Raw genomic sequence first — 57307 nt, 5'->3', positions numbered from 1 at the left:
CAAGTGGCCTTTCTCGCCCCCACCACGCTGCTGGCCGAGCAGCACTACCAAACCCTGGTGGACCGCTTTGCCAAATGGCCCGTCAAGATCGCCGAGATGAGCCGCTTTCGCACCACGCGCGAAATCAACGCCGCCGCCAAGGGGCTGGCCGATGGCTCGGTCGATATCGTCGTGGGCACGCACAAGCTGCTGTCCTCCTCCATCGACTTCAAAAACCTGGGCCTGCTCATCATCGACGAGGAGCACCGCTTCGGCGTGCGCCACAAAGAGGCCATGAAGCAACTGCGCGCCGAAGTGGACGTGCTCACGCTCACCGCCACACCCATCCCCCGCACCCTGGGCATGGCGCTGGAAGGGCTGCGCGATCTCTCCGTCATCGCCACCGCGCCGCAAAAGCGCCTGGCCATCAAAACCTTTGTGCGCAGCGAAAACCAAAGCGTGATTCGCGAAGCCGTGCTGCGCGAACTCAAGCGCGGCGGCCAGGCCTACTTCCTGCACAACGAGGTGGACACCATCGAGCTGCGCCGCGACAAGCTGCAAGAAATCCTACCCGAAGCGCGCATCGCCATCGCCCACGGCCAAATGCCCGAGCGCGAGCTCGAGCGCGTCATGCGCGACTTCGTCGCCCAGCGCTACAACCTGCTGTTGTGCTCCACCATCATCGAAACCGGCATCGACGTGCCCTCGGCCAACACCATCGTCATCAGCCGCGCCGACAAATTCGGCCTGGCGCAATTGCACCAGTTGCGCGGGCGCGTGGGCCGCAGCCACCACCAAGCCTACGCTTATCTGATGGTGCCCGATGTGCAAAGCCTCACCCGCCAGGCCGAGCAGCGCCTGCAAGCCATCCAGCAAATGGAGGAGCTGGGCAGCGGCTTTTACCTGGCCATGCACGATCTGGAAATCCGCGGCGCGGGCGAACTGCTGGGCGAAAGCCAAAGCGGCAACATGCTGGAAATTGGCTTCACCCTCTACAACGAGATGCTGGCCGACGCCGTCAAAGCCCTCAAAGCGGGCAAAGAGCCCGACCTGCTCGCGCCCATGCAAGCCGTGGCCGAAATCAACCTGCACAGCCCCGCCCTGCTGCCCGACGACTATTGCGGCGACGTGCACCTGCGCCTGTCCTTCTACAAACGCCTGGCCACCGCCCAGACCACCGACGCCGTGGACAATCTGCTGGAGGAAATCGTTGACCGCTTCGGCAAGCCCCCCGCGCCCGTGCAAGCGCTCATCGACACGCACCGCCTGCGCATCCTCACCGAGCCTTACGGCGTACAGCGCATCGACGCCACGCCCGCAGCCATCACCATCGCCTTCCGCCCCAACCCGCCCGTGCAGCCCATGCGCATCATCGAGCTGATCCAGAAAAACAAGCACATCAAACTCGCCGGCAACGACAAGCTGCGCATCGAACGCGAACTGCCCCACCTGCACGAGCGCGTGCAAACCATCCGCGATCTGCTGCGCCACCTGGGCGAGCCGCTACCGCCCGATGAGGGTGCGGCGGCAGCCGCCAAACCCTCCCAATAAGTATTAACCAATCAAAGTAAAAACGTCTTTAATACCATCATGCCGGAACAAGGCAATTTTTTATCCTTTGATTTATAAAACAAACAAGCAAAAGGCGCAAAAAACACCCCAGAAGACCCCAACCACCGCCCGCGCCTCAAGCCGCCCACCCGCCCATCACCCCGATAATCGCGCGCCATGATTGTTCTGAAAAATATCGTGCTGCGCCGTGGCGCCAAAGTCCTGCTCGACGGCGCCAGCGCCACCTTGCAACCGGGCGAAAAAGTCGCCCTGGTCGGCCGCAACGGCGCGGGCAAATCCACCCTGTTCGCCCTGTTCAACGGCAGCCTGCATGAGGAAGGCGGCAGCTTCTCCATGCCCGCAGGCTGGCGGCTGGCCCAGGTGGCGCAAAACATGCCCGAGACGGATCAAGCCGCCACCGACTTCGTGCTGCAAGGCGACGACCGCTTATTGCAAGCCCAACGCCGCCTGGCCGACGCCGAAGCCGCCGCAGACGGCATGGCCATCGCCCAGGCCCATGCCGAACTGGCCGATGCCGGCGCCTACGATGCCCGCGCCCGCGCGCAAACCCTGATCCTGGGGCTGGGCTTTCAGCCCGATGAGCTGGAGCGGCCCGTCAACAGCTTCTCCGGCGGCTGGCGCATGCGCCTGCAACTGGCCCGCGCCCTCATGTGCCCCAGCGACGTGCTGCTGCTGGACGAACCCACCAACCACCTGGACCTGGACGCGCTGATCTGGCTGGAAGGCTGGCTGGCCCGCTACAGCGGCACGCTGCTCGTCATCAGCCACGACCGCGAATTTCTCGACGCCACCACCGGCGTCACCCTGCACCTGGAGCAGCAAACCCTCACCCGCTACGGCGGCAACTACAGCTTTTTCGAACAGCAGCGTGCCCTGGCGATGCAGCAGCAGCAGGCTGCCTTTGCCCGCCAGCAGGAAAAAATCGCCCACCTGCAAAAATTCATCGACCGCTTCAAAGCCAAAGCCACCAAAGCCCGCCAGGCGCAAAGCCGCATCAAGGCGCTCGAGCGCATGGAGCGCGTCGCCCCCGTGCTGGCCGAGGCCGAATTCCAATTCACCTTCGGCCAGCCGCTGGCGCTGCCCAACCCCATGCTGACCATCCGCCGCGCCGACATGGGCTACCAGACCAAAGACGGCAGCGAGCGCAAAACCATCTTGCGGCAGGTGCAACTGTCCGTGCAGGCCGGCCAGCGCATCGGCATCCTCGGCGCCAACGGCCAGGGCAAATCCACACTCATCAAATCCATCGTCGGCGACGTGCCGCTGCTCTCGGGCGAAATCATCCAAGGCAAGGGCCTGAGCATCGGCTACTTCGCCCAGCAAGAGCTGGATGTGCTCAGCGCGGCCGACACCCCGCTGGAACACTTCACCCGCCTGGCCCGCAGCTTTGGCGCCACCCCGCCCAACCCGGCGCGCGAGCAGGATTTGCGCAACTTCCTGGGCAGCTTCAACTTCAGCGGCGACATGGTGACCCAACCCATCGGCACCATGAGCGGCGGAGAAAAGGCGCGCCTGGTGCTGGCCTCGCTGGTGTGGCAGCGCCCCGGCCTGCTGCTGCTGGACGAGCCAACCAACCACCTCGACCTGGCCACCCGAGAAGCCCTGGGCATGGCCCTCAACAGCTTTGAAGGCGCGCTGATGCTCGTCAGCCACGACCGCGCCCTGCTGCGCGCCGTCAGCGATCAGTTCTGGCTGGTCAGCAACGCACAAGTGCAAGAATTCGACGGCGATCTGGAGGACTACCAACGTCACGTGCTGGAGCAACAACGCGAAATCCGCGCCCGCTTTGAAGAACGCAAAGCCCAGGCCAGCGCCGCCGCCCCTGATGCAGCCGCCCCGCCCCCCGTCAACCAGCGCGAGCTGCGCCGCCAGCAAGCCCAGACACGGCAAAAACTGGCGGAAAAAACCCAGCCCTTGAAGAAAAAAATCCAGGCCCTGGAAAAAAACATGGCCCAGTGGCAAGGCGAAAAAGACGCCCTGGAAGCCGCACTGGGCAGCGACGCCACGCCCGCCCAATGGGCCGAAAGCGGCAAAAAAATCAAAGCCTTGCAAACCAGCATTGAAGCTGCGGAGGAAGAATGGCTGACGCTTTCGGAAGAGTTGCAAAACCTCATGCAGCAGGCAGACAGCGCCTGATGAAAGGAAAGGGCCAGCAGGCAGGCGAGGCGGCGGGAGAGCGGCGCATTTTTTTATCCCCTTCTGTCAACGCCTGCCGCCAGTGCGCGTTGAAGTGCCCATCTGTCACTTTTCAGGAGAAAAGCGTGAGCATTCAAAGCACATTCATCTGGCCCGAAGACGACCGCGATCGCAAGCGTTAAACGGCTAAAGCCTTCAAAGCCCATAAAGCCCCATAACGCCGCCAGCCCAACCAACACCATTGGCTGGCAATGCAACGGCATCACTGGATAGTTTCTCGGTGGGAAAACCTGAAGAACTCGAACAACAGACTTCCCTTTTCAAACCCCGCACCTGCGGGGTTTATTTATGGCCGCAACCTGCATAGCTTGCAGGCAAAGCCAGCACAAAAAAAGCGCTGCCCGCGTGGCCGTCAAAGGCCAACGCGGGCAGCGCTTTTTTTAGGTATTTCCAAAAGCCTTACAACACCTTGGCAATGGATTCGGCCACATGGCCAATGTTGTGCTCATTCAGCGCAGCCACGCAAATGCGGCCGCTATCGACGCCGTACACGCCGAACTCATTGCGCAAACGCACCATTTGCTCTTTCGACAGGCCCGAATAGCTGAACATGCCAATTTGCGTGGTGATATAGGACAAATCCTGCGTCACCCCCGCGGCCTTGAGGCTGTCCACCAGCTTCTGGCGCATGGCCTTGATGCGCGTGCGCATTTGGCCCAGTTCCTTTTCCCACAAAGCGCGCAGCTCGGGGTTGTTGAGCACATAAGCCACCACAGCCGCCCCGTGCGTGGGCGGGTTGGAATAGTTGGTACGCACGGCAATCTTGAGCTGGCTGAGCACACGGGCGGCTTCATCCTTGTTCGCCGCCACGATGGAAAGCGCGCCCACACGCTCGCCATACAGGCTGAAGCTCTTGGAAAACGAGGTGGAAACCAGGAAGTTCAGCCCCGCTTGCACGAATTTGTGCACAGCCGCACCGTCTTCCGCCAGGCCCTGGGAGAAACCTTGATAGGCCATGTCCAAAAAGGCCGTCAGCTTGCGGGCCTTCACCACCTCCACAACCTGATCCCACTGCTCGGGCGTCAAGTCATAGCCCGTGGGGTTGTGGCAGCAGGCGTGCAGCACCACGATGGTGCCTTCGGCCGCGGCATTCAAGTCGGCCAACATGCCCTGGAAGTTCACGCCACGCGCAGCGGCATCGTAGTAAGCGTAAGTGCCCACTTCAAAGCCTGCATTGGTGAAGATCGCGCGGTGGTTCTCCCAGCTCGGATCGGAAATCAGCACCTTGGCACCCGGCTGGAGCTTTTTCAGAAAATCGGCCCCCACCTTCAAGCCGCCCGTGCCGCCCAAGGCTTGCACGGTCGCCACGCGGCCCGATTGCACCGGCTCGCTGTCTTTGCCAAACACCAGCTCTTTCACCGCCTGGTCGTAAGCGGCCAAGCCGTCGATAGGCAAATAGCCGCGCGCCTTGGGATCGGCTTGCAGCGCCGCTTCGGCCTGGGCCACGGCTTGCAGCAGGGGCAGCTTGCCGTTTTCATCGAAATACACGCCCACGCCCAAGTTGACTTTCTTGGGGTTGGCATCGGCAGCGAATTGTTCGTTCAGGCCCAGAATGGGATCGCGCGGGGCCATTTCGACGGCGGAAAACAAAGACATGCAAGGTCCTTCAATGCAAGGTGGAAATTGGGGGGAGAAACGCCAGCTTGGCGCACCCAAGCGCCAGGCTGGCGTAAACCCGGATTGTAGAACCGGCCACTTGGTGTCCAGGCGGGTTCATCACCCCAGCCCATCACCCCAGCCCATCAGCCCACCCATCATCGGGCGCCCCCAGCCGCCCCGCGCCACGGGTGCAAGCTATGCGCGCGGCGGCAATTGCAGCCAGCAAGCGCCCGGCATCTTGTCGGCCCAGAACGGCGCCCAGCCTTCCAGCGCGGGGATCAGCCAGCGCAGCGGGCCGCGCGGAAACTCGAAGGTGACGTTGTGCACATCCACCTCCCGCCCGATCCAGCGCGAGAGGGTGGGCTTCAATGCGCTGCGATCGATGCCCCAAGGCATCGGGGGAGTGCGATAGTGCGACGTTTTCATCCAGCCATAGGCGCTGGTGCTCAGCAGCGACAGCGCATGGTTGAGGTAGTCGAACATCAGAATCGCGCCAGGAAAGCGCGTTGCCAGCGCCCCTACCAATGCGGCCAATTCGGCCTCTTTGAAGTACATGAACAGCCCTTGGGCGCTGATGAAGTAAGGGCCATGGGGCGGCACTTCATCAAACCAGGTCGTATCCAGCGCACTTTTGCCGATGTGCAGGTGCTGGTCATCTGGGGCGATAAAGCGCTCGCGGATGGCAATGGCCTCTGGCACGTCCACGCTGACCCACAGGGCCTGGGGTGCATCAATACGGTAGCGTTGTGTCTCCAGCCCCTCGCCCAGATTGATGATGGTGGCGTTGGGATATTCCGCCAAAAACGCTCGAATACGCTCGTCGAATATATGGGAGCGCACACCATGCGAGCCGTCCGGCTCCCCGAAATTGCGTTCGTAGTCGTACTCCAGCGCCTGGTAAATCTCCAGGCATTTGGGATCCTCCAGGCATCCATCGGGCCGCGCCGCTTCCGATGCGCGGTTGTGCAGTGTCCACAGCATCGTTTCGGGTATCCCTGCGAGTTCAGGCTGCATGCGTGTCTCCTCTCTTGGTTAGAGTGTGCCAAAGCATTATGGAAGGGGCCGCCGCCAGCGGTGGGCGGGCAAGTCCTCGCCATGCCTTTTATTTGCTTTATGTCAAAAACCGAAGCTAGGGAAATACCCTTACATGACGGAAAACACCTTTAAATTTCGTTAAATCCGCGCATTCACCTTCATATCGCCGGGTTTGATCCAGCCCGCACGGCGCAGCAAAGCGGCAAACAGCGCGCACAGCACGGCCGGCAAAATAAAGTGCAGCAAGGCAATGCCCAGCCAGACCTGGGCGCTGCCGCCCATCGCTGCGAGCGTGCCGACCTGCCCCACCAAGCCGCTGGTGCCCATGCCAGAGCCGCTGGGCACGTTTTGCATCTCAAACACCAAAGCCGCTACTGGCCCCAGAATGGCCGAAGTCAGAATGGGCGGAATCCAAATACGCGGGTTGCGCACGATATTGGGCAGTTGCAGCATGCTGGTGCCCAGGCCTTGGCTGAGCAGGCCGGAAACGCCGTTATCGCGCCAGCTCATCACGGCAAACCCCACCATCTGCGTGGCGCAGCCCACGGTGGCTGCGCCACCAGCCAAACCGCCCAGGTTCAGCGAAATCGCCAAAGCGGCGCTGGATGTCGGCCCGGTGAGGATCATGCCCATCACCACGGCCAGCACGATGCTCATGAGAAACGGCTGCAAAGTCATCGCCCACTGGATGCTTTGCCCCGTGATCTCCAGCACATTGCCGATGAAAGGCGAAATCCAGTGCGCCACCAAAAAGCCTGTCACCAGGGCCGTGGCGGGGGTGACGATGATGTCCAGCGGGGTCGTTTTGCTCACCAGCTTGCTGGCCTCCGTGGCGGCGGCCACTGCCACAAAACAGCCCACGGGACCGCCCATTTTGGCGCCCAGCGCGCCAATGGCAGCGCTGGCAAACACCACGATGGGCGGCCCCTGCAAGCCATAAGCCACCGCCACGCCAATGGCCGCCCCCATGCTTTGCTGCGCCATGCTCCCTGCCTCCACCAACCAGGGCTGGCCCAGCCAGCCACCCACGGTTTTGAGAATCAGGCCAATCACCAGCGAGCCAAACAGCCCCAGCGTCATGTAATTGAGGGCGTCAATACCGTAGCGCTTAAGCGAAAACTCGATATTGCGCGATCGCAGGAAAGAAGAGGCAGACATGGCTCGGACCCAAGAGTTGAAAAAGGATGGCGATTATATTGCTCAATTTGAGCATAATAACCCCGCCAAATAAAAGCTGAGTCTGGGTCTTATCCACGCCCTCGGCTCCCAGTGCTGTGCGTGCAGCGCGCGCCAGCCATCTGATCTCAAACCATCTTTACAAATCAAAATAAAATTAATTTGATTACCATCAAGCCAAAATAGCCAAATTTTTATTCCTATTGATTGCAAAAAAATCATGCATCAGCGCTACCAAGGGCAGTAAAAAACACCAAAATGTTTCCAAATTTATAATCGCTGCCTTTTTTTGTTACACACCGCTTCGCCTGCGGATAGCCGCCTTGTCCGATTCCAGCCCTCAGCCCCAAGTCCACGCAGGCGACTTTCCGCCTTCGCGCTTCTGGATTTACGCGCTGCCTATTTTTGCCCTCATGGTCAGCGCCGCCGTGCTGCTATGGCGCACCGATGCGGCCGAGCGTCAGGCTCTGGCGCGCCAGCAACTGCAAACGCATGCGCTGCAATACCTGCATGCCCTGCAAAAAAGCGCCAATGCGTATGCGCGCTTTCTGCGCGGGCTGCAAAGCAGCCTGGATAACCAGGATGCCTCCGGCGCATCACTGGGCGAGCAGTGGAGCGCGGCCATGCAAAACCAGGATTTGGCCTCCTCGCATGTCTTGCGACTGGTGCCCGCCAGCCAAGCCAGTGCGCTGGGCCTGCCCGTGCGGCGCTTGCTGGAAGATGGGCGCTCGAGCAACGTGGAAGTGCAAGCCATTGCCCAGCCCAGCAAACTCACACTTGTGGCCATTCCCGCGCACGGCACGCCTCAAGTGCTGCCCGAGAGCATGGTGATGCTGATGGACTTGCGCTTTACCGAATGGCTGCACGAAATCGAGCGCCAACTGCCCTTTCCTTTGAGCGCGCACCTGCGGCCCAGCCATGCCGCCCAATACCCTCAGCCCGTACTGGAATGGGAGCAAGACGAGCTGCACCTCTCTGCCCAAGTGGTGGGGCAGCCGCTGCACTTGGTCTTTGCGGCAAACAACCTCACCCCCCCGCCGCCGCCCCTGCTGCCCTGGAGCCTGTTTGGCGCTGGCCTGCTGGGCATGCTGCTGTGCCTGGTTCACCACCGCTGGCGCGAGCTGGAGCTGGCCTACCACCTCACCCGCTATCAGGATTACGCCTACAAAGGCTGGCAGCGTTACTTCGCCTTCATCAACCACCCGCAACTGGCAGCGGCCGAAACCGACCACAGCGGCCAGTTCTACAACCTCTCGCCACGGCTGGCGCAAATGCTCGGATATGGTCAGGATGCGATGAAGCGCCTGACGCTGCGCGCCATCGTCCACCCCGACGATCTGCCCAAGCTCGACGCCTGCCAGCCGCTGCCCTCGCCCAACGCCGAATACCTCTACGAGCAGCAACCCAACCTGCGCCTGCTGCACAGCCTGGGGCATTTCGTGTGGGTGGACCTGCTCAAAATCCGCTACACCAGCGAGCCGGAAAGCACCTCGCCCACCCCGCGCGAGTTGCTCATCCTGCGCGATCAAACCCAGGCGCGCACGCTGCAGGCCCGCCTGCAACGGCGCATCGAGAAAAGCCAAAGCATCTTCGAGCAATTGCCCGTGGGCATGTGCACTGTGGACACGCAAATGCACATCACCTTCATGAACGCCAACTTCCGCTGCTTCAGTGAAGTGCGCGAGCCTGCACCGGAAACCCTCGACCAATGGTGGCAAAGCCTGCCGCTCTCGCCCCGCCAACGCGAAGACCTGATCGAGCGCTGGCAGCAACTGCTCTCGGCGGCTATCGCCAGCGACGGCATCCTGGAGCCGCAGGAAATCCTCTTTGACATCCCCAAACCCCGGCGCAGCCAGCGGCAAAAAGTTCTGGCCCTCTCCGGCATCGTGCAAGAAGACCAGCTCGTGCTCACGCTGGTGGACTTGACGGAGCACAAAAAAGCCGAAGACGAAATCCGCCTGCACGCGTTTTACGACCCCGGCACCAACCTGCCCAACCGCCACCTGCTGCTCGACCGCCTCCAGCAAGCGCAGCAAATCAACCCCGGCCAGCCCTGCTGCAACGCGCTGATGCTCATCAGCCTGGAAAACCTCGCCGCCCTCTCCGCCACGCTGGAATCCAGCGTGGCGCAAGAGCTGGTCCGCCAGGTCGCTGCCCGGCTGACGCAAATCGTGCCCTCCGGGCAAACCATCGCCCGCACCCAGGCTGCGGAATTCACCGTCTTGCTGGCCCATTGTGGCCGCGAAGAAGAGGAATGCGTGCGCATGAGCGAGGACCTGGGCCGCCAAATCCTCGACGCGCTCAGCGCCCCCTTTGGGCAAGGCGGGCACATCAGACTCCAAACCTGCATTGGCGTGACCATATTCCGCAGCGCCCAGCACAGCAGCAGCGAACTGCTGCGCCGCGTGGACATCGCCGCCTTCCAGGCCCGCCAGGGCCAGCTCTCGCAGCCCCAGTTCTACGAGCCGCAACTGCAAGCGCGCGCGCAAGCCCGCGCCGCGCTGGAAGAAGAAATCCGCGCCGGCCTCGCGCTGGGGCAATTCATGCTGTATTTCCAGCCGCAAATGGACGGCCGCAGCGACCCCGCACGCCTGATCGGCGCCGAAGTGCTGCTGCGCTGGAACCATGCCGAGCAAGGCGTCATCGCCCCCGGCAAATTCCTCCCCATTGCCGAATGCAGCGAACTCATCATCCCGCTGGGCAACTGGGTGCTGGCGCAAGCCTGCCGCCAATTGCTCAAATGGTCCAGACGGCCCGAAACGGCCCAGCTCAGCCTCTCGGTCAACATCAGCCCGCGGCAATTCCGGCAAAAACAATTTGCCCAAACCGTATTGCAAGCACTCACCAGCAGCGGCGCGCCCGCGAGCCGGCTGATTCTGGAAATCAGCGAAAGCGTCTTGCTCACCGACATTGAGCGCAGCAGCGCCACCATCACCCAACTACATGCCTACGGCGTACGCTTTGCGCTGGACGACTTCGGCGTGGGCCACTCCTGGCTCAGCCAGCTCGAAAGCCTGCCGCTGAGCAGCATCAAATTCGATGCACGCTTTATCAACCACACTCCCCCGGCCAGCCCTGGCGACAAGCCCAGCAGCGGCCACGCCGTCACCACACCGCCGCCGCCCCCGCCCTCCTCACCACCGCCGCGGCCCAACATCCTGCGCTCCGCCGTCGCCCTGGGCTCCAGCCTGGGCCTGCAAGTCGTCGCCGAAGGCGTGGAAAACCAGGCCCAGATCGACTTCCTCAAAGCCCACGGCTGCTACATCTGGCAGGGCTACTACACTGGCGTACCCCAGCCGCTGGAGGAATTTGAGCAACTCATTCAGGCGCACCATCGCGGCCCCACCGCCAATTAGCGCAAGTTAGCGCCAGTTAACAACACTACCCCAGCGCGCCATGCCCGCCCACGACTTTGCCGCCATCGCCCCCTGGCTGCGCCTGAGCCAGTGCCCCGGCATTGGTGCAATGCGCGCGGCGCGGCTACTGCAAGCCTTTGGCAGCCCGCAAGCCATCTTCGCCCAAAGCGCCGATACCCTGCTGCCCGTGCTCGGCCAGCGCGCCTTGGTGGAAGCGGTGCTCACCCTCAGCGATACCACCCTGGCCTATCTTGAGCAAGCCCGCGCCTGGCTGGAAGGCGACCCGGCGCTGCCCGGCGTCGCGCGCGCCATCTGGACTCTGGCCGACGCACACTACCCAGCCAGCCTGCGCGAGCTGACAGACCCGCCCTTGGCGCTTTACGCCGTGGGCGCCACGCGCTGGCTGCACCCCGAAGCGGGCCAGCCGCCCTGGTGGCAGTGCAGCGCCGCCAACGTCGCCATCGTCGGCAGCCGCCAGCCCACCGCCCAGGGCGCGCAAAACGCCCACCAATTTGCCGCCTGGTTGCAAGCGGCGGGCGTGAGCATCGTCTCCGGGCTGGCCCGTGGCATCGACGCCGCCGCGCATGAAGGCGCACTGCACGCCGCCCAGGCCAACAGCGCTGCGCCAGCCACCGTCGCCGTCATGGGCACCGGCGCCGATCGCATCTACCCCGCCAGCCACAAACCGCTGGCCCAGCGCATCGCCCAAAACGGCCTGCTGCTGACCGAGCAGCCCCTGGGCGCACCACCGCTGGCAACGCATTTCCCCAAGCGCAACCGCATCATCACCGGCTTGAGCCAGGCCACGCTCGTGGTTGAAGCCACCCAACCTTCCGGCTCGCTGCTCTCGGCCCGGCTGGCGCTGGAGCAAGGGCGCGAAGTCATGGCCATCCCCGGCTCCATCCACTCGCCCCAATCCAAAGGCTGCCACTGGCTGATCAAGCAAGGCGCCAAGCTGGTGGACCATGTGGCCGATGTGCTGGAGGAGCTGTCGCTACAGCCGCCCGCGACGGCAACTGGCACGCCCGGCCCAATCGCGCCCAGCCCAACCTCCCCCACGCCAGCAGCCGACGCTGAAGCCGACACCCGCCCTGCCGAAACTGCTCCAGCCGAAGCGCACCCAGCCGCTGCACCCACCAACGCCCAGGCCCTGCTGCAAGCGCTGGGCTACGACCCTGTCAGCCTTGAGAGCCTGGCCGAGCGCACCGGCCTGCCCACTGCCCTCTTGCAAACCCAATTGCTGGAGCTGGAGCTGGCAGGCCATCTCGCGCGCCTGCCCGGCGGGCTGTTTCAGCGGTTGGCGCAGGCATAGGCAATACTTCATTCAAAGGAAAACAGGGCATCTACCCATCAAGCCGAAAAATGGCAATTTTGTTTCCTATTGATCGATAAAACCAAAGCCCTCCTTACACCTCAATAACCAATCAAAAGGAAAACACAAGCACCTTCCAGCTTGCCGAAACAGCCATATTTTTTATCCTTTTGATTGGTTATTAAGGCTTTTCATCAAGGTTGATGGGAGTCCGGCTCAGCCAGCAGCGCGTTGATACGGCGCAGGGCCTGCCAATCCAGCAAACCGCTGGCCTGGGCCAGGCGCAAATGCCCCATCAGCACCTGATAGCGGGCCTGAGCCAACTCGCGGCGGGTCTGGAACAACTGGCTTTGGGCATTGAGCACATCGATGTTGATGCGCACGCCCACTTGGTAGCCCAACTGGTTGGCCTCCAGCGCGCTCAGGCTGGAAGCCTCTGCCGCCTGCAAAGCCTGCACCTGGCTCAGCCCCGATTGCAGGCCGTAAAACGCCTCGCGCACCGCCTGCTCGCTGTGGCGACGCGCGCCGTCGAGCTGGGCGCGGGCCTGCTCTTGCAGCGCCAGGCTTTCCTGCACGCGGCTTTGCACGGCAAAGCCCGCAAACAAGGGCAGATTCAGCGCCACGCCCACTTGTGCCTGCTGCGAGCGCCGCAAATGCGGGGCGATGGCGCTGCCATCGGGGGTGTGGCTGCCCGTGACGCTGGCTTTGAGATCCACCGTGGGCTGGTGGCCTGCGCGGGCTTTTTCCGTCTCCAATTGGGCCATCTCCAGCCCCAGCCGGGCTTGCTGGATGTGGGGCTGATGCGCCAGCGCCTGCTCCACCCAGGCTTGCGCCTCGCGCGGCTCCAGCGTGGGCAATTGCACTGGCTCGCGCAGCGGCCAGGGGCGGGCCTGGTGCAGCCCGGTGGCTTGCTCGAGGGCCAGTTTTTTCACCTGCCAATCGTTGGCAGCGGCGATTTCCTGCGCGCGGATCAGGTCAAAGCGCGCCTGGGCCTCACGCGTGTCGGTGATGGTGGCGTTGCCCACCTCGAAGTTGCGCTCGGCCGCCGCCAGTTGCTCCTGCACTGCGGCTTTTTGCGCTTGCACGAAACGCAGCGCATCCTGCGCGGCCAAGGCGTTGAAATAGGCCTGGGCAATGCGCACGATCAGCTCTTGTGCAGCGGCATCGAGCTGGTGGACCGCCTGCCTGGCCGCCAACTGGCTTTGCGCGAAAGTGATTTTTTGCGCTGGGCGGTACAGCGTCTGCGAGGCTTGCAGCGCCCACTGGGCCTGAGCCCCCGCGTGGCTGACCCCCGGCGGGTGCAGGCGCGTGTAGCCGCGCGCCAGCTCCGCACCCACGCCCACTTGCGGCAGCAGCGGCGCGCGCGCCTGGGCGCTGCGGTGCTGGGACGCCTGCTGGGCGGCGCTGGCGGCGCGCCAGGCGGCGTCGTAGCCCGTGGCGCTTTCCACCATGTGCAGCAGGCTTTGCGCCTGGGCGCTGGTGGCAGCGGCCCAGGTAAACAGGGCCAGGGCAACAGGGACGACGGGGGCGATGGCGGTGAAGAAGGCTCGCATGGAAAAAAGAGAATCACACGGTGGCTCGGGCGCGGGCTGCAACAGGGCGCTCAGAGCCTGCGACAACCTGCGAACAGGCGCTCAGGCGGCAGCCAGCCAATGCTGGCGCACCAGCTCTTGCATTTGGCGCGCGGCGCGGCCACGGTGGCTGTAGTGGTTTTTGCGCTCCTCGCTCAACTGGGCAAAGGTTTGGCCCAGCTCAGGCACCAGCAGTACGGGATCGAAGCCAAATCCGCCTTGCCCTTGGCGCTGCGGGGCGATTTCCACGCCGACACGGCCGATGGCGATCAGCGGCTCCGGGTCTTGCGGGCTGCGCACGCCCACCAGCGTGCTGACCATGTGGGCGCGCCGATCGGCCACGCCTTGCATTTGCTCCAGCAAGGCGGTGACGTTGTTGGCGTCGTTTTTTTCGTAACCAAATTGCGTGCAGTAATAGGCGGTTTGCACGCCAGGCTGGCCGCCAAAGGCCGCCACGCACAGGCCCGCATCATCGGCAATGGCGGGCAGGCCCGTTTTCGCTGCGGCAAAGCGGGCTTTGGCCAAGGCGTTTTCGACGAAGGTGCAATGCGGCTCCTCGGCCTCGCCCTCAAACAGCGTGCCTTGGGCAATCAGCTCAACGCCCAGAGGAGCAAACAGGGCTTGCAGCTCCTGGAGCTTGCCGCGGTTGTTGGAGGCCAGGACGATTTGCATGGGCTGCGCTCTTTCTGTTCTGAGTAGTCGGGAGAAAAAAGCGGCCATTATCGGCGCAGCATGCCCCGCGCTTGGCAGAGCGCCGTGCAAAGATTTTGAACAGGTTCTTACATCTTTGCCATCGCCGCCAGCCGCTTACGCCCCGGCAACCAAGCGATCTGCTTGCATCATGTGCGGCATCTCACACCCCACCCATGCAAGGAGGTTTCCCCATGTCCCATCCCACCCCGTGGCCCATGTTGGTTTTGGCGGCGCACGCGCTGGCCAGCGGCTGGGCGTATGCGGCCCCTGCGGCAGCGCACGCAGCCGCGCCCCCCGAAGGTGCGCACGCAGCCGCATCGCCACCCGGCGGCGTGGCCGAAAAAATGCAGCGCTGCGAGCAGATTCGGCTGGCTCCGCGCCGTGTGCCCGAGGCCAGCCTGCCGGTACATAGGGCGCAGGCCATAACGAGCACGACGGCCCCAGCGGTTTTGGAGTTTGCGCCTGCGGTGCTCTCCCAGCCCAAACGCAACGCCGCGCTAGACGCCATCGCGCCCCTGCCGCCCGCGCAGCGCGAACGCTATGCCCATTACGCCCCCAACCCGGTGCACAGCACCGCACAGCAGCCGGTTTCCACCTTCAGCATTGATGTGGATACGGGCAGCTACGCCAACGTGCGCCGCTACCTCAACGGCGGCCATCTGCCGCCGGCCGATGCGGTGCGGCTGGAGGAGATGGTCAATTACTTCAGCTACGACTGGGCTCAGCCGCGCGACGGCCAACCCTTTGCCGTGCATAGCGCGGTGGTGGATTCGCCCTGGCAAAAGCATGCCAAGCTGCTGCGCATTGGCATCAAGGCCGCCGAGATGCAGGCGGGCGCGCTGCCGCCTGCGAATTTGGTGTTCCTCATCGACACCTCCGGCTCGATGGATCAGCCTGGCAAGCTCGATCTGGCGCAAAAAACCGTGTGCTACTTCGCCGCCCACCTGCGCGCGCAAGACACGCTGACGCTGATTACCTACGCCGGCTCCGTCGGCACGCTGCTGCCAGCCACGGCAGGCGACCGCTTCGACGCCATTTACAGCGCGCTGCAGCAGCTCAGCGCCTATGGCTCCACGGCGGGCGAATCGGCCATCCGCATGGCCTACGACAGCGCCGAAAAGCACTTCAAGCCCAAAGGCATCAACCGCATCCTGCTGGCCACGGATGGGGATTTCAACGTCGGCATCAGCGACACCCAGGCGCTGAAAAGCCTGGTCGCCGATAAGCGCAACAGCGGCATTTCGCTGTCCACCCTGGGCTTTGGCCAGGGCAATTACAACGACGAGCTGATGGAGCAAATGGCCGATGTGGGCGATGGCAATTACAGCTACATCGACCAGTCGGCCGAAGCGCGCAAGGTGCTGGTGCGCCAGCTCTCCTCCACCCTGGCCACCGTGGCGCACGATGTGAAGGTGCAGGTGGAGTTCAACCCCGCCACCGTCAAGGAATACCGCCTGGTGGGCTACGAAAACCGCACTTTGCGGCAGGAGGATTTCAACAACGACCGCGTGGATGCAGGCGATATCGGCGCAGGCCACAGCGTCACGGCGCTGTACGAATTCATCCCCCAGGGCGCGCCCGGCTGGCTGGAGCCTCGCCGCTACGCAACCCCACACAGCCCCACCGCGCCCAAAGCAGAGGCCGCGCAGCCCAATGGCGCGGGCGAGTACGCCTTTATCCAACTGCACTACAAGCCTGCCCGGGGCCAAAGCAGCGCCAGCATGAGCGCGCCCGTGGCCCAGCGGGCCGTCGCACTGGATGGGGCCGATGCGGATACGCGCTTTGCCATCGCCGCCGCCGCCTTTGGCCAGGCTTTGAAGGGCGGGCAGTACAACGGCAGCATGGATTGGGCCGCCATCGCCCGCCTGGCAGAGAGCGCCCGCGGCGCAGACCCGTATGGCGAGCGCCAAGGCATGGTGGAGCTGGTGCGCAAAGCGGCCGCGCTTTCTGCAGCGCGTTAGAGCGTGTGATGCAAGCACACAAACGCCAAGGCGCCACCGCTTGTCTAAGCGGCGGCGCCTTTTTACACATCAATAAGAAAAAATATCCGCCTATTTCGGCAATTTAGGCATCAAATCAAATTTACATTGAATTGTAAAATCAACTAAACAGCTTTAACGCCGATGGGCTACCCGCCGGAAAGCCCCTAGCCTCCAGCGCCTCGTAAAGCTGGTTCAAATCCGCTCCAATGGACTCGATCGCCATCGCTGGCAGCTTGCGCCCGTCGGGGTCGGTAATGTTGCCCTCCATGGTCTCAGCCAGCTCGCCGAGGATGTGGCGCAGGCGCTCAAACGCGTTTTCCGCCCGGTCCACATTGGGCACATCCAGGGTGAACAAGATCTCGTTGATCGGTGTGTGATCCAAATCGTCGGCCATCGCCGCCTGCGAGTCGTAGCTCAGCGCCAAAACCGGCGGCATATGCGGCTGCACTGCGGGCAGCACCAGGCGGCCTGGCGTGAGCGAGGGCTTGAAGCCGTGGCGCGCCGCGCATTGGTTGATGTAGCCGGGGCTCCACGTCGCGCGCTGGGCCACCAGCATCAGATTCAGCACAGCATCGTTGGCGGCGGCGAAACCGTCCACCTCGCGCCCCCGCGCCACTTCATGCAGCATGTCGGGAAAATCCGGCTCGGCGCCGATGGCATCGGCGAAATCCTGCGTTTTCAGCACGAACTCCGAAAACTCCAGCTCGTTGAGCGCGCCCTGCCGGTTGGCCAGTTGAATGGCCGCCTGGAACTCGCTGTAGCGCGAGCCTGCATGCGGCGCTTCCCACTGCCGCGTCTGGATGTTCAAGCCCTGCACCAAAAACTGCTTTTTGCCAATGCGGTGGGTGGGCGGCAGCGCAGCCAAAGCGGCCTCGCCCGAGACGGGCTTGTCCAACGCCAGCGGCGCCACGCTGAAGACCAGGCTGTCGAACTCTTGGCTGGGCGGCTCGGCAGGCGCTGGCGCGGCAGGCGAGGGGGAATGCGCGGCAGGCTCAAGGCCCGCCTGCGCAGCCTGCACGGCCAACGCCTGCGCCTCATCCTGCTGGGCCGCCGTTGGCATTGGCGTCAGCCCCGTTGCTCTGCTCTGCCCGGCTTGCGCGGCTTTGGATTTCACCCTGCGCCCCTGGCCAAACAGCCCTGTTGGTTTGGCTGCGTCTGGCCCCGGGCCTTGCCCATCCACCCAACCCGGCTCGCGCAGCCCTTCGGGCGCATCCAGAGCCTGGGCCGAACCATCCAGCGCTGGCTCACGCCGCACATCGCTTTGCGGCGTGGCATCGGCCACCGCCTCCCGCGCCTTGCGCGGTGCATGCCTGGCGTTGTACCAAAGGTTGTAAACAATGACGGCCAGAATAACGGCCGCGCCCAGAAGTGCGAAGGTGATGTGCAAAGTGCTCATGACCGGCTATTTTAGGGACACGCTGCGCTTTGCCCCGGCGCGCCGCGCGGCCAACCAGCCAGTCGGGCGCCATGCGCGCTCAGCGCCCGGCCCAGGCGTAGAAGGCAGTGGCGAATTTATCGAGGAAAGCCGCCGTACTTTCATTGCTGACCTGCCCATCTTCACCCAAAGCGGTGTGCGCCCGGCTCAAGAAAACTTCAGGCGCGATCAAAAGATCCGCCCCCATCGCTTGCAGGCTTTGGCGCAGGTGCAGGCCGCTGTTGATGCCACCATAGGCACCGGGCGAGGCGGTGAGGATGGCCACTTTCTTGCCTCCCCAGAGGCCTTGCCCTGCCGGACGCGAGGCGATATCGAGCAAATTCTTCAGCGCTGCCGGAATGCTGCGATTGTGCTCGGGGCTGGCAATCAACACCACGTCAGCAGCTTTGAGCTGTGTGCGCACACGCTCGTAAGCTGGCACCTCCATGCCGTCCAGGTCTTGCGTGTAAAGCGGCAAATCGCCAATTTGGACTTCCTCAATGGCGAACCCGGCAGGGGCCTGGGCGGTGATGTGGTGGGCAATGGCACGATTCAGCGATTTTTTCGCCAAGCTGCCAACGACAAGGGCCATACGGGTCATAAAAAAACTCCTCGAAGAAAAACCAAGCGCCTGTTGGTGGCGCTCTCAGAAAGATGAGCCAGGCTCTTGCAAAAAAGCGATTTCTTCAGCCGTGCTCTCGCGCCCCAGCACGGCATTGCGGTGCGGGTAACGGCCAAAGCGGTCGATGATGACCTTGTGCTTGATTTCAAAATCCAGCGCATACGGCGTGGTGTAGCGCTCGAACAGCGCTACCGCCTGTTCATGGATGCGGCGGCTCTCGCTGTGCATCAGCGGCATCAGCATGAAGTGTCGCTCAGTGGGCTGCATGTCGGCAAAGCCCGGCTGGCGCACGGCCTCCTGCGCCAGCGCCACAGCCATGTTGTCCTGGGCAAAGGCTATGGGGCTGGCGCGAAACAGGTTGCGCGAGAACTGGTCGAGCACGATGATTTCCGCCAGCCGCCCTTGCAAGGTTTCGCGCCAGCCATCGAGCTCCGAATATGCGGCCTGCTGCCACAGCACGGCAAAGCGCTCGCGGATTTTTGCGTCGAAATCCTCGCTCTTTTTGAACCAGAGTGGCTGATGGTCTTCGTTGAACCAGAAATCGAGTACGGCTTGGGGGGACATGCGGGCTTTCTTGGGGTGGCTGGTGGATGGTGGGTTCTGGTTGCGGCTCAGAGCCTGTGCAAAATCTCGGCGCGAGTGGGCAAGAAGCGGTTTGGGATGGGCTGCAAGGCGCAAAACGTAGCCATAGCTCGGGCTATGGCGAGGCTTTGCAACGCCGCAGACCGCCCAAATCCGCTCTCTTGACCGCCGTGCAAAGATTTTGAACAGGCTCTCAGGGCTTGGGCGCGCTCAACTGCCAGCGCGAGCGTGCCAGTGGTACGTCCTCACAGCGCTGCATGGACAGGGTGCGCCAGCGGTGATCCGGGTCGAAGGTGCGCGCCGACTCGGCCCCCGCCGACAGGCACAAGCCCGAGCCGGCCAGCTCCACCCGGCCATCGGGCCGGTGAATGAAGCGTTGCAGATGCTGCGCTTCCAGAAACGGGCTGCGCTCATCGCACTGGCGCGGCATGACGGCGGCACCGGGCAACACGGTTTGCTGGATGCCCGCCACGGTGGCGCAGACGTTGTAGGCAGGAAAGCGGATCTTGCCATCGGCATCCCAGACCACGGCCTCGTCGGCATACAGCCCCGGCTTGCAGTTGTGCGCGGTCATCGGCATGTCAAAGCGGATGTACGGCCCGGAGCCGAGGATATCCAGGCAATAGCCATCCTGCGGGCGGTCCAGGGCGTCCACCAGCCGCAGGTGCGCAGCCTGGGTCGGGCGCTGATCTTCGGGACTGCCTTGCGCCTTGGCCTGGGCGCAGGCAGCGATGGCTAGGCTGCTCAACAGCAGGAGCAAAACAGGGCTACGCCATGCCAGGGTGGGTGAAAGGTAGGAGGCCATGGAGCAAATCGGGCAAACGTAGAACAAACCAAAGCACGGGATCGGTCGGCATCAACGCATAGCCATCGGCCACATGCCAACGCTGCCAACGTCGTGCAAACGCTATGCAGTCGCTACGCAATGGCAAGCCACTCTGCCCGCCATTGCAAAGCAAAACGCTTATGCTTTTTGTGCTTGCAGCACTTTCTGCACAGCCGGGTCTTGCTCCATGCGCTGCATCAGGGCGGCCACATGGGGGTATTCGCGCCAGTGCTTGGGGGTGTATTCAGTCCAGCGCGCCATCACGAAGGCATAGGCATCGGCGATGCTGCGCTTGCCTTGATAAACGTGGCCATTGCCTGCGGCGATCAGCTTGTCCAAATGCTGCATGGCTCGGTCGATGCGGGCGAAGGCGGCTTGCCTGGCCTTCTCCAGCGCTGCTTCACTGGTGTCGGTGGTGTAGCGCTGCGGGAAGAACAGCGGCCAGAACGCTGGATGCAAATCGCTGGCCAGGAAGGAAAGCGTTTCATTCATCTCAAAAGCATTGACCAGCCCTTCGTTGCTGCCAATGTCCGCCTCCGGGTGCAAATCGGCGATGTACTGCAAGATGGCCGGCGCCTGGGTCACGGCACGCTTGCCGCCAATATCCAGCGCAGGCACAGCCGCCAGCGGGTTGATGCGCTTGTACTCTTCAGAAGAATAATCGGCGCGAATGGCCTCGTACTGGGCGCCAGCCCATTCCATGGCAATCCAGCAAGCCAGCGCGCAAGTGCCGGGGGCGTAATAAAGCTTCATGCTCATCGTTGTTCCTCGGGTTCAATTTCTTGGGTTATTTCTTGGGTGCAATGGCCCTTGCCAGAGAAATGGAGGCAAGGGCAAAGCATAGAGGGCCGGGCGGCCAACGCCACAGAGAGATTGGTTACAGGCTCTGACCCGGCGTCATTTTCAAGGCGCCATCGGCACGTCCATCAACAGGATTTCAGCATCGGCCAACGCCTCTACCTCAAAGGCATCGGCTTCCCACACGCCCAGGCCATCACGGCGTTGCAGGATTTGCCCAGCCACCTTGGCCTCGCCTTCAATGACGAAAACATACACGCCATTGCCCGGCTTTTTCACACTGTAGGTCTTGCGTGTGCCGCGCTCGAACTTGGCCAACGAAAACCAGGCATCCTGATGAATCCACACCCCCGCATCGTCGGCGTTGGGCGAGAGGATTTGCTGAAAGTCGTTGGGCCGGGCCTCATCGGCCAGGGTGATCTGTTGGTAACGCGGCTGCACCCCACGGTGTTTCGGGAAAACCCAAATTTGCAAAAACTTCACCGGCGCATCGGCATTGGCGTTCATTTCGCTATGCGTCACGCCAGTGCCAGCGGACATGACTTGAATATCACCATGCTTGATGATGCTGCCATTGCCCATGCTGTCGCGGTGCGCCAAGTCGCCTTGCAAGGGGATGGAGATGATCTCCATATCCTGGTGCGGGTGGGTGCCAAAGCCAGCGCCGCCGGCCACTTGATCGTCATTGATCACGCGCAACGCGCCAAAACCCATGCGATCGGGGTCGTAATAGTTGGCAAAGCTGAAAGTGTGGCGGCTATTTAACCAACCGTGGTGAGCATCGCCTCGGCTAGCGGCAGCGTGGTAGAGGGTTTTCATTCTGTACTCCTGACTATTGCAAAAGGGCGGATGCGACGGGCATCGCCCAGAACATGCTCGCATTGTGATAGAGCAAACAAATAGATTAAATAGCTCAAACACCACCACATTGTTGCAAGAATGGAATTGAAAACCCTGTTTCCATTGCCATGGTTACCGAAAATGTCGCCATGCACGCCAGCATGCGCAGTCGGGCACAGACAAACGCCGGGCGGCATCTGTCGGGGCATTGCCGCAGTCGATAGGGCTGCTATGCTCAAGGGCCGCATTTGTCCAATGCACAGCCCTATGTTCTTGCAGCCTGTACCCCTCGAAAAATCCTTTCGCCTCATCAACCACGGCCCCACTGTCATGGTGTCGGCCAAGCACGGCGGCGTTGAAAACGTCATGTCCGCCTCCTGGGCCTGCGCGCTGGATTTCTCCCCTGCGCGTGTCACCGTCGTGATCGACAAGTCCACTTTCACGCGCCCATTGATCGAAGGCAGTGGCCAATTTGCCCTGCAGGTGCCCTTTGCCAGCCAAGCCCAATTGGTGATGGCCATGGGCGAGAGCCGCAAGCACAACCAGGAAAAAATCCACCAGGCAGGGGCCAAGCTGTTTTACCAGGACGGCTTTGATGTGCCGCTGGTGCAAGGCTGTGCGGCCTATCTGGTTTGCCGCTTGCTGCCCGAGCCGCACAATCAGCAGGCTTACGATTTGTTCATTGGTGAAGTCCTCGCCGCCTGGGCTGATGAGCGCGTATTCCGCCAGGGGCATTGGCACTTCGATGATGTGGACGATTCTCTGAAAACACTGCACTACGTCGCCGGCGGGCAGTTTTACCTCACCGGCAAAAGCCGCGTTGTCGCGCCTTGAGTTGTTCGGCCCTGTCAGAGCCTGTTCAAAATCTCTGCGCGAGCGCATTTCTCTCCACTCTTTATTTCCTGTACCGCCATGCCATTGCCTCCTGCTCCCAAACGTCGTGGAACCAAGGTTCAGCCCAGCGCCAGCGCTGCTGCCGCGCGCCCCAATCGCGCCAAGCTGGTGGTTGCAGCCAACGCTGGTGCGCCTGATACGGCCGATGCGGTTGAATTGCCCCAAGCGGCAATCCCCCCAGCAACCACGGCCAAGCCTGCGGCTGCACGCAGCCGGGCCAAGACCCCCCAAGCGTCACAAGCGGTTCAGCACACAGCCGCCAGCGCGCCAGCGACCGCGCCTGCGCCCCAGGCCACGCCTGCGCCCGCACGCGCCAGCAAGGTGCGGCGCACACGCACACGCGTCAGCAGCCCCGAGCACGAGCAGGCCACGCGGCTGTTCGTGCTGGACACCAACGTTTTGCTGCACGACCCCACTTCCCTGTTCCGCTTTGAGGAGCACGATATTTATCTCTCTCTGGTGGTGCTCGAAGAGCTCGATTCGCACAAGCGCGGCGCCACCGAAGTGGCCCGCAATGGCCGCCAGGTCAGCCGCAACCTGGATGCGCTGGTATCGCTCAGCGACGGCGACCTCAGCGCTGGCCTGCCCCTCAATGCCACGGGGCAAAAACAGGCCACGGGCCGCCTGATTTTCCAGACCAGCCTGCTCGATACCGAGCTGCCCGCCAGCCTGCCCAAGAGCAAGGCCGACAACCAGATTCTGGGCGTCGTCCATGCCCTGCAAAAACAGCACCCGGGGCGCGAAGTCATCCTCGTTTCCAAAGACATCAACATGCGCGTCAAAGCCCGCGCGCTGGGCATGCTGGCCGAGGATTACCAAAACGACAAAGTTCTGGATGACGACGAGCTGCTCTACAGCGGCACCCTCGCCCTGCCCGCGGACTTCTGGACCAAGCAGGGCAAAAAGCTCGAGAGCTGGCAAGCGCAGGGCCACACCTATTACCGCATCCACGGCCCCATTGCGGCCGAGCTGCTGGTCAACCAATTCGTCTATTACGAAGCACCGGGCGAGGCGGGCATTTACACCATCGTGCAGGAGGTGCAGGGCAACAGCGCCGTGCTGCGCACCCTGCGCGACTACACCAGCGCCAAGAACAACGTCTGGGGCGTGACGGCGCGCAACCGCGAGCAAAACTTCGCCCTGAACCTGCTGATGGACCCGGAGATCGACTTCGTCACCCTCGCCGGCACCGCAGGCACGGGCAAAACCCTCATGGCCCTGGCCGCCGGTTTGCGCCAGGTGCTCGACGAGCGCCGCTACAGCGAAATCATCATGACGCGCGCCACCGTCAACGTGGGCGAGGACATCGGCTTTCTGCCCGGCACGGAAGAAGAAAAAATGGGCCCGTGGATGGGCGCGCTGGACGACAACCTGGAGTTTCTCACCAAAGGCAGCGCCAGCCCCAGCGGCCCCAACTGGACGCACAACGTGGGCAACGACCTCATCCGCAACCGCATCAAGATCAAGAGCATGAACTTCATGCGCGGGCGCACTTTTCTGAACAAATACCTCATCATCGATGAGGCGCAAAACCTCACACCCAAGCAAATCAAGACGCTGGTCACGCGCGCCGGCCCCGGCACCAAAATCGTCTGCATGGGCAACCTGGCGCAGATCGACACGCCCTACCTGACCGAAGGCTCCAGCGGCCTGACCTACGCCGTCGATCGCTTCAAAGGTTGGGCCTATTGCGGCCACGTCACCCTCGCGCGCGGCGAGCGCTCACGCCTGGCGGACTACGCCAGCGAAGTGCTGTAGGAAGGCTTGGCCCAACCCATAAATTGCAAATCAAAGTAAAAACCATTTAAAAACCACCATGCCGAAACATGGTGGTTTTATTTTTTTTGAAATGGATTTTTTTGCACCCCGAGGCATCCCGGAGCGCCCTCCCCTCACCTCTATTCAGGCAGCGGCAGACCCAGCGCCGCCAGCAACGCCTGCATATCGGCAGGCAAAGGGCTGTGCCACTGCAAGGCCTGGCCGGTGAGCGGGTGCTCCAGCCCCAGGCGCCAGGCATGCAAAGCCTGGCGGGCGATGGCCGCATGGGGCGGGCCGCCATAAGTGGCATCGCCCACCAAAGGCCAGCCCAGATGGCGGGCGTGGACGCGAATCTGGTGTGTGCGGCCCGTGTGCAAGCTGCAGTGCAGCAAGGCAAAACGGGCCTGCGCGGGTTGCACGAGCTGTGCGGGTTGTGCAGCTTGCAGCGCAGCGGCATCAACATCGTTATCGGCTGGCGCACCCGCCAGCAGGCGCATATCGGTTTGCGCGGGCTTGCCCGGCGGGCAGCTCTCCAGCACCGCCATGCGCAAGCGGTTGCGCGGATCGCGGCCAATGGGCGCATCCACCCGCACGCTCTCGCCCACCGCCTGCCAGGGGCTGCGCGCCTGCGCGCTGCGGCTGGCCACGGCCAGGTACTGCCGCGAGACTTGCCGCGCGGCAATGCGCTCGACCAGCGCGGTTTGCGCGGGCAGGGTTTTGGCCACCACCATCAGCCCGCTGGTGTCTTTGTCCAGCCGGTGCACGATGCCCGCGCGCGGCAAGCGGGCCAGGGCGCTGTCGTAGGCCAGCAAGCCGTTGAGCAAGGTGCCGCTCCAGTTGCCCGCCGCCGGGTGCACGACCAGGCCCGCGGGCTTGTCGATGACCAATATGGCCTCGTCCTCATACACGATGGGCAAAGGCATGGCCTGGGGCACAAAAGCCTGGCTTTGCGCCGTGGCCTGCAAGGTGATGGCGATGCGCTGGCCCACTTGCACCTTGTGCGCGGGCTTGGTGATGCATTGGCCATCGAGCAGCACTTGGCCGCTTTTGATGAGCTGCTGCAAGTGGCTGCGCGAGAACTCGCCCGCCAGCTCCAGCACCACCTTGTCCAGCCGCTGCCCGTGCCAGGCTGCGACGATCTGGCCGCAGCGCTGCTCGGCGGCCAGTTCCAACTCGGCAGCATCGCTGGCCTGGGCCGCCGCGTCCAGACGCGATGCAGGCCCATCCGGGCATTCGGTGCGGTGGCAGCTCATGGCAAGCAAGGAAAGGGGGATTGAAGGGGACAGCGGCCTGCAAGAAATCAAAGCCGCTCCGGCATCACGGCAATACATCCAATCAAAGTAAAATTGATTATATACCCATCATGCCAAAACAAGGCGATTTTGTTTCTTTTTGATTTGAAAAATCAGCTTGCCAAACGCCGCACAATCTGCCCGACCAAATCCGCCTGCATATCGCGAAACAGCATTTGCGCTTCTTCCTCCTTGGCCAGGGCGTAGGTTTCGTCGTAATTGAGATCGCGCGTTTGCAGCAGCTCCGTCGTCTGCGCGGCGGTCTGCCCGCTGGCCTGGCTGCTGGTTGGCGCATGGGCGGATGTGAGGCGGTAGCGCACACGCAAGCGCAATTGCAGCTCGCGCACGTTGCCAGCGGCCGATTGGCTCACCACCACCCTCTCATGCTGCTCTTGCAGCAATTCAAAGACTTTCTCGGCCATCTGCGGGCTGCTGGGGGCGCGCAGCACGGTGATGCCCGCGGCCTCCAGCGTGCGCTGCAATTGGCGCGCCAGCGGCGAGGCGTCCGCCGCCTGGATAAAGACGGATTTGAAGGGGTAATTGGCCGAGCCGCGCAGCGCAAAGCCGCAGGCGCTCAGGCTGGCGGCGGCTGTCACGGTCACAACGGCAGCGGCTGTGGCGGTTGCGCTGCGGGTCAGGAATTGGCGGCGTTGCATGGGTTTTCTCCAAGGGCTTGAGCGTGGCGGTGCGGCAAGCCTTGGCTTTGGCCTGGCGGCCAAGGCCAAGGCTTGCGGGCAACGGCATCACACCACCACGTTCACCAGCTTTTTGGGCACGACGATGATTTTCTTGGGCGCGGCGCCCGCAGCTTGTTTCTCGAACGCGGGCGAGGCCAAGGCGGCAGCTTCGATGGCGGCCTTGTCGGCGCTGGCGGGCACCGTGATGCTGCCGCGCAGCTTGCCGTTGATTTGCAGCATGTATTCGATTTCGTCCTGCTCCAGCGCGGCGGCATCGGCCTTGGGCCAGGGGGCGTCAAGCAAGTCGCCCATGACGGCGGCGTAGCCCAGCTCCTGCCAAAGCACATGGGCAATGTGCGGCGTGGCGGGGTAAAGCACGCGCAGCAGGATGCCAAAGCTCTCGGCCAGCGCAGTGGCATCACCGGCGGCATCAGCACTTGCCTCATCGGCTTTGAAGGCTTCGAGGGCGTTGAGCATCTTCATCGCGCCGGAGACGACGGTGTTGTATTGCATGCGCTGGTAGTCGAAATCGACTTGGCCCAACACGCTGTGGATGTCGTAGCGCAGGGCTTTGGCGGCCTTGCCGAAGTCGGCTTGCGGCGCGCTGTGGGCAGCGCCTTTGGCAGGCAGCGCGGCAATGGCCGCAGCCACGCCCGCCATGCCGTGCAGCTTGGCGCCGAAGTTCCACACCCGGCGCAAGAAGCGGTAGCTGCCCTCGACGGCGGAGTCGTTCCACTCCAGCGTCAGCTCGGGCGGCGCGGTGAACATGGTGTACAGGCGCGCGGTGTCGGCGCCGTATTGGGCGATCAGCTCTTGCGGATCCACGCCGTTGTTTTTGGATTTGCTCATGGTGCCCACGCCTTCGTAGTCGATGGGCGTGCCTGCGGGTAGCAGGCCATCGCTGCTTTCCGCCGCGTTTTTGAGCTTGGCGCCGATGATCTTGCCTGCATCGTCGAACACGTGCTCCACGTCCTTGGGCCAGAAGTAATCTTTGGCGCCCTTGGCGGTGCGGCGGCTGTAGATGTGGTTGAGCACCATGCCTTGCGTGAGCAGGCGGGTGAAAGGCTCGTCGATCTTCACCAGCCCCAGGTCGCGCATGACTTTGGTCCAGAAACGCGCATACAGCAGGTGCAAGATGGCGTGCTCGATGCCACCGATGTACTGGTCCATCGGCATCCAATGTTGCTGTGCGGCCTCGGCCACCATGTGCTGGTCATCGCGCGGATTGCAGTAGCGCATGAAGTACCAGGAGCTGTCCACGAAGGTGTCCATGGTGTCCGTCTCGCGCCGCGCGGGCGCGCCGCATTTCGGGCAGGTCACGCCCGCGTGGAAGGCTTCGTGCTTGGCCAACGGGCTGCCGCCGCCATCGGGCACCAGGTCTTCGGGCAGGCGCACGGGCAGGTCTTTTTCCGGCACGGGCTGCGGGCCGCAGTGCTCGCAGTGGATGATGGGGATGGGCGTGCCCCAGTAGCGCTGGCGGCTGATGCCCCAGTCGCGCAGGCGCCAGGTGGTTTTTTTCTCACCCAGGCCTTTTTCGGCCAGTTCGGCGGCCACGGTGTTCACGGCGGTGGCGTAGTTCATGCCGTCCAGATGACCGGAGTTGACGCACACGCCGCGTTCCTTGTCGCCATACCAGTCTTGCCACTGGCTGGCGTCGTAGCTTTCATCGCCTACTTGCACCACTTGCTGGATGGGCAGGCCGTATTTGTGGGCAAAGGCAAAGTCGCGCTCGTCGTGGCCGGGCACGCCCATCACGGCGCCGTCGCCATAGCTCATCAGCACGTAGTTGCCCACCCACACGGGCAGGGCTTGGCCGGTGAGCGGGTGAGTTACGGTCAGGCCCGTGTCCATGCCCTCTTTTTCCTTCAGCGCCAGCTCGGCCTCGGTCGTGCCGCCCTGTTGGCATTTTTCGATGAAGGCGGCCAGCGCCGGGTTGTTCTGCGCGGCGTGCGCGGCCAGCGGGTGCTCGGGGGCGACGGCGCAGAAGGTCACGCCCATGATGGTGTCGGCGCGGGTGGTGAAGACGTACATGCGGCCCAGCTCGAAAGCCTCCTGGGGCGACAGCCCCAGGCCGGACGCCCCCCTCTCCTGCTCGCGGGAGAGGGGTTGGGGGTGAGGGATGCCCTGCCCCGGCGTGAAGGTGAAGGCAAAGCGCACGCCCTCGCTTTTGCCAATCCAGTTCTCCTGCATCAGCCGCACCTTGTCAGGCCAGCCGGTGAGCGTGGCCTGGGGGTTGCCCACTTGCACGTGGTCGAGCAGCTCTTGCGCGTAATCGGTGATCTTGAGGTAGTAGCCGGGGATTTCGCGCTTTTCCACCAGCGCGCCGGTGCGCCAGCCGCGCCCTTCGATCACCTGCTCATTGGCCAGCACGGTTTGGTCCACCGGGTCCCAGTTCACCATCTGGGTTTTGCGGTAGGCGATGCCTTTTTCCAGCATCTTCAAAAACAGCCACTGGTTCCACTTGTAGTAGTCGGGGTCGCACGTGGCGATTTCACGGCTCCAGTCGATGGCCAGGCCCATGGCCTGCATCTGGCCCTTCATGTAGTCGATGTTCTCGTACGTCCACTTGGCCGGCGGCACACCGTTTTTGATGGCGGCGTTTTCAGCCGGCAGGCCAAACGCATCCCAGCCCATCGGCATGAGCACGTTGTAGCCCTGCATGCGCAGGGAGCGCGTGAGCATGTCGTTGATGGTGTAGTTGCGCACGTGGCCCATGTGCAGCTTGCCGCTGGGGTAAGGCAGCATGGAGCAGGCGTAGTACTTGGGGCGGCTGGCGTCTTCGGTGACGCGGTAGGCGTCTTGCGCGCGCCAGTGGGCTTGGGCGGCGGATTCAACCGCTGCGGGATCGTATTTTTCTTGCATGGCAGGGCGATACAGGATGGGAGAAGCGGGGGATGCCGATGCGGGGGCGCAACCCGCGCCGTGCGCACAACGCGCAGCCCGCAAACAACAACGGCCTGCGGGCGCAGGCCAATGCGGCATTCTAGAGCGTGTTATGAACTCTGCGCCCTCCCGCCAAGGCTGGCAGCCTGGCGTGAGGGGCGTGTCAAGCAGCCTGGGCTGCGGGCAGGGATTTTGCGCAGGCGCGCAGGCGCTCAGGCATCGGCCACGATGCGCCCGGCCTCCATGCGCACGCGCTGCTGGCAGCGCGCGGCCAGTTCCCGGTCGTGCGTGACCATGATGAGGGTGGTGCCCAGCTCCTGGTTCAGCTCCAGCATCAGCGCCATCACCGCCTGGCCGGTGGCGTAATCCAGACTGCCGGTGGGCTCGTCGGCGAACAGCACTTGCGGGCGCACGACGAAGGCGCGCGCCAGCGCCACGCGCTGCTGCTCACCGCCGGAGAGCACGCGCGGGTAGTGGCCCAGCCGCTGGCCCAGCCCCACGCGCTGGAGCATTTGCGTCGCCATCGCCCTGGCCTGGCGCTGGCCGGCCAGCTCCAGCGGCAGCATGACGTTTTCCAGCGCCGTCAGGCTGCCCAGCAGTTGGAAGTTCTGGAACACGAAGCCGGTTTTCTGCGCGCGCAGCGCGGCGCGCTGGTCTTCATCCAGGGCGAAGATGTCCTGCCCGGCCAGGCGGACGGTGCCAGCGGTGGGCGTATCCAGCCCCGCCAGCAGCGACAGCAGCGTGCTTTTGCCCGAGCCGGATGCGCCCACGATGGCAGCCGTGGTCTGCGCCGCAAAGGCCACGTTGATGTCTTGCAGGATGGGCAGGGTGCCGCTGGAGTCCTGCACCGTTTTGCTCAGGCCCTCGGCGGCGATCATGGGCGGGGCCGAAGCGGCCAATTCTGGCTGCGCTCGGCTGGGAAAAGGCAGGTCCATCGGTGCTATCCCTCTCAGGCCAACAATGAATATTTCAAATCAATAATAAAAAACACTTCAATACCATCATGCCGAAAAATGCGCATAATTTTTCTTATTGATTTGTATTTTCGGAAGAATTCGAGGACGCAGACGTTTCTGCCACGGCGGTTTCCTTGGATTGGAACCAGCGCGCCGCCCACAGCCCCACTTCGTAGAGCAAGCACATGGGAATGGCCAGCGCCAGCATGGAGATGGGGTCTGGCGGCGTGACGATGGCGCAGAACACAAAGGCCACGATGATGAAGTAAGGCCGGAAGGCGCGCAGCTTCTCCACCGGCACCAGCTTGGCCTGCACCAGCAGCATCACCACCACCGGCACCTGAAAGGCCAGCGCAAAACCGATGTAGAGCGAGAGGATCACGCTCACATACGAGGCCACGTCCGGCGTGGCCGCCACGCTTTCGGGCGAGACTTTCTGGATGAACTCGAACAGGTTATCCAGCACCACAAACTGCACAAACCCAATGCCCACATAGGCCAGCAAGCTGCCAATCAGAATCAGCGGCAGCGCAAAGCGCTTTTCGTGGCTGTAAAGCCCCGGCGCCACAAAGGCCCAGATCTGGTAGATCAACCAGGGCAGCGCCACCAGCAGCGCCGTCATCAGCACCACCTTGAGCGGCACCAGAAACGGCGAGAGCACGCCCACGGCAATCAGCTTGGCATCGGGCGGCATGTGCGCGCGGATGGGCAAGGCGATGAAGTCGATCAGCGCGGCCGGGCCGGGCCAGATCATCAGGCCGATGACCGCCGCCAAAAAACCCAAAAACGCATACAGGATGCGGTTGCGCAGCTCCACAAGGTGCTGCACAAAAGGCTGCTCGGTGCCAGCCAGTTCGTCGTGGTCGTCAGAGGTGGAGGCCATGAGGGAAAACGGGGAAACGGGAAATAGCGGCCCGCCCAAGGCAAGCGGCAGGCTGCGGATGAATCAATAGGCGGCAGCGGGGCAGGCGACAACAGGACCATCAGGGCCATCAGCAACGCCGATGCGCTTGGGCCAGGCATATTCAGGCCATTGGCCCTGACTTTGAACGCGCCGCCCGCGCCGTGCCCGAGCGCAAACGCGTGCGCACCTGCTGGCGCGCCTTGTACCAGGCGGGCACGGCCTGGCGGCGGCTGCGCCAGTTCTTGCGCGGCGGCACATAGGCCACCGGCGCCACGCTGGATGCGCCTGCGGCGATGAATTCGCGCCGGGAGGCGTCCTCGGGGGTGTCGCTCTCCAGCGTCTCCCACGCCCCCTCCCACTGGGCCTTATCGTCCTGCGGCTGGGCAGCGCCTGCGCTGGCCGGGGCCACCTCTTTGCTCACGTCTTGCGAGAGGGTCTGCACACCTTGCTGAAAATCGCTGGCATGCGTGCGCACGCTGTGCTCCAGATCACGCGCGGCGCTTTCGATGGAGGCTTTGGCCTTGTTCAGCTCATCGATTTCGATGGCCTGGTTCACCTCCCGCTTGACTTCGTTGACGTAGCGCTGGGCCTTGCCCATCAAGGCGCCCACCGTCCGGGCCACCCGTGGCAGGCGCTCAGGGCCGATGACCACCAGCGCGACCACGCCAATGAGCATGATTTTGGAAATACCGAGATCAAACATGTCAAAAGCCGGACGGGCCGGCTACGAAAGGAGATCCAAAAAAACAGCGGCGCCCGCGCGGGGCGCCAAGACGATGCGGCCAAAGCATGGCCATTTCTCAGCTCTTTTCCTTGGCCTGCACATCGATTGCGGGAGCGGGCGCGTTGGCCGCAGCGCTTTGGTCTTGCACCTTGGCGGCATCGGCGGTTTTTTCTTCCTCACGCATGCCTTCCTTGAAGCCCTTGACCGCACCGCCCAGATCGCTGCCGATATTGCGCAGCTTCTTCGTGCCAAAAATCATTACCACCACCAGCAAGACGATCAGCCAGTGCCAAATCGATAAACTGCCCATGCATTCACTCCAAACTCGTTTCAAGGGCCGGGCGCGCGGCGCACCGTCACACGGCGCAAACCCACCCGGGGCGCTTTTCATTGTATGCGAGGGCGCAAGCCCCGCACGGCGCCACGGCTGCGAGCGCCCCCCTCCCCCCTTCTCTGCCCATGCCTGCCTCACACCTGCAATGGCGCGCCATGACGCCAGACGATCTGGACCAAGTCATGGCCCTGGAACAAGCCAGCCACAGCCACCCCTGGAGCCGCGGCAACTTCGCCGACTCATTGGCCACAGGCTGCTACATGCCCGCCCTATGGCATCAAGGCCCACATCAAAACCCGCCCCAAAACCCACAACAAGGCCCGCAATGCCGCCTGCTGGGCTACCTTGTCGCCATGCCCGGGGTGGAGGAGGCCCACTTGCTCACCCTCACCGTCGCAGCCGCTTGCCGCGGCCGGGGCTTGGGGCAGCTTTTGATGCAGGCCATGCACACCTGGGCTTGGCAGCAAGGCGCCGCGCAAGTGTGGCTGGAAGTGCGCGAGAGCAACCTCGCCGCCCAGGCGCTGTACGCCCGCCTGGGCTACGAGCCAATTGCCGTGCGCAAAAACTATTACCCATTGGAAGGCAAAGCGCGCGAGCACGCCCTCATCATGCGCAAGCGGCTATAAGCGCCTGTTCACGATCTCTGCACGAGTGGGCTAGAAGCGGATTTGCCAAGCCCCCCGCTGGCCAACAGGCTGCGCCGCTTTTCAGTTAGGATGCCGCGCGCCGCTGCGCCCTGCGGGGCGCGTTTTTCGCCCAGGCGAAACCTCTCCGACGACTTCGCGCCCTTTCATGCCCTACCCCAAGCCCCACACGGGCCAGGCGCCCGATACGCCCTCTCCCACATCTTCCACCCCCCCCGCGCAATTCGCCGCCCAACCGCTGGAGTTGGCTGGCAAGCATATCGTGCTGGGTCTGACTGGCGGCATCGCCTGCTACAAATCGGCCGAGCTGTGCCGCCTGCTCACCAAGGCGGGCGCGCGCGTGCAGGTGGTGATGACCGAAGCCGCCTGCCAATTCATCACCCCGGTGACCATGCAAGCCCTCTCGGGGCGGCCGGTGTTCCTCTCGCAATGGGACAGCCGCGCCAGCGACAACATGGCCCACATCCAGCTCAGCCGCGAGGCCGATGCCATCGTGCTGGCCCCATGCAGCGCCGATTTCATCGCCCGCCTGGCGCAAGGGCGCGCCGATGAGTTGCTCAGCCTGCTGTGCCTGGCGCGCCCGCTGGAGCGCGTGCCGCTGCTCATCGCCCCCGCCATGAACCGCGAGATGTGGCAGCACCCCAGCACTGTGCGCAACCTGCGCCAGGTGGTGCAAGACGGCGCTTTTTCCCTGGGCGTCGGCTGCGGCGAGCAAGCTTGCGGCGAAACCGGCGATGGTCGCATGCTGGAGCCGCCCGAAATCCTGCACGAGCTCATCGCCCACTTCACCCCCAAAACTCTGGCGGGCAAACGCCTGCTCATCACCGCAGGCCCCACCTTCGAAGCCATCGACCCCGTACGTGGCATCACCAACCGCTCCAGCGGCAAGATGGGCTTTGCCATCGCCCAGGCCGCGCAAGCGGCGGGCGCAGCCGTCACCCTCATCAGCGGCCCTGTCGCCCTGCCCACGCCACGCGGCGTGGCACGCATCGACGTGCAATCGGCCCGGCAAATGCTGCAAGCGACCCTGACCGAGGCTGAGCGCAGCGACATCTTCATCGCCACCGCCGCCGTCGCCGATTGGCGCCCCGCCGAAGTGGCGCACAGCAAAATCAAGAAAACCGCAGGCCAGGCCACGCCCATGCTGGAGTTTGTGGAAAACCCCGACATCCTCGCCACCATCGCCGCCAGCGAGCGCGCCCGCAGCGGCCTGCTGTACTGCGTCGGCTTTGCCGCCGAGAGCGACAACCTCATCGAACACGCCAGCGCCAAACGCCTGCGCAAAGGCATTCCGCTGCTGGTGGGCAACATCGGCCCCGCCACCTTCGGGCAGGACGACAACCAGCTCACCCTCTTTGACGCGCACGGCCACACCGAACTGCCCCGCGCCAGCAAAACAACGCTGGCGCGCCATCTGGTAGCGGAAATTGCCGCACGCCTGTCCAAAGACTGAACAAACCCTCCCCCTACCTCGCCAAACACCATGCTTCGCACCGCCACCGCCGCCCTCGCCAGCTTGATGCTGAGCGCCACCGCCCTCGCCCAAACGCCACAAACGCCGCCGGCACAAAGCGCGCCTGCTGCGCCCGCCCCTGCGTCCAATACAGCCCAAAGCGCAGCCCCCAACACGGCGCCCAATAGCAACCTGGCGCAATTGGATTTGCCACGCGCCACCCTCTCCATCCTCATGCACCGCATTGATGCGCAAATTGCCAGCACCCCCACGCAGCGCCAAGTGGGCCTGATGTTCCGCGCCAGCATGCCCGCGCAGGAAGGCATGCTGTTCGTCTTCGAGCGCCCCGCCGTGCAGTGCTTCTGGATGAAAAACACCTGGCTGCCACTGACCGCCGCCTTCATCGACGAGCAAGGCGTCATCGTCAACCTGGCCGACATGCAGCCCATGACGACCGACTCGCACTGCTCCGAAAAACCCGTGCGCTACGTGCTGGAGATGAACCAAGGCTGGTTCGCCCAGCGCAACCTGGGGCCTGGCAGCAAGCTCAAAGGCGGGCCGTTCAAGCGCTAACCATCAAGCGTTAGCGTTCAAGCCTTGGCGCATGCTGAAAATACCTGAAAATTCTAAATCAAAGGAAATAAAATCACCCTATTTCGGCATGATATGCGTTGATCGAAATTTCCTTTGATCGAAAAACCATCAGCACAACGGATCGTAGCCGAACAGCCGCTCAGCCTCGATGCGGCGCTGGGCCATTTCCATGTTTCGGGAGACGAGGAAGTTCATCATCATGCCGCCGTCCTCGTGCTCCAGGTTGTGGCAGTGCAAGAGGTAATTGCCTTCGTAGGCGTCAAAACGCACCAGCACATCCACCGCTTCACCGGGGCGGGCCAGCACGGTGTCTTTCCAGCCTTTTTCCCAAGCTTCGATGCGGCGCGGCTGGCCGTCGGCGGCGGCGCCGCCCACAACTTGGAAGTGCGCGCCGTGCATGTGCACCGGGTGCGGCGTTTCGCCAATGGCTACAAAGCGCCAGCGCTCGACCTTGCCAAAGGGCACGGCGAAGTCGGTGCGGTAAATATCGTGCGTCAGGCCGTTGATGAGGGTGTTGTCCTGGAAGATGAAGGCGCGGTCTGGCTCGGCGTCTTCTGCCTTGGCGCCGGGGGCGGTGCTGGGGTGGGCCAGCGGCTCGATGCGCGAGAGGCGCGCGGGCGGCTCCCAATTGGCAGCGGCTGGGGAGGCGACGGCCTGGCCTTCAGCGGGGGCGGTCGCTTGGGTGATTTCGATGTCGAGCAATTTCCAGCCAGCGGCCTCGCAGTGCAGGCCGATGTGGCTGCCGGGGGCGATGCGGCGCAAATCCAGCAGCACATCGACGCGCTCGGCCGGGGCCATTTCGATGCGCTCGACGGTGGCGGGCGCTTCCAGCAAACCGCCGTCGTTGCCGATCAGCACCAGCGGCAGCGCCTCTTTGCCGTGGCGGCAGCGCAGCATGAACACGCGCGCGTTGGCGCCGTTGAGGATGCGCAAGCGCACCCATTGGTTGGGCAGGCGCGTGCGCGGCCAGGGCACGCCGTTGACCATGGGGAAGTCACCCAGGCTGCCCGATGGGGTGTTGGGGTACACCCATTTCTTCTTGCCGTTGAGCTGGGCATCGCGCAGCACCAGCAGCAGCTCCTGCTCGCCCGCGGGCAGGCCCAGCGCGTCCTCCTCCTCATCACCTACGACGATCAGGCCCGCCATGCCCTGCCAGGCTTGCGAGGCGGTTTTTTCGTGCGGATGGGGGTGGTACCAGTACAGCCCGGCGCGCTGGCGGATGTCGAAGGCGATATCGGCATCCTCACCCGGGCGCAGGGGGTAGCGCGGCTGGCCGTCCATCTCGGTGGGCGCGGGCAGGCCGTGCCAGTGCACCACCGTGTCCTCCTTCAAGCGGTTGCGCACCTGCTGGCGAAAGGCTTGACCGGTGCGCAGGCGGATGGTGGGGCCGGGCAACGCACCGTTGTAGGCGCTCATGTCGTGCTGGCCCAGGCCGGGCAGCTTGACCTTCAGGGGCGCGGCGGTCAGGGGGGTGCCCGGTTGCAGGTCTTTGGGCTGAATCAGCCAGGGCCGCTGGGCCGGTTCGCGCGCCGTACGCGCCAGCAGCGGGCGGCTGAACAACAGGCCCGGCGCAGCCACTGCGGCGCAAGCGCCCAGCATGACGCCCATGCTGGCGCGGCGGGAGATTGGGGAAACAGGCGCGGATGGCGGCAAGGGATGGGATGGCATGGGTTACAAGGGAAATGGCGCTGCGGCCTGCCAGGCTGCGGCCCCACCCCGCCCGCCCGGCCCTTCGGATGGCCCGAATGCCAGGGCTGGCGCAGCGTGGGCTTGCCGCTTTAATTGCACTTCATAAGAAATACAAATTTATACCCAACAAGCCGAAACAAGGTTATTTTTTATCCTATTGATTGATAAAAAATTACCCTTCAGAAGGCGAAGGCATGCCAATGGTGTGGCTGAAGCCACCATCGACGTAGAGGATTTCGCTGGTGATGCCCGAAGCCAGGTCGGAGAGCAAAAAGGCCGCAGCATTGCCCACATCCTCGATCGTGACGTTGCGGCGCAGCGGCGAGGTGGCAGCGAAGTTGGCCAGCAGCTTGCCGAAATCCTTGATGCCGCTGGCGGCCAAGGTCTTGATCGGCCCGGCGCTGATGCCGTTGGCGCGGATGCCTTGCGGGCCGACGGCTTCGGCCAGGTAGCGCACGCTCGCTTCCAGGCTGGCTTTGGCCAGGCCCATGGTGTTGTAGTTGGGCACGGCGCGCTCGGCGCCCAGGTACGACAGCGTCAGCAGCGAAGCGCCCGGGTTGAGGTGCGGCAGCGCGGCCTTGGCCATGGCCGGAAAGCTGTAGGCGCTGATGTCGTGCGCGACGCGGAAGTTCTCGCGCGTCAGGCCGTCCAGAAAATTGCCCGCAATGGCCTCGCGCGGCGCAAAGCCGATGCTGTGCACAAAGCCATCGAATTGGCCCCATTGCGCGGCCAGATCGGCAAAAAGCCGCTCGATCTGCGCGTCATCGCTGACGTCGCAATCGAACACGAGCTTGGAGTCGAACTCGGCGGCAAATTCGCTGATGCGGTCTTTGAAGCGCTCGCCCACGTAGCTGAAAGCCAGCTCGGCGCCCTGCGCGTGGCAGGCCTTGGCAATGCCGTAGGCGATGGAACGGTTGGACAGCACGCCGGTAATCAGCAATTTCTTGCCGCTGAGAAAACCCATGGAAACACTCCTTGTCGTTGCAATGCGGGGATGGGCCGGATTCCCCTTTTTTGCCGCTGCACCACGGCGCGCGGGGGCGGCCCTGCTTGTAGGGAGCGATTCTCGCATGGGCCATCCCCATGCTTGGCGGCATGCTCTGCATGCCTGTCAGGCATTGCCGGATTGGTGGCGTGCCAACAGCCCCTGCGCCAGCGCCAGCGCCTCCTCCAGCGTGGCGGCGGCTTCGATGGGCAGGCCGCTGGCGCTGGCCTGCTGGCGGCCTGAAGCCAGCAAGGCGGCTCGGGCGCGCTCGTCGGCCAGCACGTAGACGTTGCCACGGCACAGGCCGAAAAAGGCTTGGCGGTGCTGCTTGAGCCACAGCGCGGCGCTCTTGCGCTGCTCGGGCGTCTCGGGCGGGCCGCTGAGGTACTCGGCCATGTCGGCCACCAAGGCAAAGGGCTGGCCGCGTTGCAGCGCGGCTTCGATCATGCCGAACAGGATGGGGGCCTGATCCGCGCTGGGCATGCGCACGATGAGTGCAGGCCAGTGGCTGAAGTCCATGCGCTGCTGCACTTGGCGGGCCAGGTCGGCGTCCAGGCCCGTTGCGGGGGGTGTGGGGTTGGCGTGTTGCATACGGCTCACCAGGGGTAGTGCAGTTCAACGCTGAGCGTGCGGCCCCGGCCCCAGTTGCAGTAACTGGCGCTGGCGCAGCTGACGTAGCGGCGGTCGGCCAGGTTGCTGGCGCGCAGTGTGAGGCTGGGGCGCTCGCCGCTGGCGCTGTCATGGCTGCTGCCGCTGCCAAAGCGGTAGCGCAGCGCGGCATCCATCAGCGTGTGGCCGGGCACGCGCACGGTGTTGGCGGGGTCGGCATGGGTGCTGCCGGTGTGGCGCAGGCCCAAGCTCACGCGCCATTGGGGGCTGAGGGCGTGGTCGAGCCAGAGCGAGGCCGTGCGCCCGGGGATGTTGACGGGGCGCTGGCCCAGCTCGGGGCCATTGCTGGCGGTGATGCGCGCGTCCAGCAGGGTGAGGCTGGCGTGCACGAAGCTGGTGCGGCCCAGCTCGGCCTTGGCCTCCAGCTCCAGCCCACGGGTGCGCTGGCGGCCGGTTTGCACCATGCAGGCACCGGGGCCGGTCAGGCCGGGGCAGACGTGGCTGGGTTCGGGGTCGGGCGTGAGGGCGTTCTTTTGCTGGATCTGGAAGATGGCAGCAGCCAGTTGCAGACCGCCTTGCGGCGGCGCGTATTTGAGGCCCGCCTCCCATTGCCGGGCCGTCAGCGGGCGATAGCCCTGGCCACGCGCATCCATCCCGGTTTGCGGCAGGAAAGAGCTTCCGTGGCTGAGGTAGGCGGCCAGTGCATCGCCCAAGCGGTAACCCAGCGCGGCGCGGCCGGAGAAGGCGCGGTCGCGCTGGCGGCTGGCCGCGTCGGTGGGCAACACGCCCATCAGCCGGCCTTCGCGCCCGCTGCGGCTGCGGGCGATGTCGTAGCGGCCGCCCAGAGTCAGGCTCCAGCGCCCCCAGTCGATCTGGTCTTGCGCGTACAGGCCGATCTGGCTGGCGCGGTCGCGCGTGTCGGACCAAAGCATGGCGCGGTCTGGCCCATTGGGCGCGGCGATGGCCTGGCCGTAGCCGGGCTGCCAGATGTCGATGGGCGGCAATCCTTGCAGGTTCATGCCCAGGCGCTGGTGCGTGCGGCTGCGCATGGCATCCAGCCCCAGCAGCAGGTGGTGCTGCGCAGCGCCGGTTTGCACCCGGCCTTGCAGCGTGGTGTCGCTCAGCAGCGCGCGGGTGTGCGAATCCACCGCCATGGCCGAGCGCATCAGCGTGGCCGGCGGCGCCAGCGCAATGGCCGAGAGCGCCTGCACCTCGGCCTGGGAGTCGATGGCGCGTAGCGCGTGGCGCAATTGCCAGCTTTGGCCCAGGGCGTGCTCAAAGTCGTAGCCCAGCGTGCTTTGACGGCGCGTAAAGCGGTCGAAGGCCGGCTCGCCCACGAAAAAGCGGCGCGGGATGTACCCGCCGCCGGGCAGCGGCGTGAGCGTGCCCTGCATGGACAGCGCGCTGTGGTAGTAGCCGCCCTTGGGGTCGCGGTGGTGGCTGGCCAGCAGCGTCAGCGCCGTGCCCGGCGCGATGCGCCAGCGCAGCGAAGGCGCCAGCGCCACACGCTGCTCGCGCACATGCGCGATCTGGTTGCCTGCCTCGCGCGCCAGCGCCGCCAGCCGCCAGGCCAGCGCGCCTTGGCCCGCCTGGCCGCCCACATCCAGCCGCAGGGCGCGCTGGCCGTGGCTGCCCAGCGTCAGCCCGGCCGCGCGCTGCGCCCGGCCATCTTGGGAGGCTTGAGCACTGGGGCGCTTGGCGCGCACGTTGACCAGGCCGCCGGGCAAGCCCTGCCCGTACAGCGCCGATGCCGGGCCGCGCAGCACCTCTACGCGCTCGATCAGCCAGGGGTCGAACTGCGGCAGGCTCAGGTTGCCAATGCCGAAGCTGGCGCGCATGCCATCGAAAAACATTGCCCCGTTGTAGCTCTGCCCGCGCAGGCTGACGAAGTCGTAGCGGCTGGAATCGTTGCCGCCGCTCACCGGCGCGTACAGGCCCGGCAGGTAGGCCAGCGCCTGGTCAAGGCTGGTGGCGCCGCTGTCGCGCAGCGCCGTCTCGGTGATGACGGACACCGACTGCGGCGTGCGCAGCAGCGGCGTATCCGTCTTGGTCGCGCCCTGCGCGCGCTGTGCCAGCTTGCCGCTGCGCCCTTCATCGGCAGTGGCCTCGCCAGGCGCATCGGGCGCATCAAGCACATCGCCGCGAACGGTCACGGTGGGCAGCTCGCCGACCACCGGCTGGCCCGGCTGGCCCGGCTGGGCGGCAGGCTGCGCCGCCCAGCCGGGGCCTGCCACCGCCAGGCAGGCCAGCGCCGCCGTCGCCAGCACGCCATGCGCCCACCCGGGCGGGTTTGCCGGAGAGGAAGAAGGACAAGAAAAAGAAGAAAAAACGCGGCGCTGCCACGGCCGCGAAACGAACTGCGCTGTCATTGCGATGCCTCCATGCTGCGATATGTGTGATGGAGGAATCTAGGCTGCCGGTCATCCGTGCACTTTCATTTAGTGGCGAATGATTTGCATTTGCCAGCATGTTGATCGTTGAACCGGCTCTGTGACCATCCGCCCACTGGCAGGCGTTTGCCTGGCGAGCCTTCAACAGGCGCTTAGCCGCCCCCTTGCTGGCCCGGCGCAAGCCCGCCCTGGCGGCGCATCTGGCTGGGCGTTTGGCCGAAATGGGCGCGAAAGGCGGTGCTGAAGTGCGCCGCGCTGCTGAAGCCCAGGCGCTCGGCCGCCAGGGCGATGGGCAGGCCCTCGTCCAGCACCATGTGCCGGCCGCGCAGCAGGCGGCGCTGGCGCAGCCAGCCAAAGGGCGAGTCGCCCAGCTCGCGGCGGAAGGCCGCGCTCAGGCTGCGCGCGCTCATGCCGGCCAGGCGCGCCATGTCGTCCAGCGTCCAGGCGCGGGCCAGGTCGGCCTCCAGCGCATCGGCCAGATGCAACAGGCGCTCGTGCGGCGCAGGCGCGCGCGCCTGCTCCAGCGCCGCAATGCCACGCAGGAAGATGGTTTGCGCGGCGGCCTCCAGCCGCATCAGCGCCAAGGGCTGGCGCGGGTCGCTGCCCAGAATGTCTTGCGCCAATGCCAGGCAGCGCGGCTCGGCCGCCACCTGCACCTGGCGCAGCGCCTGGTGCGGGGCGAACAGGCCGTCAAACCAACCCTCCAGCGCCCGCGCGCGCAGATCGGCGCGCAGCATGCTCACGCCCACGGCGCACAGCGCGCAGGCCTGGCCCTGTGCGCTCCAGGGCAGTGGCTCGCGCACGGCCAGCACCTGCATGCCGCCGCTGCGCGGCGCGCTGGCGCAGTCGCCGCAACGCAGTTGCAGGCTGCCGTGCACCAGCAGCGTGACGTACAGCCCGGCCTGCACGCAGTGTCCGCTGCCGCCCATGCAGCGTGGCGCCTGCGGCGCGTGCTCGGCGCCGCGCACCAGCAGGTGCAGCCGATCGCTGCGGTGCTCGATGAAGCGCGGCGCGGCAGTGCGCCTTGTGGGTGGTGGCATGGGCAGTCCCGAATCAGTAGCTCTGGCCCGCAAGGCCGTGGGATCGAGCGGCAACACCCACGCCAAGGCAAACCCCAGCAGCAATGAAGCCAGAAAACAGGTGTTGAGGGCGCGGCGAAAGGCTTGGCGCAAATGCAAACAGCCCGTGTGGGGCAGAATTCTCGCATGGACGATCGACTGCTTTTCTGCCCCGGCGGCGCTGGCGAGTCACTGCTGGCGGCAGCGGGGCTGCCCGCCTTTTTCAAACGCGCTTTCACTCGTGACCAAAGGGATGCCCCGACCGTGCACCATCGTGCATGGCGCGCGCTGGCGCGTGGCGGCGCTCTGGCCGCAGTTTTGGCTTGCGCCCTGGGCGCGGGCATCGCCCAGGCCGAGCCTTCCCACGCCTACGCGCTGTGGGGCCAGCCCAAATACCCGGCAGGCTTTGCCCATTTCGACTACGCCAATCCGGCCGCGCCCAAGGGCGGCGAGCTGCGCCTGGTGAGCAATCTGCGCACTTCCACCTTCGACAAATACAACCCCTTCACCCTGCGCGGCTCGGCTCCGGCCTATTTGCAGGCCATGCTGTTCGAGAGCTTGCTGACTGGCGCGCTCGATGAGACCTCCACCGGCTACGGCCTGCTGGCCGAGAGCGTGGATATGGCGGCCGATCGCCTCTCGGCCACCTTCCGCATCCGCGCCCAGGCGCGCTTTCACAACGGCAAGCCGGTGCTGGCCGAGGATGTGCGCCACAGTTTCGAGACGCTCATCAGCGCCCAGGCCGCGCCCGGCTACGCCACCTTGCTGGAAAAAGTCGCCCGCGCCGAGGTGCTGGATGCGCGCACCGTGCGCTTTCACTTCAAAAGCCCCGATCGCGAGCTGCCGCTGGTCGTGGGCGGCCTGCCCATCTTCAGCCGCGACTGGGGCCTGGGCGCGGATGGGCAGCGCAAGCCCTTTGACCAAATCATCACCGACACGCCCATTGGCAGCGGCCCCTACCGCATCGGCCCGGTCGTCTTCGGGCGCGACATCACCTACGTGCGCGACCCCGATTACTGGGGGCGCGAGCTGGCCGTCAACGCCGGCGCGCACAACTTCGAGCGCATCACCATCCGCATTTACAAGGACGCCACCGCGCGGCTCGAAGCCCTTAAGGCCGGCGAGTTCGATCTGATGCAGTTTCACAGCGCGGGCGACTGGGCGCGGCGCGTCAAGGGGCGACGTTTTGACAGCGGCGAGCTGGTCAAGGCCGAGTTCGAGCACCGCAACCCCACAGGCTTTCAAAGCTACTTTCTCAACCTGCGCCGCCCCCATTTGCAAGATGTGCGCGTGCGCCGCGCTCTTGCCTTGGCGATGGATTACGAGTGGATGAACCGCCGCCTGTTCTACGGCAGCTATCGCCGCGTCCGTGGCCTGTTTGGCAACACCCAATGCGCCGCCGAGGGCCTGCCCAGCGCCGCCGAGCTGACCTTGCTCGAACCCTGGCGCGGTCAGATTCCGCCCCAAGCCTTCGGCCCCATGCCCGAGCCGCCGCGCACCGACCACAGCGAGCACGGCCTGCGCGAGAACCTGCGCCAGGCGCGCGAGTTGCTGGCCCAGGCGGGCTGGACGCTGCAGGGCGGCACGCTGCGCAACGCCCAGGGCCAGCCGCTGGTGCTGGAGGTGATGGACAGCAACGAAGCGGGCATCCGCACCGTCGCGCCCTGGCAGCGCAACCTGCAAAAAATCGGCATCGAGCTGCGCTTTCGCGTCGTCGATTTCGCGCTGATGCTCCAGCGCATGGACGCTTTCGACTACGACATCACCTCGCTGAACATCCAGGGCACGCACAACCCCGGCCAGGAATACGCCCAGCTCTTTGGCAGCGCCGCCGCCGATCAAAACGGCTCGGCCAACTACAGCGGCCTGAAAAGCCCGGCGGTGGACGCCCTCATCGCCCGCATGGTGCAGGCAGGCACCCAGGCCGACTACCAGGCCGCCTGCCGCGCGCTGGAGCGCGTCGTCACCGCCGAAAACGTCATGGTGCCCGCCTGGTACGCCAGCAACTTCCGCGTTGTGTACAACGCCCAGCGCCTGGCCTTTCAAGCGCCCATGCCGCCGTATGTGCAGGTGCTGGAGAACTGGGCCATGGCCTATTGGTGGGCCACGCTGCCCTCACCCACTCCATAGCCAGCCTGTCAACGACGCTTAGCCGCAAAAATAACCAATCAAAGGAAATAAAACAAACCCATTACGGCAAAACAGACAAAAAGCACATTTTCCTTTGATAGAAAAACAGGAGACAAGACCCAGCCATGCCTGCACCGCCCCCCACCTTTGCCCAATGGCTGCACGACAGCGCCGCCGGCCGTTACGTCAGCGCCTGGCAGCAACGCCATTACGACCAGGCCGTGCAAGACCTTTTTGGCTACTACGCCCTGCACATCGGCACCCCTGCCATTGCCGCCCTGCGCAGCAGCCGCATCCAGCACGCCTGGCACATGCAGGAAGGGGCCGAGCCTGCCTACGCAACCGCCACGCCCGCCAGCGCCCACGCGCCGCGCCCCACACTCATCGCTGCGGCCGAAGCCCTGCCCTTCGCCGCCGACCAGTTCGACCTCATCGCCATGCCCCACGCTCTGGAAATCAGCCACCAGCCCCACGCCGCCTTGCGCGAAGCCACGCGCGTGCTGCGCCCGGAAGGGCGGCTGATCGTCAGCGGCTTCAACCCCGCCCGCCCCTTGGGCCTGCGCCCTCGCCTGCCGCGCGCGCAACCAGGTGCGCAACTGGGCGCGTCCATTGGCTACCTGCGCTTGCGCGATTGGCTGCACTTGATGGGCTATGAAGTGCAAGCCTGCCACTTCGGCTGCCATCTGCCCCGGCTGCAAAACGCCAAGTGGTACGAGCGCCTGGGCTGGATCGATCGCCTCAGCCACGATCGCCTGCCGCTGCTGGGCGGCGTGTATTTCCTCGTGGCGGTGAAAAAAGTCCACGGCTGCCGCCTGCTCGAAACCCATTGGCGGCGCTGGCGCGTGCCGCAAAGCCTGCCCGCCATCACCACCCCATCGGCCTCGTCCAGCCAGTGCGCCAGTGAGGGCGGGCGCGTCAAGAGATCTCCCCATCACCCGCCACGTGGAGAGTTACAAATCATTAGAAAATCTGCTTGACACCCATCAAGCCAAAACAAGGCGGTTTTATTTCCTATTGATTTGTAAATAATCAATAGTTGCGCCCCGCCTTGTACATGGCGTGCTGGCGGCGCTGCAAGGTGGCGGTTTTCTCCAGCGCCTGGCGGGTGCGCTGGGCGTGGGCGTGGGTGATGGCCAGGCCCAGCGCATCGGCCGCATCCGTGCCGGGCAGGCCAGGCAGTTGCAGCAGGCGGCGCGCCATCTCCTGGATTTGCGATTTGGCCGCCCGGCCGTGGCCGGTGATGGATTTTTTCATCTGCAAGGCGGTGTACTCCGCCACCGGCAGCCCTTGCGCCACCAGCGCCGTCACGCAAGCCCCACGCGCCTGGCCCAGCAGCAGCGTCGATTGCGGGTTGACGTTGACGAACACGATCTCCACGCACGCCTGGTCGGGTTGGTATTCGCGCGTGATTTGCGCGATGCCGTCAAACAGGATTTTCAGCCGCCCCGGCACATCGCCGCGCTGCGCCGCCGTGGTGCGGATCGCGCCGCTGGCCACATAGCGCAACTGCTGGCCGTGCGCGTCGATCACGCCAAAGCCTGTCGTCTGCAAGCCGGGGTCTATGCCAAGAATGCGCATGGGCAAATTACATGAGCAAGTTACATGGGCCGTTGCGGCGGGGCGGGCAAGGCTGCCCCGCCCCGCTTATTTTTTCTTGCGCCGCTGCGTCGTCAGGCCCAGGCGCTGCTTGTCGCGCTCGATGCGCTCGGCCTTTCTGCGGTTCTCCCGCTCCATCATCTTGCGCTTGGTGTAGCCCGACCAATCGGCCCATGCCCACCACGCCGCCGTCAGGCCAAACGGCACGGCAATCCACCACCAGGGCCATTGGGCCACCGGGCCTACGGCGAAATACTTCATCGCCAGCAAGATCAGGGACAGTCCAAGCAAATACATAAGCAAACGCTGTTTCAGGCCAAACAAAAGCGGCCAGCCCCGACAGCCGACCGCAGCCAATCACAACCAACCACAGCCAAAAGGCCGAACGATTCTACGCCCGGCCCCCTGGCCATCAGCCAGCCTCAATACATGTGCAAGCCGCCGTTGATGGCGATGTTGCTGCCCGTGATGTATTCACCCGCATCGCTGGCAACAAAAGCCACCAGTTGGGCAATGTGCTCGGGCTTGCCCAGCTTGCGCACGGGGATGGTGGGGATGATTTGATCGAGCACATCCTTGGGGATGGCCTCCACCATCTGCGTGGCCAGATAGCCCGGCGAAATGGCGTTGACCGTCACGCCCTTGCTGGCCACTTCCAGCGCCAGGGACTTGGTAAAGCCATACATGCCCGATTTGGCGGTGGAGTAGTTGGTTTGCCCGAACTGTCCCTTGGAGCCGTTGACCGAGGAGATATTGATGATGCGCCCCCAGCCGCGCGTGCACATGCCATCGATAAACGGCTTGGTGACGTTGAAAATCGAATCCAGGTTGGTGCTCAGCACGGCATCCCACTTGTCCTTGCTCAACTTGCGGAACGTGCCATCGCGCGTGATGCCCGCGTTGTTGACGAGAATGTCCACCTGCACGCCCTCTTTTTCCAACTGCTGCGCCAGCGCCTGTGCCGACTCGTAATCGGCCACATCCATGCCGTAAAAACGCACGTTGCGCCCCGCCTCACGCTGCGCCTGCTCCCAAGCCTGCTGGCACTCTTGCCCAGGCAAATCGCTGGCGATGACCTGATGGCCCGCCTCGTGCAAAGCCTGCACGATGGCCGTGCCCAGCCCGCCCAAAGCGCCCGTGACCAAAGCCGTGCGTTGCGTGGTTGTCATTTCGTGTTGTCCTTTCTGTGAAAAACCCAATCAATCGATACGGGAAAACCCGCAGCCGTCACTGTAGGCCCAAATGCAGGGCCTGGACTTGATCCAGTGCAAACCGCGGCAAAACACGGGCACCCCCTGAAATAAAACGGGGCCGCTGGCTTGCAACCGCCAGCAGCCCCGTTTTTTGCGTGCCAAGCGCAGCGTGGCAGCTTATGGATACAAGCCGCGCAGTTCGCGCGCTTGCAGGATGCGCGAGCAGGCGACGATGAAGGTGGCTGTGCGCAGCGAAACTTTGTGCTGCTGGGCCACGTGCCAGACGGCGCTGAAGGCGTCTTTCATGATCTTGACCAGGCGCTGGTTGATTTCTTCCTCCGTCCAGAAAAAGCTGGAGAAGTCCTGCACCCATTCAAAGTAGCTCACCGTCACGCCGCCGGCGTTGGCGATGACGTCGGGCAGCACCAGCACGCCTTTGTCGTTGAGGATATCGTCCGCGGCCGGGGTGGTGGGGCCGTTGGCGCCTTCGATCACCATGCGGGCTTTGACCAGTGGCGCGTTGTCGGCAGTGAGCTGCCCTTCCAGCGCGGCGGGGATGAGGATGTCGCAATCGCAGGCCCAGAATTCCTTGGCGCTGGTGGCATCGGCCTTTTTGAAGCCCGCCACGCCGCCGCTGGTGCGCACATGCTCGAGCAGGGCATCCACATCCAGCCCGGCCTTGCGGTAGATGCTGCCGGTGTGGTCTTGCACGGCGACGATGCGTGCGCCGGCATCGGCAAACAGCTTGGCTGCGGTGCCGCCGACGTTGCCCAGCCCTTGTACGGCCACGCGTGCGCCTTCGATCTCCAGGCCGACGAGCTTGGCTGCCTCCACGCCGACGGTGAACACGCCCCGGCCGGTGGCTTCGCGCCGGCCCAGGGAGCCGCCCAGCTCAATGGGCTTGCCGGTGACTACGCCGGTGGCGGTGCTGCCCACGTTCATGGAGTAGGTGTCCATCATCCAGGCCATCACGCGCTCATTGGTGTTGACGTCGGGGGCGGGGATGTCCTTGGTGGGGCCGATGATGAGGCCGATTTCGCTGGTGTAGCGGCGCGCGACTTTCTCCAGCTCGTTTTGCGAGTATTTGCGCGGGTCGATGCGGATGCCGCCTTTGGCGCCGCCATAGGGCACGTTGACGGCGGCGTTCTTGATCGACATCCAGGCCGATAGCGCCATCACTTCGGAGAGGGTGACATCCTGGTGAAAACGCACGCCGCCTTTGCCCGGGCCGCGCGAGAGGTTGTGCTGCACGCGATAGCCCTCGAAGTGGGCCACGGTGCCGTCGTCCAGCTCCACCGGCACATCGACGATGAGCGAGCGCTTGGGGCGTTTGAGCGTTTCCACCCATTTGGCCAGGTGGCCCAGGTAAGGGGTGACGCGATCGATTTGTTTGAGGTAAATGCCCCAAGGCCCCAGGTCGTTGGCGTCCAGATAAGAAGGCAGCGCGTGCGCCATGCGCTCTGGGCTGGGGGCTGCGGTCTGGGGCGCATCGGCGGGCGTTTGGGGCGGCGCTTTTTTCACGGCTTTTTTCGCTGTTTTGGCAGCTTTTTTGGCGGCGTCTTTCGAGGTGCTGGAAGGCATGCTTGTCTCTCCTGAGGGTTGTGTTGGCACAGCGCGCCAGAGCATAGGCGCGCGCCTGGGCTTTGTCCATCCGCCAGGGCATGGCGCCCAAGCAGCAGCTCGGCTCACCCGCGCGGGTGGTGCTCGGCGTGCAGGTTTTTCAGCCGCTCGCGCGCCACGTGGGTGTAAATGGTGGTGGTGGAAATATCCGAATGCCCCAGCAGCATTTGCACCGCGCGCAAATCCGCGCCGTGGTTGAGCAAATGCGTGGCAAAGGCATGGCGCAAGGTATGCGGCGAGAGCGATTGCGTGATGCCCGCCTGCACGGCGTATTTCTTGATCAGCACCCAGAACATGGCGCGCCCCATGGCCTGGCCGCGCGCGGTGACGAAAAAATCGTCCGTCATCTGCCCGGCCAGGATGAGCGCCCGGCCCTCTTGCGCGTAGCGCTCCAGCCATTGCTGAGCCACGGCGCCAAAGGGCACCAGGCGCTCCTTGCTGCCCTTGCCGGTGACTTGCAGCACACCTTCGTTGGTGCGGATTTGCCAGGTTTTCAGCGCCACCAGCTCGCTCACGCGCAGGCCGCTGGCGTAGAGCAGCTCCAGCATGGCGCGGTCGCGCAGGCCCAGCGCGGTGCTGGTGTCGGGCGCGGCCAGCAGCGCCTCGACCTGGGCCTCGCTCATCGTCTTGGGCACGCGCAGGGCTTGCCGGGCGGCATCCGTGCGGGCGGTGGGGTCGCTGGCGCATAGGCCCTCGCGGTGCGCCCAGCGGTAAAAGCGCTTGAGCACCGTCAGGCGGCGGTTGGCCGTGCTGGCCTTGGTCTGGCTGTGGCGGGCGGCGAAATACTGGTGCACATCGCCCTCGCCCACGGCCAGCAGCGCAGGCCCTTGCTGTTGCGCCAGCCAGGCGGCCAGCAGCTCCAAATCCTTGCGGTAGGCGTACAAGGTGTTGCGCGCCAGGCCTTCGTGCAGCCAGAGGCTGTCGATAAAACGATCGATCAGCGCCTGATCGTCAGGCCGGGGCAAGGCGGGCGCAGCGGGATCGGCGGCAAGGGCAGGCGCGTTCATCGGGATACAGGGCGGCGGGAAAGAAGGCAAAAAGGAGGCGCAAAGCAAGCGGGAAATCCAGCAAAGCTGCCATCTTAGGGCGCTCCGCCTACCTGCCAGGCGGGCTTTGCAGAATTTTCAAATTACATATCAATATAAAATTACTTTTATATCAATGTTGCCAAAACAAGGATATTTTATTTCTCTTGAAATAGAAATAAAACACTTGGAAAGCCGCCTCCCTGCCACACCACCCCCTCACCGGCCGCAAACTTGGCTACAGTGCGCGGCTTTTGCTCTCTGCCCTGCCCTGCCGCCATGTCCGCCCCCGCATCGCCCTCGCCCACCGCCCAGTTTTTGACCGTGCAGGAAGAATGGGCTGGCCAACGGCTGGATAACTTCCTGTTTCGCACCGTCAAAGGCGTGCCCAAAAGCCATGTGTACCGCCTCATCCGCAGCGGCCAGGTGCGCGTGAACAAAGGCCGCGCCCAGGCCGACAGCCGCTTGGCCGCAGGCGACATCGTGCGCGTGCCGCCCGTGCGCGCCAGCGCCGTGGGTGACGCGGGCGCAAACGCCGCCCCCGGCACACCTGCGCCCGCGCGGGAATTTGCCGTGCTGTTCGAGGACGAGCTGCTGCTGGCCATCCACAAACCCGCTGGCGTGGCCGTGCACGGCGGCAGCGGCGTGAGCTTTGGCGTCATCGAACAGTTGCGCGCCGCCCGCCCCGAGGCGCGTTTTCTGGAGCTGGTGCACCGGCTGGATAAAGAGACTTCGGGCATCTTGCTCATTGCCAAGCGCCGCAGCGCCTTGACCCACGTGCAAGACCAATTTCGCGCCCGCAGCACGGGCAAAACCTATCTGGCCGTGGTCAAAGGCGCCTGGCCCCAGCGCCGCAAGGTGGTGGACACGCCCCTGCGCAAATACCTGCTGCCCGATGGCGAACGCCGCGTGCGCCCGACGGAGAAAAGCGACGCCGAGGGCATGCACGCGCTCTCGCTGTTCGTCGTGCGCCACACCTGGCCCGCCCAGCCCGAGCGGGGCATGCCCGCCACCAGCCTGATCGAGGTGACGATCAAAACCGGCCGCACGCACCAAATCCGCGTACACACCGCCAGCAGCGGCCACCCTATCGCGGGCGATGAGAAATACGGCGATTTCGACTGGAACAAACGCCTGGCCAAGCAGGGCCTGAACCGCATGTTCTTGCACGCCTGGCGGCTGCGCTTTAGCCACCCGCGCAGCGGTGAAACCGTGGCGCTGGAGTGCCCGCCGGGAGGGGATTGGCCGGTGGATTGGCTGTGCTAAGGTGCGGGCGCCGATATTCGCCGATATTCAGGAGAACGCCTCATGCCAACGATCGCCCTATCCCTCAACCTGGACGAAGCGCTGCACCAGCGCATCCAGCATTTGGCGCAAACCCAAAACCGCACGGCGCATGCCATGCTGCACACCGCCATAGAAAACTATTTGGAGCGGGAAGAAAAGCGCCAGGCCTTCCAGCAAGATGTCCTTGAGGCCTGGGAGGAATACCAGCGCACAGGGCTACACCTGACAGGCGAAGAAGTCGATGCCTGGCTAGCCAGGCTGCAAGCGGGTGAAGACGCGCCGCTGCCCCCATGCCATCGCTGATTTGGTCGCCGCGCGCTGCGGTCGATCTTCAACGCCTTTACCGCTTTCTTCTCCCCAAAAACCCCGATGCGGCCCAGCGCGCCGTCAAGGCGATCCGCGCTGGCTGTGGCCTTGTACCGTGTGGATGGGGATGCGATCACCATCTTGGCGGTGCGCCATCAAAAAGAAGCGGGGTTTTAAAAGGAGGCTGGGCAGTTTTCAAGGCCGGTTACCAACCGGCCTTTTCATTTCTCGCGCGTTGGCCCCTGCCCTGCCCGTCCAGTCGCCGCCCCTCCTGCGCGGCTGGCTCGGGCACGTCGGCTGCGCTGGCCTCTTGCTCGCGCAGGAAGGCGCGGGCCTCCTGGCGGTCTTGGCCGCTGGCTTGCAGGCCTTCTTGCTGGTGCTTGTTGGCCGGGTGGTATTGCAGCTCGATCATGACGGGGAAGTGATCGGAGCCGATGGTGGGCAGGCGGTGAATGCCTACCAGCTCGAAGTGGTCGCTGTGGAAGAAGTGGTCCAGCGGCCAGCGCGCAAACCAGTAATGGGCGTGAAAGCTGTTGAGCATGCCGCGCCCCACGCGCGGATCGAGCAGGCCGCTGATTTTGCGAAACAGCCGCGTGGTGGGCGACCAGCCCACGTCGTTCAAGTCGCCCGCAACGATGATGGGGCCGTCTTCTCGCTCCAGGCTTTTGGCCACCATCACCAGCTCCACATCGCGCTCGGTGGAGCTGTCGGCCTCGTTGGGGCTGGGCGGTGCGGGGTGCAACACGTGCAGGCGCGCGCGCACGGCTTCGCGGCCGTTGCCGGCCGGGTGCAGCAGCACGCTGGCGTGCATGGAAGGCACATCGGCCTCGACCAGAAACTCGATGCTGGCCTGATCCAGCGGCAGGCGCGAATACAAGTGCATGCCGTAGAGGTTGTCCAGCGGGCAGGCCAGGCGATGGGGGTATTGCGCGTGCAGGGGGGCAAGTTGCGCCTGCCACCACTCGTCGCTCTCCAGCGTGACGACGATGTCGGGGCGGTGCTGCGCGATGAGCGCCAGCAGCGCGGGCGCGTTGCGGTTGGGGGTGAGCACGTTGGCCGAGAGCATGCGCAGGCGTGGGCCGCTTTCGTGCGCATCGGCCCAGCGCACTTCGCGCCGCCACAGGCGGGTGTAGGGCAGGATCCACCAGAGCTGGTAGCCCAGGCTGGCGAGGGTGGCGGCCAGCAGCGCGGCGGGGGCTGGGCGGGCCACATCCAGCCACCACACTTGCGCCAGCGCGGCCAGCGCCAACAGGATGGCCAGTTGCAGGCGCGGGAAATCCCAGATGCGCACCCACCAGGCCCGCGCCTTGAAAAAGGGCAGCGCGGTCAGCAGGATCAGCGGCGCGGTGCAGAGGGTGAGAAGGAGGGTGGCGCTCATGGTGCGACAAGGGCGGGGGCTTGGACGGGGCGTGCAGGGTAGCATGCCCAACCGCTCGGGCGCGTGGCGATTATGCAAAATTCCAATTCAAAGAATAAAAAATCCATATGTTTCGGCATGATGGTCAATAAGCCACTTTTTCTTTGATTGGAATACGAAAAATTCACCCTTCGGCCATGCCCAGCGCCTCCTGCATATCGACGGCGACGATGCGCGAGACGCCCCGCTCCTGCATGGTCACGCCGATGAGCTGCTCGGCCATTTCCATGGCGATTTTGTTGTGGCTGATGTAGAGGAACTGGGTCATGGCGCTCATGCGCTTGACCAGGCGGGCGTAGCGCTCGGTGTTGGCGTCGTCCAGCGGCGCGTCCACCTCGTCGAGCAGGCAGAACGGCGCGGGGTTGAGCTGGAAGATGGCAAACACCAGCGCAATGGCGGTGAGCGCTTTTTCGCCGCCGGAGAGCAAGTGGATGGTCTGGTTGCGCTTGCCCGGCGGCTGGGCCATGACTTGCACGCCTGCGTCGAGGATTTCGCCACCCGTCATGATGAGTTTGGCCTGGCCGCCGCCAAACAGCTCGGGGAACATTTCGCCAAAGTGGCGGTTGACGGTGTCGAAGGTGGTTTGCAGCAGCTCGCGCGTTTGTGCATCGATGGTGCGGATGGCCTGCTCCAGCGTTTGCATGGCTTCTTGCAGGTCTTTGGCCTGGCCGTCCAGGTAGGTTTCGCGCTCGCGGGCTTGCTCCAGCTCTTGCAGCGCAGCGAGGTTGACGGGGCCCAGTGCCTGCATCTGGCGCTGCATGCGGTCGATCTCGCCTTGCAGCCCCTCCAGCCGCACCTGGCCTGCGGCGATGCTTTGGGCAACGGCGGCTTTGTCGGCCCCGGCTTCGACGAGCAGCTCCTCGAACTGTTGCCAGGCCAGTTGCGCGGCCTGCTCTTTCAGGCGCAGCTCGGTGATGCGCTGGCGCAGCGGCTCCAGCGCCCGCTCTTGCTGCATGCGCGCTTCGTCGGCGGCGCGCAGTTGGCGGCCCATGTCGTCGTAGTGCTGGCGCGCCTGATGCAGGGTGGCTTCGCGCTCGGCTTTGCGGGCCTGGGCCTGTTCCAGCCCATCGAGCGCGGCGTGCCCGGCCAGGCGCTCCAGCTCCATGTGGGCCTCCTGCATTTCGGCCTGCACGGTGTGCAGTTGCTGGTCGGCGGTGCGCAGGTGGCGCTGCAATTCTTCGCGGCGGCTTTGCAGGCTTTGCAGGCCGAATTGCGCCTCCTGCCATTGGCGCTCGAGTTGGCGCTGCTGCTCGCGCGCCTGGGTGAGCTGGCGCTCGGCGCTGGCGCTGGCGTCGTCGCAAGCGAGCTGGCGCTCTTGCAGCTCGGCCAGTTGGGCGTCGAGTTCTTCAAAGCGGGCCTCGGCATCCATGGCGCGCTCTTGCAGTTCTTCTTGCGCGGCTTGCAGTTCTTGCCAATCGCCATCGAGCCGGGCGTGGGCGGAGCGCAGGTGTTCGGCCTCCTGCGTCAGCCGCAGCACCTGCACTTGCAGGTCGTGGGCGCGTTTTTGCGTCTGGTCGGCAGCGGCGCGCTGCTGCTGCACGGCGGCGGCGGCGCTTTGGTAGGCGGCTTCGGCCTGGGCCTGGGCGCTGCGCTCGTCCTGCACGGTGGCTTCTTGCGCGGCGCATTGTTCTTGCAGGGTTTCGATTTCCTGCGCGCGCGCCAGCAGGCCGGCTTGCTCGCTGTCCTCGGCGTAAAAGCCCAGGCTGTGGCGGGTGATGCAATGGCCTGCGGCCAGCAGGATTTGCTCGCCGGGGGCCAGGCGCTCGCGCACGGCCAGGGCATCGTCCAGATGGGCGGCGCTGTAGCAGCCATGCAGCCAGTCGGCCAGCACGGCGCTCAGGCGCGCGTCGTCGCAGCGCAGCTTGTCGGCCAGGGCGGGCAAGCCCAAGGCGGCCGATGGGGCCTGGCCGGGCGTTTCCCCGCCCTGCCCCTCGGCGTAGAACACCAGCTTGGCGGGCGGGCGGCGCTCGGCGCTGGCAAAGCCGCGCACGGCCTCCAGCCGCGAAACGGGCAGCGCGGCCATGCGTTCGCGCAGCGCGGCTTCCACGGCTTGCTCCCACCCGGCATCGACGTGCAGGCGCTGCCAAAGTTGCTGGAAGTCGCCCAGCCCCTGCTCGGCCAGCCAGGGAGCGAGCTTGGCATCGGCCTGCACTTTCTCTTGCAAGGCGCGCAGGGCGTGCAGGCGCGCCTCCAGGCTGGCGAGCTGGCCCACGCTGGCTTGCAGGCGCTGCTGGGCCTGGCGGCGCTGCTCGTCCAGCCCGGGGATGCTGTCGTGCAGCTCGGCCCAGGCGGCTTGGTTGAATTCGGCCTCCTCGCGCGCGGCGGCCAGCGCGGCTTGCTGCTCTTGCAAATGGGCTTCGTCAAAGGCTTGCAAGCCTTTGCGCTCTTGCGCGATGCGCTCGAGCCGCTGCTGGGTTTGCTGCTGGCGCTCTTGCAGGCCACGCTGCTCGGCAGCCAGCACTTGCAATTGCTGCTGGGCTTGCTGGGCCTGCTGGCGCGCTTGCTCGGCGGCCTGGCGGGCCTCGCTCCAGGCTTGCTCCAGTTCGGGCAACAACGCCGCCTGCTCTTGCACCTGGGCGGCCAGGGTTTCGTTGCGCTCGGCGGCGCTGGCGTCGTCATCGTCCAGCGTGGCGAGTTCTTCGCTGGATTGGCCTGCTGCGCCCTGCCATTGGGCCAATTGCTGTTCCAGCGCGATCAGGCGCTGCTGGGCGCGCTGCTGGCCTTCGAGCACGAAGCGGATTTCGGCTTCCAGCTTGCCCACTTCGGCCGATGCCTCGTACAGCGCCCCTTGCGCGGCGTTGACTTGCTCGCCCGCGGCGTAGTGCAGCTCGCGCGCCTGCTCCATGCGCGCGGCAGCTTCTTCCATCTCGCCAGTGTGGGCCTGCAAGCCTTGCACGGCCTGTTGGCCGTGCTGCTGGGCTTCGTCCAGCTCTTGCTGCGCCTTGTTCTGGCGCAGCAGCCACAACTGCTGCTGCGCCTGCTGCGCCTGCTCTTGCAAGCGGGTGTATTGCGCGGCTACTTCGGCCTGGCCTTCCAAATGGGCCAGGTTTTTCGTCAGCTCGCGCAGGATGTCCTCGATGCGGGTGAGGTTTTCGCGCGTGTCCTTCAGGCGCGCCTCGGTCTCCTTGCGGCGCTCCTTGTATTTGGAGACGCCAGCGGCCTCCTCCAGAAACAGCCGCAGCTCCTCGGGCTTGGATTCGATGATGCGGCTGATCGTGCCCTGCCCGATGATGGCGTAGGCGCGCGGCCCCAGACCCGTGCCCATGAACACATCCTGCACATCCTTGCGGCGCACCTGCTGGCCGTTGATGTAGTAGGTGCTCGCGCCCTCGCGCGTGAGCGTGCGGCGCACGGCGATCTCGCCATACTGGTTCCACTGCCCGCCCGCGCGCTGGCTGTCGTTGTTGAACACCAGCTCCACGCTGGAGCGGCTGGCGGCCTTGCGCGTGTGCGTGCCGCTGAAGATCACATCCTGCATGGATTCGCCGCGCAGCTCGCTGGCCTTGGACTCGCCCAGCACCCAGCGCACGGCATCCATGATGTTGGACTTGCCGCAGCCATTGGGGCCGACCACGCCCACCATCTGCCCCGGCAGCATGAAGGTGGTGGGCTCGGCAAAGGACTTGAAGCCCGAGAGCTTGATGGAGTTGAGTCGCACGGTGCAGAAAACGGAAAGCAGGCTCTCAGGGCCCGCGCAAAAAAGGCGGCAATGGTAAAGGCAAAGCCGGGGGCGGCCCTATCCAAACGCGCCACTCAAACGAACCACCCCAACGCACCACCTCGGCCGCGCCACGGCTATAGTCACGCCGCCGCAAAGGCCGCCCTTTACGCCCCCACCAATCACTGACTGGTTCGCACCAACCGCACCGCACGCCGGTCGCTGCGGCTGTTGCTGCCGCTGGCGACGCCATAGTTGAAATCGACGCCCCAGGCGTTGGCGGAATCGCCCGCATAGGGCGTGGCCGTCCAGTACCAGCTCGCTCTGGTGCCCGGGAACACCGTGGCATCGATCGTCGGCCTTGTGCAACCGTGGTCCACCAGACTGCTGAGCTCCTTCACGTCGGGCAGGCGCCAGTCTGCCTGCCCTTTGGCGTAGGCCAGGGCGGCTTCATGCGTCATGGCGCTCACTGTGCCGGTGCAAGCGTTGCCATCCCAGCTTCGGCCCACACTGCATCGCTGCCAGATCAGGCCCGTTTCCGTGTCTTTCACTTCGGCGTTATTCGCACCAGTGGGCACAAAGCGCCCCTGCGCGCTGCTGGGGCAGGCGGCCAGTGCGGGCATGGCGGCTGCGCCCAGGGCCAGCGCGGCGAGGGCCGTGCGCCAGCGCAAGGGGAGCCGGATGGTTGTGCGGGGGAGTGGCGGGGGTTGGATGGTGGGCATGGTGATCTCGCTTTGAAGGGGATGAGCTGGTCTTTGGAAGCCGAGGGTTGACGAAGAGCAGATTGAAAGGATTGCGGGCCAGCGCTTGGCGGCTGCTCGCGATCTCTACGCGAGCGGGCAAGAAGCGGCTTGGTATGGGCTGCAAAGCGCGGCCGGAGCAGGTGCCCCGGCAAGGCTTTGCAACGCGGCAGACCGCCCAAGGCCACGCTTTTCACTGGCTGGCCCGCACCAACTGCACCGCACGCCGCAGCTGCCACCAACGACGCTGCCGTAGCCGAAATTGACGCCCCAGGCACGGGCGGAATGGCCCGCAGCCGAATCGGAAGCCCAAGTGCCGCCGTAATTCCAGGCACTGGTCCAGGTGTGCGGGAACCAATGGGTGTCGATAGTGGGGCCTGGAGAGGGTTTGCCGTAGTCCACCAGGCCTTGCAGCTCCCGCACGGTGGGCAGACGCCAATCGTTGAAGCCGCACAGGCCCTGGGTATTGACCTCTGCCACGTATGCGCCGGCATCGCCCGGCTGATTGTTGTCCCAGTTGGTGTAGAGGTTTGCGTAATGCCGCAGATGCCCGCTTTGGTTGACCTTGCCTTCCCAGATCAGGCCGGTGTGGTTGTCCTTGACGCATTCGGTCTTGTCGTAATGGCCGCCTGCCGGATTGGATACGGCGCTGTAGCTCAGCGGATGGATGAGGCGGCGCATGCCGTCCTGTTTTTCCGGGCCGCTGAGGTCTTGGGCTTCCGGGCTGTCGCAGACGACCAGAACATCGCTGCCGGCCTCGTAGCACTGCTGGTCGGTGGTGCCGGTGTGGGGCAGTTTGGGGACGAAGGGTGGCGGTGGAGGCGGTGGAGGCGGTGGAGGCGGTGGAGGCGGTGGAGGCGGTGGAGGCGGTGGAGGCGGTGGAGGCGGTGGAGGTGGTGGAGGTGGTGGAGGCGGTGGTGGCGGTGGTGGCGGTGGAG

General features: G+C 64.6%; 46 protein-coding genes (1 of these 46 cut by a window edge). 14 read left to right on the top strand and 32 right to left on the bottom strand.

Translation table 11 applies throughout. From position 1 onward, the window contains the following. Window positions 1–1530, top strand: the 3' end of a protein-coding gene (gene mfd, locus EBQ26_RS02890) for a transcription-repair coupling factor (protein ID WP_122237542.1). It extends 1983 nt beyond the left edge of the window; only the last 1530 of its 3513 coding nucleotides appear in the window; the start codon falls outside the window, past its left edge; its stop codon occupies window positions 1528–1530. A 177-nt stretch (window positions 1531–1707) separates the two neighbouring features. Continuing rightward, a complete protein-coding gene (locus tag EBQ26_RS02885) occupies window positions 1708–3687 on the top strand; it encodes an ABC-F family ATP-binding cassette domain-containing protein (RefSeq protein ID WP_122237541.1) in 1980 nt (659 codons plus the stop codon). 459 nt (window positions 3688–4146) lie between these two features. On the opposite strand, the gene EBQ26_RS02875 is transcribed toward EBQ26_RS02885, so the two are convergent. The 3 genes from EBQ26_RS02875 to EBQ26_RS02865 all read right to left on the bottom strand — a co-directional run bounded on the left by EBQ26_RS02875 (window position 4147) and on the right by EBQ26_RS02865 (window position 7539). Continuing rightward, entirely contained in the window at window positions 4147–5343 is a 1197-nt protein-coding gene (locus EBQ26_RS02875; RefSeq protein WP_122237539.1) for an amino acid aminotransferase, read from the bottom strand. 198 nt (window positions 5344–5541) lie between these two features. Then, window positions 5542–6360 carry a class I SAM-dependent methyltransferase gene (locus tag EBQ26_RS02870; RefSeq protein ID WP_122237538.1) on the bottom strand — a complete coding sequence of 273 codons (819 nt, stop codon included), beginning with the start codon at window positions 6358–6360 and terminating at the stop codon, window positions 5542–5544. Between the two features lie 159 nt (window positions 6361–6519). Further along, a complete protein-coding gene (locus EBQ26_RS02865; protein ID WP_122237537.1) occupies window positions 6520–7539 on the bottom strand; it encodes a PTS transporter subunit IIC in 1020 nt (339 codons plus the stop codon). 341 nt (window positions 7540–7880) lie between these two features. On the opposite strand from EBQ26_RS02865, the gene EBQ26_RS02860 reads away from it, so the two are divergent. Further along, a complete protein-coding gene (locus tag EBQ26_RS02860; protein ID WP_122237536.1) occupies window positions 7881–10913 on the top strand; it encodes a sensor domain-containing protein in 3033 nt (1010 codons plus the stop codon). 40 nt (window positions 10914–10953) lie between these two features. Continuing rightward, a complete protein-coding gene (gene dprA, locus EBQ26_RS02855; protein ID WP_122237535.1) occupies window positions 10954–12225 on the top strand; it encodes a DNA-processing protein DprA in 1272 nt (423 codons plus the stop codon). A 194-nt stretch (window positions 12226–12419) separates the two neighbouring features. Here the strand turns inward: dprA and EBQ26_RS02850 are convergent, their stop codons facing one another. Together EBQ26_RS02850 and rdgB are read right to left on the bottom strand one after the other, a co-directional pair. Continuing rightward, window positions 12420–13778, bottom strand: a complete 1359-nt coding sequence (locus tag EBQ26_RS02850; protein WP_122237534.1) for a TolC family outer membrane protein — start codon at window positions 13776–13778, stop codon at window positions 12420–12422. An 81-nt stretch (window positions 13779–13859) separates the two neighbouring features. Then, window positions 13860–14468, bottom strand: coding sequence for an RdgB/HAM1 family non-canonical purine NTP pyrophosphatase (rdgB, locus tag EBQ26_RS02845; protein ID WP_122237533.1), 609 nt, complete (start codon window positions 14466–14468; stop codon window positions 13860–13862). Window positions 14469–14680: 212 nt separating this feature from the next. Here rdgB and EBQ26_RS02840 point away from each other — a divergent pair, with 212 nt between their 5' ends. Continuing rightward, window positions 14681–16450 (top strand): vWA domain-containing protein, encoded by a 1770-nt coding sequence (locus EBQ26_RS02840; RefSeq protein ID WP_238944098.1) that lies wholly within the window; start codon window positions 14681–14683, stop codon window positions 16448–16450. Between the two features lie 139 nt (window positions 16451–16589). Here EBQ26_RS02840 and EBQ26_RS02835 read toward each other — a convergent pair whose 3' ends face one another. From EBQ26_RS02835 to EBQ26_RS02810, 6 genes are all read right to left on the bottom strand, one after another. Beyond that, on the bottom strand, window positions 16590–17867 hold the full coding sequence (locus EBQ26_RS02835) for a cell division protein FtsZ (protein ID WP_122237532.1): 1278 nt from the start codon (window positions 17865–17867) through the stop codon (window positions 16590–16592). Between the two features lie 79 nt (window positions 17868–17946). Then, window positions 17947–18486, bottom strand: coding sequence for an NADPH-dependent FMN reductase (locus tag EBQ26_RS02830; protein WP_122237531.1), 540 nt, complete (start codon window positions 18484–18486; stop codon window positions 17947–17949). Window positions 18487–18531: 45 nt separating this feature from the next. Continuing rightward, window positions 18532–19071: a DUF924 family protein gene (locus tag EBQ26_RS02825; RefSeq protein WP_122237530.1), complete on the bottom strand. Its 540-nt coding sequence runs from the start codon at window positions 19069–19071 to the stop codon at window positions 18532–18534. A gap of 211 nt (window positions 19072–19282) precedes the next feature. Continuing rightward, complete coding sequence (locus tag EBQ26_RS02820) at window positions 19283–19894, bottom strand: RICIN domain-containing protein (protein WP_122237529.1); 612 nt, start codon at window positions 19892–19894, stop codon at window positions 19283–19285. A gap of 159 nt (window positions 19895–20053) precedes the next feature. Further along, window positions 20054–20674 carry a glutathione S-transferase family protein gene (locus EBQ26_RS02815; RefSeq protein WP_238944097.1) on the bottom strand — a complete coding sequence of 207 codons (621 nt, stop codon included), beginning with the start codon at window positions 20672–20674 and terminating at the stop codon, window positions 20054–20056. A 144-nt stretch (window positions 20675–20818) separates the two neighbouring features. Further along, complete coding sequence (locus tag EBQ26_RS02810; RefSeq protein ID WP_122237528.1) at window positions 20819–21532, bottom strand: pirin family protein; 714 nt, start codon at window positions 21530–21532, stop codon at window positions 20819–20821. Window positions 21533–21820: 288 nt separating this feature from the next. On the opposite strand from EBQ26_RS02810, the gene EBQ26_RS02805 reads away from it, so the two are divergent. Together EBQ26_RS02805 and EBQ26_RS02800 are read left to right on the top strand one after the other, a co-directional pair. Continuing rightward, window positions 21821–22387 carry a flavin reductase family protein gene (locus EBQ26_RS02805; RefSeq protein ID WP_122237527.1) on the top strand — a complete coding sequence of 189 codons (567 nt, stop codon included), beginning with the start codon at window positions 21821–21823 and terminating at the stop codon, window positions 22385–22387. Window positions 22388–22465: 78 nt separating this feature from the next. Next, window positions 22466–24205, top strand: coding sequence for a PhoH family protein (locus EBQ26_RS02800; protein ID WP_122237526.1), 1740 nt, complete (start codon window positions 22466–22468; stop codon window positions 24203–24205). Between the two features lie 140 nt (window positions 24206–24345). Here the strand turns inward: EBQ26_RS02800 and EBQ26_RS02795 are convergent, their stop codons facing one another. From EBQ26_RS02795 to tatA, 7 genes are all read right to left on the bottom strand, one after another. Then, the gene (locus EBQ26_RS02795; RefSeq protein WP_122237525.1) at window positions 24346–25458 is read right to left on the bottom strand and encodes an RluA family pseudouridine synthase; all 1113 of its coding nucleotides are present in this window, start codon (window positions 25456–25458) and stop codon (window positions 24346–24348) included. Between the two features lie 152 nt (window positions 25459–25610). Continuing rightward, window positions 25611–26153: an LPS-assembly lipoprotein LptE gene (locus EBQ26_RS02790; protein ID WP_122237524.1), complete on the bottom strand. Its 543-nt coding sequence runs from the start codon at window positions 26151–26153 to the stop codon at window positions 25611–25613. 87 nt (window positions 26154–26240) lie between these two features. Next, window positions 26241–29036 carry a leucine--tRNA ligase gene (leuS, locus tag EBQ26_RS02785; protein WP_122237523.1) on the bottom strand — a complete coding sequence of 932 codons (2796 nt, stop codon included), beginning with the start codon at window positions 29034–29036 and terminating at the stop codon, window positions 26241–26243. Window positions 29037–29269: 233 nt separating this feature from the next. Beyond that, a complete protein-coding gene (locus tag EBQ26_RS02780; RefSeq protein ID WP_122237677.1) occupies window positions 29270–29935 on the bottom strand; it encodes an ABC transporter ATP-binding protein in 666 nt (221 codons plus the stop codon). A gap of 151 nt (window positions 29936–30086) precedes the next feature. Further along, window positions 30087–30896, bottom strand: a complete 810-nt coding sequence (gene tatC, locus EBQ26_RS02775; protein WP_122237522.1) for a twin-arginine translocase subunit TatC — start codon at window positions 30894–30896, stop codon at window positions 30087–30089. 142 nt (window positions 30897–31038) lie between these two features. Continuing rightward, on the bottom strand, window positions 31039–31620 hold the full coding sequence (gene tatB, locus EBQ26_RS02770) for a Sec-independent protein translocase protein TatB (protein WP_122237521.1): 582 nt from the start codon (window positions 31618–31620) through the stop codon (window positions 31039–31041). A 97-nt stretch (window positions 31621–31717) separates the two neighbouring features. Beyond that, the gene (gene tatA, locus EBQ26_RS02765; protein ID WP_122237520.1) at window positions 31718–31951 is read right to left on the bottom strand and encodes a Sec-independent protein translocase subunit TatA; all 234 of its coding nucleotides are present in this window, start codon (window positions 31949–31951) and stop codon (window positions 31718–31720) included. A 149-nt stretch (window positions 31952–32100) separates the two neighbouring features. Here tatA and rimI point away from each other — a divergent pair, with 149 nt between their 5' ends. From rimI to EBQ26_RS02750, 3 genes are all read left to right on the top strand, one after another. Further along, on the top strand, window positions 32101–32601 hold the full coding sequence (gene rimI, locus EBQ26_RS02760) for a ribosomal protein S18-alanine N-acetyltransferase (protein ID WP_122237519.1): 501 nt from the start codon (window positions 32101–32103) through the stop codon (window positions 32599–32601). A gap of 166 nt (window positions 32602–32767) precedes the next feature. After that, the gene (gene coaBC / locus EBQ26_RS02755) at window positions 32768–34072 is read left to right on the top strand and encodes a bifunctional phosphopantothenoylcysteine decarboxylase/phosphopantothenate--cysteine ligase CoaBC (RefSeq protein ID WP_122237518.1); all 1305 of its coding nucleotides are present in this window, start codon (window positions 32768–32770) and stop codon (window positions 34070–34072) included. A 30-nt stretch (window positions 34073–34102) separates the two neighbouring features. Continuing rightward, complete coding sequence (locus EBQ26_RS02750) at window positions 34103–34645, top strand: DUF192 domain-containing protein (protein ID WP_238944095.1); 543 nt, start codon at window positions 34103–34105, stop codon at window positions 34643–34645. Between the two features lie 129 nt (window positions 34646–34774). Here EBQ26_RS02750 and EBQ26_RS02745 read toward each other — a convergent pair whose 3' ends face one another. From EBQ26_RS02745 to EBQ26_RS02725, 5 genes are all read right to left on the bottom strand, one after another. Continuing rightward, a complete protein-coding gene (locus tag EBQ26_RS02745) occupies window positions 34775–36334 on the bottom strand; it encodes a multicopper oxidase family protein (RefSeq protein WP_122237517.1) in 1560 nt (519 codons plus the stop codon). 193 nt (window positions 36335–36527) lie between these two features. Beyond that, window positions 36528–37319, bottom strand: a complete 792-nt coding sequence (fabI, locus tag EBQ26_RS02740; protein WP_122237516.1) for an enoyl-ACP reductase FabI — start codon at window positions 37317–37319, stop codon at window positions 36528–36530. A 147-nt stretch (window positions 37320–37466) separates the two neighbouring features. Beyond that, window positions 37467–37931, bottom strand: coding sequence for a hypothetical protein (locus EBQ26_RS02735; RefSeq protein ID WP_122237515.1), 465 nt, complete (start codon window positions 37929–37931; stop codon window positions 37467–37469). Window positions 37932–37936: 5 nt separating this feature from the next. Continuing rightward, window positions 37937–40318 (bottom strand): TonB-dependent siderophore receptor, encoded by a 2382-nt coding sequence (locus EBQ26_RS02730; protein WP_147473988.1) that lies wholly within the window; start codon window positions 40316–40318, stop codon window positions 37937–37939. A 173-nt stretch (window positions 40319–40491) separates the two neighbouring features. After that, entirely contained in the window at window positions 40492–41379 is an 888-nt protein-coding gene (locus EBQ26_RS02725) for a helix-turn-helix domain-containing protein (RefSeq protein WP_147473987.1), read from the bottom strand. A 132-nt stretch (window positions 41380–41511) separates the two neighbouring features. Between EBQ26_RS02725 and EBQ26_RS02720 the strand changes: the two genes are divergently transcribed. Further along, a complete protein-coding gene (locus EBQ26_RS02720; protein ID WP_238944094.1) occupies window positions 41512–43527 on the top strand; it encodes an extracellular solute-binding protein in 2016 nt (671 codons plus the stop codon). A 125-nt stretch (window positions 43528–43652) separates the two neighbouring features. After that, window positions 43653–44504, top strand: a complete 852-nt coding sequence (locus tag EBQ26_RS02715; protein WP_122237512.1) for a class I SAM-dependent methyltransferase — start codon at window positions 43653–43655, stop codon at window positions 44502–44504. A gap of 52 nt (window positions 44505–44556) precedes the next feature. On the opposite strand, the gene ruvC is transcribed toward EBQ26_RS02715, so the two are convergent. From ruvC to xerD, 5 genes are all read right to left on the bottom strand, one after another. After that, on the bottom strand, window positions 44557–45105 hold the full coding sequence (gene ruvC / locus EBQ26_RS02710; protein WP_122237511.1) for a crossover junction endodeoxyribonuclease RuvC: 549 nt from the start codon (window positions 45103–45105) through the stop codon (window positions 44557–44559). A gap of 66 nt (window positions 45106–45171) precedes the next feature. Next, window positions 45172–45420 carry a TIGR04438 family Trp-rich protein gene (locus EBQ26_RS02705; RefSeq protein ID WP_122237510.1) on the bottom strand — a complete coding sequence of 83 codons (249 nt, stop codon included), beginning with the start codon at window positions 45418–45420 and terminating at the stop codon, window positions 45172–45174. Between the two features lie 125 nt (window positions 45421–45545). Then, window positions 45546–46292, bottom strand: coding sequence for an acetoacetyl-CoA reductase (gene phbB, locus EBQ26_RS02700; RefSeq protein ID WP_122237509.1), 747 nt, complete (start codon window positions 46290–46292; stop codon window positions 45546–45548). A gap of 201 nt (window positions 46293–46493) precedes the next feature. Beyond that, a complete protein-coding gene (locus EBQ26_RS02695) occupies window positions 46494–47771 on the bottom strand; it encodes a Glu/Leu/Phe/Val family dehydrogenase (protein WP_122237674.1) in 1278 nt (425 codons plus the stop codon). Between the two features lie 230 nt (window positions 47772–48001). Further along, on the bottom strand, window positions 48002–48943 hold the full coding sequence (gene xerD, locus EBQ26_RS02690; protein ID WP_122237508.1) for a site-specific tyrosine recombinase XerD: 942 nt from the start codon (window positions 48941–48943) through the stop codon (window positions 48002–48004). 297 nt (window positions 48944–49240) lie between these two features. Between xerD and EBQ26_RS02685 the strand changes: the two genes are divergently transcribed. Both EBQ26_RS02685 and EBQ26_RS02680 read left to right on the top strand, forming a co-directional pair. After that, a complete protein-coding gene (locus EBQ26_RS02685) occupies window positions 49241–50227 on the top strand; it encodes an RluA family pseudouridine synthase (RefSeq protein WP_122237507.1) in 987 nt (328 codons plus the stop codon). Window positions 50228–50269: 42 nt separating this feature from the next. Beyond that, the gene (locus tag EBQ26_RS02680; protein WP_122237506.1) at window positions 50270–50551 is read left to right on the top strand and encodes a CopG family ribbon-helix-helix protein; all 282 of its coding nucleotides are present in this window, start codon (window positions 50270–50272) and stop codon (window positions 50549–50551) included. Between the two features lie 208 nt (window positions 50552–50759). Here the strand turns inward: EBQ26_RS02680 and EBQ26_RS02670 are convergent, their stop codons facing one another. The 4 genes from EBQ26_RS02670 to EBQ26_RS02655 all read right to left on the bottom strand — a co-directional run. After that, the gene (locus EBQ26_RS02670) at window positions 50760–51932 is read right to left on the bottom strand and encodes an endonuclease/exonuclease/phosphatase family protein (RefSeq protein ID WP_122237505.1); all 1173 of its coding nucleotides are present in this window, start codon (window positions 51930–51932) and stop codon (window positions 50760–50762) included. Window positions 51933–52095: 163 nt separating this feature from the next. Then, entirely contained in the window at window positions 52096–55629 is a 3534-nt protein-coding gene (gene smc, locus EBQ26_RS02665) for a chromosome segregation protein SMC (protein ID WP_122237504.1), read from the bottom strand. 182 nt (window positions 55630–55811) lie between these two features. Further along, window positions 55812–56351 (bottom strand): Lcl C-terminal domain-containing protein, encoded by a 540-nt coding sequence (locus EBQ26_RS02660; protein WP_122237503.1) that lies wholly within the window; start codon window positions 56349–56351, stop codon window positions 55812–55814. A 105-nt stretch (window positions 56352–56456) separates the two neighbouring features. Next, window positions 56457–57307 (bottom strand): Lcl C-terminal domain-containing protein (locus EBQ26_RS02655; RefSeq protein ID WP_147473986.1); only part of this gene is annotated, 851 nt, incomplete at its 5' end.

The organism is Allofranklinella schreckenbergeri (genome assembly GCF_003703475.1).
Lineage (GTDB): Bacteria > Pseudomonadota > Gammaproteobacteria > Burkholderiales > Burkholderiaceae_C > Lampropedia > Lampropedia schreckenbergeri.
Note: the sequence above shows the minus strand (reverse complement) of the source record. Positions and strands in the feature narration are given on the sequence as shown.

Excerpts from the sequence above, each read along its gene's own strand:
- EBQ26_RS02885 (WP_122237541.1), top strand. The coding sequence starts at position 1,708 with ATGATTGTTCTGAAAAATATCGTGCTGCGCCGTGGCGCCAAAGTCCTG.
- EBQ26_RS02875 (WP_122237539.1), bottom strand. The coding sequence starts at position 5,343 with ATGTCTTTGTTTTCCGCCGTCGAAATGGCCCCGCGCGATCCCATTCTG.
- EBQ26_RS02870 (WP_122237538.1), bottom strand. The coding sequence starts at position 6,360 with ATGCAGCCTGAACTCGCAGGGATACCCGAAACGATGCTGTGGACACTG.
- EBQ26_RS02865 (WP_122237537.1), bottom strand. The coding sequence starts at position 7,539 with ATGTCTGCCTCTTCTTTCCTGCGATCGCGCAATATCGAGTTTTCGCTT.
- dprA (WP_122237535.1), top strand. The coding sequence starts at position 10,954 with ATGCCCGCCCACGACTTTGCCGCCATCGCCCCCTGGCTGCGCCTGAGC.
- EBQ26_RS02850 (WP_122237534.1), bottom strand. The coding sequence starts at position 13,778 with ATGCGAGCCTTCTTCACCGCCATCGCCCCCGTCGTCCCTGTTGCCCTG.
- rdgB (WP_122237533.1), bottom strand. The coding sequence starts at position 14,468 with ATGCAAATCGTCCTGGCCTCCAACAACCGCGGCAAGCTCCAGGAGCTG.
- EBQ26_RS02840 (WP_238944098.1), top strand. The coding sequence starts at position 14,681 with ATGTCCCATCCCACCCCGTGGCCCATGTTGGTTTTGGCGGCGCACGCG.
- EBQ26_RS02835 (WP_122237532.1), bottom strand. The coding sequence starts at position 17,867 with ATGAGCACTTTGCACATCACCTTCGCACTTCTGGGCGCGGCCGTTATT.
- EBQ26_RS02830 (WP_122237531.1), bottom strand. The coding sequence starts at position 18,486 with ATGACCCGTATGGCCCTTGTCGTTGGCAGCTTGGCGAAAAAATCGCTG.
- EBQ26_RS02825 (WP_122237530.1), bottom strand. The coding sequence starts at position 19,071 with ATGTCCCCCCAAGCCGTACTCGATTTCTGGTTCAACGAAGACCATCAG.
- EBQ26_RS02820 (WP_122237529.1), bottom strand. The coding sequence starts at position 19,894 with ATGGCCTCCTACCTTTCACCCACCCTGGCATGGCGTAGCCCTGTTTTG.
- EBQ26_RS02815 (WP_238944097.1), bottom strand. The coding sequence starts at position 20,674 with ATGAGCATGAAGCTTTATTACGCCCCCGGCACTTGCGCGCTGGCTTGC.
- EBQ26_RS02810 (WP_122237528.1), bottom strand. The coding sequence starts at position 21,532 with ATGAAAACCCTCTACCACGCTGCCGCTAGCCGAGGCGATGCTCACCAC.
- EBQ26_RS02805 (WP_122237527.1), top strand. The coding sequence starts at position 21,821 with ATGTTCTTGCAGCCTGTACCCCTCGAAAAATCCTTTCGCCTCATCAAC.
- EBQ26_RS02800 (WP_122237526.1), top strand. The coding sequence starts at position 22,466 with ATGCCATTGCCTCCTGCTCCCAAACGTCGTGGAACCAAGGTTCAGCCC.
- EBQ26_RS02795 (WP_122237525.1), bottom strand. The coding sequence starts at position 25,458 with ATGAGCTGCCACCGCACCGAATGCCCGGATGGGCCTGCATCGCGTCTG.
- EBQ26_RS02790 (WP_122237524.1), bottom strand. The coding sequence starts at position 26,153 with ATGCAACGCCGCCAATTCCTGACCCGCAGCGCAACCGCCACAGCCGCT.
- leuS (WP_122237523.1), bottom strand. The coding sequence starts at position 29,036 with ATGCAAGAAAAATACGATCCCGCAGCGGTTGAATCCGCCGCCCAAGCC.
- EBQ26_RS02780 (WP_122237677.1), bottom strand. The coding sequence starts at position 29,935 with ATGATCGCCGCCGAGGGCCTGAGCAAAACGGTGCAGGACTCCAGCGGC.
- tatC (WP_122237522.1), bottom strand. The coding sequence starts at position 30,896 with ATGGCCTCCACCTCTGACGACCACGACGAACTGGCTGGCACCGAGCAG.
- tatB (WP_122237521.1), bottom strand. The coding sequence starts at position 31,620 with ATGTTTGATCTCGGTATTTCCAAAATCATGCTCATTGGCGTGGTCGCG.
- tatA (WP_122237520.1), bottom strand. The coding sequence starts at position 31,951 with ATGGGCAGTTTATCGATTTGGCACTGGCTGATCGTCTTGCTGGTGGTG.
- rimI (WP_122237519.1), top strand. The coding sequence starts at position 32,101 with ATGCCTGCCTCACACCTGCAATGGCGCGCCATGACGCCAGACGATCTG.
- coaBC (WP_122237518.1), top strand. The coding sequence starts at position 32,768 with ATGCCCTACCCCAAGCCCCACACGGGCCAGGCGCCCGATACGCCCTCT.
- EBQ26_RS02750 (WP_238944095.1), top strand. The coding sequence starts at position 34,103 with ATGCTTCGCACCGCCACCGCCGCCCTCGCCAGCTTGATGCTGAGCGCC.
- EBQ26_RS02745 (WP_122237517.1), bottom strand. The coding sequence starts at position 36,334 with ATGCCATCCCATCCCTTGCCGCCATCCGCGCCTGTTTCCCCAATCTCC.
- fabI (WP_122237516.1), bottom strand. The coding sequence starts at position 37,319 with ATGGGTTTTCTCAGCGGCAAGAAATTGCTGATTACCGGCGTGCTGTCC.
- EBQ26_RS02735 (WP_122237515.1), bottom strand. The coding sequence starts at position 37,931 with ATGCAACACGCCAACCCCACACCCCCCGCAACGGGCCTGGACGCCGAC.
- EBQ26_RS02730 (WP_147473988.1), bottom strand. The coding sequence starts at position 40,318 with ATGACAGCGCAGTTCGTTTCGCGGCCGTGGCAGCGCCGCGTTTTTTCT.
- EBQ26_RS02725 (WP_147473987.1), bottom strand. The coding sequence starts at position 41,379 with ATGCCACCACCCACAAGGCGCACTGCCGCGCCGCGCTTCATCGAGCAC.
- EBQ26_RS02720 (WP_238944094.1), top strand. The coding sequence starts at position 41,512 with ATGCAAACAGCCCGTGTGGGGCAGAATTCTCGCATGGACGATCGACTG.
- EBQ26_RS02715 (WP_122237512.1), top strand. The coding sequence starts at position 43,653 with ATGCCTGCACCGCCCCCCACCTTTGCCCAATGGCTGCACGACAGCGCC.
- ruvC (WP_122237511.1), bottom strand. The coding sequence starts at position 45,105 with ATGCGCATTCTTGGCATAGACCCCGGCTTGCAGACGACAGGCTTTGGC.
- EBQ26_RS02705 (WP_122237510.1), bottom strand. The coding sequence starts at position 45,420 with ATGTATTTGCTTGGACTGTCCCTGATCTTGCTGGCGATGAAGTATTTC.
- phbB (WP_122237509.1), bottom strand. The coding sequence starts at position 46,292 with ATGACAACCACGCAACGCACGGCTTTGGTCACGGGCGCTTTGGGCGGG.
- EBQ26_RS02695 (WP_122237674.1), bottom strand. The coding sequence starts at position 47,771 with ATGGCGCACGCGCTGCCTTCTTATCTGGACGCCAACGACCTGGGGCCT.
- xerD (WP_122237508.1), bottom strand. The coding sequence starts at position 48,943 with ATGAACGCGCCTGCCCTTGCCGCCGATCCCGCTGCGCCCGCCTTGCCC.
- EBQ26_RS02685 (WP_122237507.1), top strand. The coding sequence starts at position 49,241 with ATGTCCGCCCCCGCATCGCCCTCGCCCACCGCCCAGTTTTTGACCGTG.
- EBQ26_RS02680 (WP_122237506.1), top strand. The coding sequence starts at position 50,270 with ATGCCAACGATCGCCCTATCCCTCAACCTGGACGAAGCGCTGCACCAG.
- EBQ26_RS02670 (WP_122237505.1), bottom strand. The coding sequence starts at position 51,932 with ATGAGCGCCACCCTCCTTCTCACCCTCTGCACCGCGCCGCTGATCCTG.
- EBQ26_RS02660 (WP_122237503.1), bottom strand. The coding sequence starts at position 56,351 with ATGCCCACCATCCAACCCCCGCCACTCCCCCGCACAACCATCCGGCTC.